At 75.1% G+C, this 55551-nt stretch carries 53 protein-coding genes (1 of these 53 only partly in view); 31 read left to right on the forward strand and 22 right to left on the reverse strand.

The window, feature by feature from the left end:
• The 3 genes from ACFRQN_RS00265 to ACFRQN_RS00275 form a co-directional block, all read right to left on the reverse strand.
• On the reverse strand, positions 1-449 hold a 449-nt coding region (locus tag ACFRQN_RS00265; RefSeq protein WP_380737205.1), incomplete at its 3' end, for a response regulator transcription factor.
• On the reverse strand, positions 446-1825 hold the full coding sequence (locus ACFRQN_RS00270; RefSeq protein ID WP_380737207.1) for a sensor histidine kinase: 1380 nt from the start codon (positions 1823-1825) through the stop codon (positions 446-448). The genes ACFRQN_RS00270 and ACFRQN_RS00265, both read right to left, overlap by 4 nt.
• Before the next feature lie 254 nt (positions 1826-2079).
• Entirely contained in the window at positions 2080-4281 is a 2202-nt protein-coding gene (locus ACFRQN_RS00275) for an MMPL family transporter (RefSeq protein ID WP_380737209.1), read from the reverse strand.
• A gap of 380 nt (positions 4282-4661) precedes the next feature.
• On the opposite strand from ACFRQN_RS00275, the gene ACFRQN_RS00280 reads away from it, so the two are divergent.
• Genes ACFRQN_RS00280 through ACFRQN_RS00290 form a run of 3 tightly spaced genes read left to right on the forward strand, consistent with a single transcriptional unit; the run spans position 4662 to position 7858 of the window.
• Positions 4662-5786, forward strand: a complete 1125-nt coding sequence (locus ACFRQN_RS00280; protein WP_380737211.1) for a DegT/DnrJ/EryC1/StrS family aminotransferase — start codon at positions 4662-4664, stop codon at positions 5784-5786.
• A 22-nt stretch (positions 5787-5808) separates the two neighbouring features.
• On the forward strand, positions 5809-6753 hold the full coding sequence (locus tag ACFRQN_RS00285; RefSeq protein ID WP_380737213.1) for an NAD-dependent epimerase/dehydratase family protein: 945 nt from the start codon (positions 5809-5811) through the stop codon (positions 6751-6753).
• A 13-nt stretch (positions 6754-6766) separates the two neighbouring features.
• Positions 6767-7858 (forward strand): hypothetical protein, encoded by a 1092-nt coding sequence (locus tag ACFRQN_RS00290; RefSeq protein ID WP_380737215.1) that lies wholly within the window; start codon positions 6767-6769, stop codon positions 7856-7858.
• A gap of 48 nt (positions 7859-7906) precedes the next feature.
• On the opposite strand, the gene ACFRQN_RS00295 is transcribed toward ACFRQN_RS00290, so the two are convergent.
• From ACFRQN_RS00295 to ACFRQN_RS00305, 3 genes are all read right to left on the reverse strand, one after another.
• Positions 7907-8662, reverse strand: a complete 756-nt coding sequence (locus ACFRQN_RS00295; protein WP_380737217.1) for a polysaccharide deacetylase family protein — start codon at positions 8660-8662, stop codon at positions 7907-7909.
• 8 nt (positions 8663-8670) lie between these two features.
• A complete protein-coding gene (locus ACFRQN_RS00300; protein WP_074004863.1) occupies positions 8671-9522 on the reverse strand; it encodes an SDR family oxidoreductase in 852 nt (283 codons plus the stop codon).
• Positions 9523-9600: 78 nt separating this feature from the next.
• Complete coding sequence (locus ACFRQN_RS00305; protein WP_049656234.1) at positions 9601-10488, reverse strand: DMT family transporter; 888 nt, start codon at positions 10486-10488, stop codon at positions 9601-9603.
• Between the two features lie 200 nt (positions 10489-10688).
• On the opposite strand from ACFRQN_RS00305, the gene ACFRQN_RS00310 reads away from it, so the two are divergent.
• Complete coding sequence (locus ACFRQN_RS00310) at positions 10689-11411, forward strand: DUF981 domain-containing protein (protein ID WP_049656235.1); 723 nt, start codon at positions 10689-10691, stop codon at positions 11409-11411.
• A 30-nt stretch (positions 11412-11441) separates the two neighbouring features.
• On the opposite strand, the gene ACFRQN_RS00315 is transcribed toward ACFRQN_RS00310, so the two are convergent.
• Positions 11442-12245: an SAM-dependent methyltransferase gene (locus ACFRQN_RS00315; RefSeq protein WP_380737219.1), complete on the reverse strand. Its 804-nt coding sequence runs from the start codon at positions 12243-12245 to the stop codon at positions 11442-11444.
• Between the two features lie 235 nt (positions 12246-12480).
• Between ACFRQN_RS00315 and ACFRQN_RS00320 the strand changes: the two genes are divergently transcribed.
• Positions 12481-13131, forward strand: coding sequence for an RNA polymerase sigma factor (locus ACFRQN_RS00320; protein ID WP_380737223.1), 651 nt, complete (start codon positions 12481-12483; stop codon positions 13129-13131).
• Complete coding sequence (locus ACFRQN_RS00325; RefSeq protein WP_380737225.1) at positions 13128-13859, forward strand: hypothetical protein; 732 nt, start codon at positions 13128-13130, stop codon at positions 13857-13859. Before ACFRQN_RS00320 ends, ACFRQN_RS00325 begins: the two co-directional genes overlap by 4 nt.
• A 29-nt stretch (positions 13860-13888) precedes the next feature.
• Here the strand turns inward: ACFRQN_RS00325 and ACFRQN_RS00330 are convergent, their stop codons facing one another.
• The 5 genes from ACFRQN_RS00330 to ACFRQN_RS00350 all read right to left on the reverse strand — a co-directional run bounded on the left by ACFRQN_RS00330 (position 13889) and on the right by ACFRQN_RS00350 (position 18594).
• Positions 13889-15643, reverse strand: coding sequence for a condensation domain-containing protein (locus ACFRQN_RS00330; protein ID WP_380737227.1), 1755 nt, complete (start codon positions 15641-15643; stop codon positions 13889-13891).
• A gap of 122 nt (positions 15644-15765) precedes the next feature.
• A complete protein-coding gene (locus ACFRQN_RS00335; RefSeq protein ID WP_380737229.1) occupies positions 15766-16443 on the reverse strand; it encodes a 4'-phosphopantetheinyl transferase family protein in 678 nt (225 codons plus the stop codon).
• On the reverse strand, positions 16440-17225 hold the full coding sequence (locus ACFRQN_RS00340; protein ID WP_380737231.1) for a hypothetical protein: 786 nt from the start codon (positions 17223-17225) through the stop codon (positions 16440-16442). The genes ACFRQN_RS00335 and ACFRQN_RS00340 overlap by 4 nt, the downstream gene beginning before the upstream one ends.
• Before the next feature lie 4 nt (positions 17226-17229).
• On the reverse strand, positions 17230-17520 hold the full coding sequence (locus ACFRQN_RS00345; RefSeq protein ID WP_049653836.1) for a phosphopantetheine-binding protein: 291 nt from the start codon (positions 17518-17520) through the stop codon (positions 17230-17232).
• Between the two features lie 141 nt (positions 17521-17661).
• Complete coding sequence (locus ACFRQN_RS00350; protein WP_380737233.1) at positions 17662-18594, reverse strand: 3-oxoacyl-[acyl-carrier-protein] synthase III C-terminal domain-containing protein; 933 nt, start codon at positions 18592-18594, stop codon at positions 17662-17664.
• Between the two features lie 142 nt (positions 18595-18736).
• Here ACFRQN_RS00350 and ACFRQN_RS00355 point away from each other — a divergent pair, with 142 nt between their 5' ends.
• The 4 genes from ACFRQN_RS00355 to ACFRQN_RS00370 all read left to right on the forward strand — a co-directional run bounded on the left by ACFRQN_RS00355 (position 18737) and on the right by ACFRQN_RS00370 (position 22212).
• Complete coding sequence (locus tag ACFRQN_RS00355; RefSeq protein WP_380737235.1) at positions 18737-19036, forward strand: hypothetical protein; 300 nt, start codon at positions 18737-18739, stop codon at positions 19034-19036.
• A complete protein-coding gene (locus tag ACFRQN_RS00360) occupies positions 19033-20235 on the forward strand; it encodes a glycosyltransferase (RefSeq protein ID WP_380737237.1) in 1203 nt (400 codons plus the stop codon). The genes ACFRQN_RS00355 and ACFRQN_RS00360 overlap by 4 nt, the downstream gene beginning before the upstream one ends.
• A gap of 117 nt (positions 20236-20352) precedes the next feature.
• Positions 20353-21327: an ATP-binding cassette domain-containing protein gene (locus ACFRQN_RS00365; protein WP_049653828.1), complete on the forward strand. Its 975-nt coding sequence runs from the start codon at positions 20353-20355 to the stop codon at positions 21325-21327.
• 120 nt (positions 21328-21447) lie between these two features.
• Positions 21448-22212 (forward strand): ABC transporter permease, encoded by a 765-nt coding sequence (locus tag ACFRQN_RS00370; protein ID WP_074004870.1) that lies wholly within the window; start codon positions 21448-21450, stop codon positions 22210-22212.
• A 63-nt stretch (positions 22213-22275) separates the two neighbouring features.
• Here ACFRQN_RS00370 and ACFRQN_RS00375 read toward each other — a convergent pair whose 3' ends face one another.
• The 4 genes from ACFRQN_RS00375 to ACFRQN_RS00390 all read right to left on the reverse strand — a co-directional run bounded on the left by ACFRQN_RS00375 (position 22276) and on the right by ACFRQN_RS00390 (position 26695).
• On the reverse strand, positions 22276-23595 hold the full coding sequence (locus tag ACFRQN_RS00375) for a PLP-dependent aminotransferase family protein (RefSeq protein ID WP_380737239.1): 1320 nt from the start codon (positions 23593-23595) through the stop codon (positions 22276-22278).
• The gene (locus ACFRQN_RS00380; RefSeq protein ID WP_380737241.1) at positions 23592-24527 is read right to left on the reverse strand and encodes an alpha/beta hydrolase; all 936 of its coding nucleotides are present in this window, start codon (positions 24525-24527) and stop codon (positions 23592-23594) included. Before ACFRQN_RS00380 ends, ACFRQN_RS00375 begins: the two co-directional genes overlap by 4 nt.
• Before the next feature lie 38 nt (positions 24528-24565).
• Complete coding sequence (locus tag ACFRQN_RS00385) at positions 24566-25342, reverse strand: class I SAM-dependent methyltransferase (protein ID WP_074004873.1); 777 nt, start codon at positions 25340-25342, stop codon at positions 24566-24568.
• A 186-nt stretch (positions 25343-25528) separates the two neighbouring features.
• On the reverse strand, positions 25529-26695 hold the full coding sequence (locus ACFRQN_RS00390) for an alpha-hydroxy acid oxidase (RefSeq protein ID WP_380737243.1): 1167 nt from the start codon (positions 26693-26695) through the stop codon (positions 25529-25531).
• 114 nt (positions 26696-26809) lie between these two features.
• Here ACFRQN_RS00390 and ACFRQN_RS00395 point away from each other — a divergent pair, with 114 nt between their 5' ends.
• From ACFRQN_RS00395 to ACFRQN_RS00445, 11 genes are all read left to right on the forward strand, one after another.
• Positions 26810-28234 carry a class I adenylate-forming enzyme family protein gene (locus tag ACFRQN_RS00395; RefSeq protein ID WP_380737245.1) on the forward strand — a complete coding sequence of 475 codons (1425 nt, stop codon included), beginning with the start codon at positions 26810-26812 and terminating at the stop codon, positions 28232-28234.
• Positions 28235-28311: 77 nt separating this feature from the next.
• Entirely contained in the window at positions 28312-28587 is a 276-nt protein-coding gene (locus ACFRQN_RS00400) for an acyl carrier protein (protein ID WP_049653814.1), read from the forward strand.
• Complete coding sequence (locus ACFRQN_RS00405; protein ID WP_074004875.1) at positions 28584-28850, forward strand: hypothetical protein; 267 nt, start codon at positions 28584-28586, stop codon at positions 28848-28850. The genes ACFRQN_RS00400 and ACFRQN_RS00405 overlap by 4 nt, the downstream gene beginning before the upstream one ends.
• Complete coding sequence (locus ACFRQN_RS00410) at positions 28847-30004, forward strand: beta-ketoacyl synthase N-terminal-like domain-containing protein (protein WP_380737247.1); 1158 nt, start codon at positions 28847-28849, stop codon at positions 30002-30004. Before ACFRQN_RS00405 ends, ACFRQN_RS00410 begins: the two co-directional genes overlap by 4 nt.
• Positions 30001-30570: a beta-ketoacyl synthase N-terminal-like domain-containing protein gene (locus ACFRQN_RS00415; RefSeq protein WP_380737249.1), complete on the forward strand. Its 570-nt coding sequence runs from the start codon at positions 30001-30003 to the stop codon at positions 30568-30570. The genes ACFRQN_RS00410 and ACFRQN_RS00415 overlap by 4 nt, the downstream gene beginning before the upstream one ends.
• 331 nt (positions 30571-30901) lie before the next feature.
• Positions 30902-32518, forward strand: a complete 1617-nt coding sequence (locus ACFRQN_RS00420; protein WP_380737251.1) for a class I adenylate-forming enzyme family protein — start codon at positions 30902-30904, stop codon at positions 32516-32518.
• The gene (locus ACFRQN_RS00425; RefSeq protein WP_074004878.1) at positions 32515-33813 is read left to right on the forward strand and encodes a beta-ketoacyl synthase; all 1299 of its coding nucleotides are present in this window, start codon (positions 32515-32517) and stop codon (positions 33811-33813) included. The genes ACFRQN_RS00420 and ACFRQN_RS00425 overlap by 4 nt, the downstream gene beginning before the upstream one ends.
• Positions 33814-33932: 119 nt before the next feature.
• Positions 33933-35867, forward strand: a complete 1935-nt coding sequence (gene hppD / locus ACFRQN_RS00430; protein WP_198959467.1) for a 4-hydroxyphenylpyruvate dioxygenase — start codon at positions 33933-33935, stop codon at positions 35865-35867.
• Positions 35864-36937 (forward strand): thiamine pyrophosphate-dependent dehydrogenase E1 component subunit alpha, encoded by a 1074-nt coding sequence (locus tag ACFRQN_RS00435; protein ID WP_241853089.1) that lies wholly within the window; start codon positions 35864-35866, stop codon positions 36935-36937. Before hppD ends, ACFRQN_RS00435 begins: the two co-directional genes overlap by 4 nt.
• Positions 36934-37902, forward strand: a complete 969-nt coding sequence (locus ACFRQN_RS00440) for an alpha-ketoacid dehydrogenase subunit beta (protein ID WP_074004879.1) — start codon at positions 36934-36936, stop codon at positions 37900-37902. Before ACFRQN_RS00435 ends, ACFRQN_RS00440 begins: the two co-directional genes overlap by 4 nt.
• An 84-nt stretch (positions 37903-37986) precedes the next feature.
• The gene (locus ACFRQN_RS00445; protein ID WP_074004880.1) at positions 37987-38772 is read left to right on the forward strand and encodes a DUF3050 domain-containing protein; all 786 of its coding nucleotides are present in this window, start codon (positions 37987-37989) and stop codon (positions 38770-38772) included.
• A gap of 117 nt (positions 38773-38889) precedes the next feature.
• Here ACFRQN_RS00445 and ACFRQN_RS00450 read toward each other — a convergent pair whose 3' ends face one another.
• Entirely contained in the window at positions 38890-40239 is a 1350-nt protein-coding gene (locus ACFRQN_RS00450) for an acyltransferase (RefSeq protein ID WP_074004881.1), read from the reverse strand.
• A 179-nt stretch (positions 40240-40418) separates the two neighbouring features.
• Here ACFRQN_RS00450 and ACFRQN_RS00455 point away from each other — a divergent pair, with 179 nt between their 5' ends.
• The 5 genes from ACFRQN_RS00455 (at position 40419) to ACFRQN_RS00475 (ending at position 45433) form a co-directional block, all read left to right on the forward strand.
• On the forward strand, positions 40419-42812 hold the full coding sequence (locus tag ACFRQN_RS00455; protein WP_380737253.1) for an FHA domain-containing protein: 2394 nt from the start codon (positions 40419-40421) through the stop codon (positions 42810-42812).
• Between the two features lie 18 nt (positions 42813-42830).
• Positions 42831-43400 (forward strand): hypothetical protein, encoded by a 570-nt coding sequence (locus ACFRQN_RS00460; protein WP_380737255.1) that lies wholly within the window; start codon positions 42831-42833, stop codon positions 43398-43400.
• Positions 43401-43486: 86 nt separating this feature from the next.
• Positions 43487-44485, forward strand: coding sequence for a serine/threonine-protein kinase (locus ACFRQN_RS00465; RefSeq protein ID WP_380737294.1), 999 nt, complete (start codon positions 43487-43489; stop codon positions 44483-44485).
• Positions 44482-44856, forward strand: a complete 375-nt coding sequence (locus tag ACFRQN_RS00470; RefSeq protein ID WP_074004884.1) for a DUF1304 domain-containing protein — start codon at positions 44482-44484, stop codon at positions 44854-44856. The genes ACFRQN_RS00465 and ACFRQN_RS00470 overlap by 4 nt, the downstream gene beginning before the upstream one ends.
• A 79-nt stretch (positions 44857-44935) precedes the next feature.
• Entirely contained in the window at positions 44936-45433 is a 498-nt protein-coding gene (locus ACFRQN_RS00475; protein ID WP_049660167.1) for a hypothetical protein, read from the forward strand.
• Positions 45434-45456: 23 nt separating this feature from the next.
• On the opposite strand, the gene ACFRQN_RS00480 is transcribed toward ACFRQN_RS00475, so the two are convergent.
• Positions 45457-46797, reverse strand: a complete 1341-nt coding sequence (locus ACFRQN_RS00480; RefSeq protein ID WP_380737257.1) for a streptophobe family protein — start codon at positions 46795-46797, stop codon at positions 45457-45459.
• Positions 46798-47441: 644 nt separating this feature from the next.
• Between ACFRQN_RS00480 and ACFRQN_RS00485 the strand changes: the two genes are divergently transcribed.
• A complete protein-coding gene (locus tag ACFRQN_RS00485) occupies positions 47442-48755 on the forward strand; it encodes a DUF6777 domain-containing protein (protein ID WP_380737259.1) in 1314 nt (437 codons plus the stop codon).
• Between the two features lie 56 nt (positions 48756-48811).
• Here the strand turns inward: ACFRQN_RS00485 and ACFRQN_RS00490 are convergent, their stop codons facing one another.
• Positions 48812-49255, reverse strand: a complete 444-nt coding sequence (locus ACFRQN_RS00490) for a helix-turn-helix domain-containing protein (protein ID WP_074004888.1) — start codon at positions 49253-49255, stop codon at positions 48812-48814.
• A 135-nt stretch (positions 49256-49390) separates the two neighbouring features.
• Between ACFRQN_RS00490 and ACFRQN_RS00495 the strand changes: the two genes are divergently transcribed.
• Positions 49391-50641 (forward strand): MFS transporter, encoded by a 1251-nt coding sequence (locus tag ACFRQN_RS00495; protein WP_380737261.1) that lies wholly within the window; start codon positions 49391-49393, stop codon positions 50639-50641.
• A gap of 42 nt (positions 50642-50683) precedes the next feature.
• Here the strand turns inward: ACFRQN_RS00495 and ACFRQN_RS00500 are convergent, their stop codons facing one another.
• The gene (locus tag ACFRQN_RS00500; protein ID WP_049658045.1) at positions 50684-51118 is read right to left on the reverse strand and encodes a DUF4259 domain-containing protein; all 435 of its coding nucleotides are present in this window, start codon (positions 51116-51118) and stop codon (positions 50684-50686) included.
• A 121-nt stretch (positions 51119-51239) separates the two neighbouring features.
• On the opposite strand from ACFRQN_RS00500, the gene ACFRQN_RS00505 reads away from it, so the two are divergent.
• On the forward strand, positions 51240-52049 hold the full coding sequence (locus ACFRQN_RS00505; protein ID WP_380737263.1) for a nucleotidyltransferase domain-containing protein: 810 nt from the start codon (positions 51240-51242) through the stop codon (positions 52047-52049).
• A 204-nt stretch (positions 52050-52253) separates the two neighbouring features.
• Here ACFRQN_RS00505 and ACFRQN_RS00510 read toward each other — a convergent pair whose 3' ends face one another.
• Positions 52254-53903: an LCP family protein gene (locus tag ACFRQN_RS00510; protein WP_380737265.1), complete on the reverse strand. Its 1650-nt coding sequence runs from the start codon at positions 53901-53903 to the stop codon at positions 52254-52256.
• Complete coding sequence (locus ACFRQN_RS00515; protein ID WP_380737267.1) at positions 53896-54519, reverse strand: DUF6542 domain-containing protein; 624 nt, start codon at positions 54517-54519, stop codon at positions 53896-53898. Before ACFRQN_RS00515 ends, ACFRQN_RS00510 begins: the two co-directional genes overlap by 8 nt.
• Before the next feature lie 290 nt (positions 54520-54809).
• Between ACFRQN_RS00515 and ACFRQN_RS00520 the strand changes: the two genes are divergently transcribed.
• Positions 54810-55016 (forward strand): antitoxin, encoded by a 207-nt coding sequence (locus ACFRQN_RS00520; protein WP_049660325.1) that lies wholly within the window; start codon positions 54810-54812, stop codon positions 55014-55016.
• A gap of 71 nt (positions 55017-55087) precedes the next feature.
• Positions 55088-55551, forward strand: partial view of a transglycosylase SLT domain-containing protein gene (locus ACFRQN_RS00525; protein WP_380737269.1) — the 5' portion only. The gene runs 226 nt beyond the window's last position; only the first 464 of its 690 coding nucleotides appear in the window; its start codon is at positions 55088-55090; its stop codon lies off the right edge, out of view.

Consider the following 55551-nt stretch of genomic DNA (forward strand, 5'->3'; position numbering starts at 1 on the left):
CGCGCGCAGCGCCTGGGCCACGTACTCGTCGATCTCGAAGGTGGTGAGCATGAGCACCCGGGTGCCGGACAGCGCTCGCCCGCCGCGACGGTGCGGACGGCGGCGAGCAGCTCCTTCGGGTCGGCGCCCTTGCCGAGGAACCCGCCGGCGCCCGCGCGCAGCGCCTGGGCCACGTACTCGTCGATCTCGAAGGTGGTGAGGATGAGCACCCGGGTGCCGGACAGCGCCTCGTCACCGCAGATCTCGGCGGTGGCGCCGAGGCCGTCGGTGCCGGGCATCCGGATGTCCATCAGTACGACGTCGGGCCTGGTGGCCCGGGCGAGTTCGACGGCCTCCCGGCCGTCGGCGGCCTCGCCGACCACCTCCATGTCCTCCTCCGCGTCGATCAGCAGCCGGAAGGCGCCGCGCAGCAGGGCCTGGTCGTCGGCGAGCAGTACCCGGATGGTCATGCGTGGTCCCTCTCCTCTCGGACCGCGCCGTCCGCTCGGGCGGCGCCGTCCTGTCCTTCGTCTGGTGTCGGGCGATCGGCTGGTGCCGGGCGATCGGTGCGGGCGGCGCGCGCGGCCCTGGCGGCCCGGGCGACGTCGGCGGCGGTGAGGGCGCCCACGGACTCGGGGCCGTCGTCGCGGGCGCCGGTGCGCAGCGGCAGTTCGGCGGTGACCAGGAAGCCCCCGTCGGGCCGCCGGTCGGCACTGAGCCGGCCGCCCACCGCCCCGGCCCGCTCGCGCATGCCGATCAGGCCGAAGCCGCCCTCGCTCGGCGGGTGCTGGGGCAGCGGCACCGCGCGGCGGCGGCCGGTCGCGGTCGGGCGGCCGTTGGCGACGCTGACCGCGACCCGGCTGCCGCTGTAGGCGAGGGTGATCTCGGCGTCGGCGCCGTGGGCGTGCTTGGCCACGTTGGTGAGCGACTCCTGGACGATCCGGAAGGCGGTGAGGTCCACGCCGGGCGACAGCGGCCGGGCCTCGCCCTCGACGGAGAGCCGGATCGGCAGACCGGCCCGCTCGAAGGTGTTGATCAGTTCGGGCAGCCGGTCGAGGCCGGGGGCGGGTTCGAGCGGGGCGCGGTCCTCGGCGCGGCGCAGCAGGCCGACGGTGGCGCGCAGTTCCTGGAGGGCCGAGCCGGTGGCGTCGGTGATGTGGCTGAGCACCTCCCGGGCCTGGACGGGGTGGTTGTCCATGAGGTGGACGGCGATGGCCGCCTGGGCGTTGGCGAGGGCTATGTGGTGGGCGACGACGTCGTGGAGGTCGCGGGCGATCCTGATCCGCTCGTCGGCGACCCGCCGACGGGCCTCCTCCTCGCGGGTGCGCTCGGCGCGTTCGGCGCGCTCCTCGATGGCCGCGAGGTGGGCGCGGCGGTTGCGGATGGAGTCGCCGAGGGCGCCGGGCAGCAGGGCCCAGGCGAGCACGCCGAGCCGTTCGCTGATCGGCCCGCCGGGGCCGAGCAGCAGGGTGATCCCGGTGAGCAGGACGGCGGTGACGACCGAGGCGCGCAGCGCGGTGGCACGGTCGGTGCGGATGGCGAGGAAGTAGAGGGCGAGCAGCAGCGGCGTGGCCACGGTCGGGGTGAGCCGGGGGCTGACCATGGCGAGCGCCATAGTGCAGAGCAGCGTGACGGCGACCACCGCGCGCGGGTGGCGGCGGTGGGCGAGCACGGTGACGGCGGAGAACAGCGCGATGGCGAAGGTGGGCGCGGCGAACGGGGTGAAGTGGCCGCCGTTCTGGTCGATGGTGGCACCGAGGCCGGTGACCGTGATCACGCCCGCGCCGCCTGCCGCGTCGAGCAACCGGGGATGGTCGCGGCGTAGGCGCTGCCAGATGTCGCTCATGCTCGTGCTCTCCGGTCGGGGGACGCTGGCCGCGCCCGCGCCCGGGCATCGCCAGTTCGTGCCGCGCCGCTCCCGGTGGGAGCGGCGGGCGGGGTCGGGGGCTCCGGACGTACGGCGGTCCCCGACAGCAACGGTAACGGTTGGGGTTCGAACCGCTGTCCGAGCCGTACGGGATCGGGCCGCGCGGGGTCGGGCCGAGGCGCGGTGCCCGGCCCGGGCCCGCGCGATGGCGGGACCGGGCGGGCGGCAGCGCCCTAGACGGTGACGGACTCCCGGGCCGGGGCCGGCTCCGGGGCGGCGGTCACGAGCTTGCTGCCCTCGACGTCCACGTCCGGTATCAGGCGGTCGAGCCAGCGCGGCAGCCACCAGGCGCGGCGGCCGAGCAGGGCGAGGACAGCCGGGACGATGGTCATCCGGACGATGAAGGCGTCGAAGGCGACGGCCGCGGCGAGGCCCAGGCCCATCATCTTGATCATCGGCTCGCTCATCCCGATGAAGCCCGCGAAGACGGCGATCATGATGAACGCGGCGGCGGTGACCACCCGGGCGTTGTGCCGGAATCCGGTGACGATCGCCTCACCGGGCTCCTCGCCGTGGACGAAGCCCTCGCGGATGCGGGTGACCAGGAACACCTCGTAGTCCATGGCGAGGCCGAAGACCACACCGATCATGAAGATCGGCATCATGCTCATCACCGGGCCGGTCTGCTCCACGCCGATCAGGTTGGCCAGCCAGCCCCACTGGAAGACCGCGACCACGGCGCCGAGCGCGGCGACCACCGACAGCAGGAAGCCGAGCGCCGCCTTCAGCGGGACGAGGAGCGAGCGGAAGACGATCATCAGCAGGATGACGGCGAGGCCGACGACCACGGCGAGGTAGGGCACCAGCGCGTCGGACATCTTCTGCGACACGTCGATGTTCATCGCCGTGGTGCCGCTGACCAGGACCGTCGCCCCGGTGGCCGTCTTCAGGCCGGCCGCGTCGTGGCGGATGGCGTGCACGATGTCCTTGGTCTCGGCCTCGCTCGGGCCGGTCGCCGGGACGGCGTTGAGCAGGGCCGTGTCGCCCGCCTGGTTGAACATCGGCGGCGTCACCGCGATGACCCCGGGCAGACCCGAGACCTTCTTGGTGACCTCGTCGGCGGCGGCCTTCGGGTCGGCGACGCCCTTGGCGTCCACCATGACCGTCAGCGGGCCGTTGAAGCCGGGGCCGAAGCCCTCGGAGAGCAGGTCGTACGCGCGGCGCTGGGTGGTGGAGGTGGGCTTGGACTCGTCCCCCGGCAGGCCGAGCCGCAGGTCGAGCGCCGGGGCGGCGAGCACCCCGAGGCCGATCACGCCGCCGAGCAGCACCGCGAGCGGGCGGCGCAGGATGAAGCGGGCCCAGCGGGCACCGCCGTTCTCCTTCGCGCCCGGGGCCGCCGCACCGCGGGCCTTGCGGGCCTTGCGCGGCAGCACCTTGCGGCCGAGGAAGCCGAGCAGCGCGGGCACCAGGGTGAGCGCGACCAGCACGGCTATGACGACCGTCCCGGCGGCGGCCATGCCCATCTTGGCCAGGATCGGGATGCCGACCACGGAGAGGCCGGCGAGCGCGATCACCACGGTGAGGCCTGCGAAGACCACCGCGGACCCGGCCGTGCCGACCGCCCGGCCCGCCGCCTCCTGGGGCGTCCGGCCCTCGGCGAGCTCGGCGCGGTAGCGGGAGACGATGAACACCGCGTAGTCGATGCCGACCGCGAGGCCGAGCATCATCGCGAGCGTACCGGTGGTGGTGGAGAGCCCGAGCGTGCTGCCGAGCGCGGTGATCAACGCCATGCCGAGGCCGACGCCGATGACGGCGGTGAGCAGCGGCAGGCCGGCCGCGAGCAGCGAGCCGAAGGTGATCACCAGGACGACGGCGGACAGCGCCATGCCGATCGCCTCGCTGCTGCCGCCCGCGTCGGGCTTGGCCATCAGCGCGGTGCCGCCGATCTCGACCTTGAGGCCGGCGTCCCGGCCGTGCTGGGCGGCCTGCTCGAGGGTGTCGGTGGCGGTCTTGGAGACCTCGCCGGCCTTGGCGGAGTAGCTCACCGTGGCGTAGGCGGTGGTGCCGTCCGCGGAGACGGCGCCCTTCATCTTGAACGGGTCCACCGCGCTGGTGACCTGCTCGGAGCCGGCGAGCTCGCCGACCGTGCGCTCGACGGCCTGCTGGTTCGGCGCGGCGGTGATCTTCTGGCCGGAGGGGGCGACGAACACCAGGCGCGCCGAGGCCCCGTCGGCGTGGCCGCCGGGGAAGCGCTCGTTCATCAGGTCGAAGGCCTTCTGCGCCTCCGTGCCGGGCATCGCGAAGCCGTCGTCGGGTGCGGCGGGCGCCTTGGCCGCGAGGACTCCGACGGCCGCCAGCACGGCGACCCAGAGGAAGGTCACCAGCCGGCGCCGGACGAAGGTCCATCGGCCCAGACGGTAGAGGAACGTGGCCACGGGAGAGCGGACTCCTTCGGATGCGGTTCTCGGGATCGGGAGGTGCCGCGGCCGGCCGGACGTCCTGGTGGACGCGGTCCGCCGCAGCATGACCAATCCTTGATCGCCGACCCCTACTCCGTCGTCGTCCCTGCGCAGGCCGTTTGCGTACTGCGGACGCAGTAGTGCCCTCCCCCGTACGGAGGAGCGCGCGTCCTACCCCGGAAGCAGCCCCTGGACCTGCGGCGGAAGCAGATCCGGTCACCCGTGCGGTCCGCGGCAGCGGGCCGCGGACCGGTGGGCGAAGTAGCGTGATGTGCCTGACCCGTCCGCTGACGTGCGGTTCGGGAGGATCCGACCCGATTGGTGCTGCTTTCGCAGCCCGCCGCCGGAGGTGCCCCATGGGCGTTCCAGCCGCCCGCATCGTGTTCGACGAGAGCGACCGTGCGGCCGTCGCCGAAGCGGTGACCGAGATGCTCACCACCGGCGCGCTGACCCTCGGTCCGTGGACCGAGCGCTTCGAGCAGGCCTTCGCCACCGAGCACGGCGCCTCGCACGCCGTCGCGGTGAGCAGCGGCACGGCGGCGCTGGAGGTGATCCTGCGCGGCATCGACGTCCGGGGCCGCGACGTGGTCGTCCCCGCCGTCACCTTCTACGCGACCGCCGGCGCGGTGGTGCACGCGGGCGGGCGTCCGGTCTTCGCCGACGTCGACCCGGCCACCCTCGCGCTCTCCCCCGAGACCCTGGAGGCGGCGCTCACTCCGGACACCGCCGCCGTCGTCCTGGTGCACATCGGCGGGCTGGTCGGCCCGCAGGTCACCGCGGTGCGGGCGCTGTGCGACCGGCGCGGTATCCCGCTGGTCGAGGACGCCGCGCACGCCCACGGCAGCAGCTTCGACGGGCGCGCCGCCGGGACCTTCGGCCTGGCCGGGGCCTTCTCCTTCTACCCGACCAAGGTCACCACCAGCGGCGAGGGCGGGATGATCCTCACCGAGTCGCCGGAGCTGCGCGACGAGGCCCGGGTCTACCGCGACCAGGGCAAGGGCTCCTTCACCACCAACCACCACGTGAAGCTCGGCTACTCCTGGCGGATGAGCGAGCCGCATGCCGCGATCGGGGCGGTGCACCTGCGCCGGCTGAAGGAGTTCATCGAGACCCGCCGGGCCGTCGCCCGCCGCTACGACGCGGCGCTGGCCGGGCTGGACGGCCTCGACCCGGTGCTCGAACCGCCCGGCTGCCGGGGCAACTACTACAAGTACGTGGCGCTGCTGCCGTCCGGGGTGGACCGCGCGGAGTTCAAACGGGCGGTGGCCGAGGAGCACGGGGTGCGGCTGTCCGGCGAGGTCTACGACCTGCCGCTGCACCTCCAGCCGGTGCTCGCCCCCTACCGGCGCGGGCCGCTGCCGGTGGCCGAGGACGTCTGCGCCCGGCAGGTCTGCCTGCCGGTGCACTCCGACATGACCGAGGACGAGACGGAGCAGGTGGTCGACGCCGTCTCCGCGGTGTACCGGCGCCTGGCCGGGTAGCCGGAGCGAAGGGAGCAGGATCGTGCGGATAGCCGTCACCGGAGGCTGCGGGTTCATCGGTTCACACGTCGTGGACCACCTGATCGCGGCCGGCCACGACGTCCTCGCGGTGGACACCACCGACAAGTACCTCAACCCGGACGCCGAGCACGCGCGGCTCGACATCCTCGACCTCGGGGCTCTCACTGCGGCGCTGGCCGGCAGCGAGGTGGTCTACCACCTGGCCGCCATGGCCGACGTCGAGCAGGTCTCCGCCGACCCCGTCCGCGCGGTGCGGACCAACATCGACGGCACCGAGGCCGTCCTGGAGGCCGCCCGGCGCAGCGGCCTGAGCCGGACCGTGCTGGCGAGCACCGTCTGGGTCTACGGGGCCGCCCTCACCGACGGGCAGATCGACGGCGGCGAACAGGAGCTGGACGAGCACGTGCCGATCGAGCTGGAGCACAGCGGCCATCTGTACGTCGCGACCAAGCTCGCCGCCGAGATGCTGGTGCACAGCTACCGCGAGCTCTACGGGCAGCACTTCACCATCCTGCGCTACGGCATCCCGTACGGCCCCCGGATGCGGGACGAGCTGGTCGTCGCCCGGTTCGTCCAGGCCGCGCTGACCGGCCAGCCGATCACCATCGCCGGGGACGGCCGGCAGAGCCGCAACTTCGTCTACGTCGAGGACCTCGCCGACGCCCACGTCCGGGCCCTCTCCCCCGCCGCCGAGGACCAGACCTTCGCGTTGGAGGGCTCGGCGGCCGTCTCGGTGCGGGACATCGCCGACACCGTGGACGCCCTGCTGGGGCCCGTCAGCATCGAGCACATCGACGGGCGGAAGGCCGACTACGCGGGGCGGCGGATCTCCTCGGCACAGGCGAAGCGGCTGCTGGGCTGGTCGCCGAGCACCAACTTCACCGCCGGCGTGCAGCAGTACGCGGACTGGTACCGGGCCGCCGTCGGCTCGGCCGCCGGCGCCTGACGGGGGCCGCCCGATGCCGCACGCCCTGCTGGTCTCCGGCTCGCTCGGGCAGGGCCACGACGTGATGGCGCAGGCCTGCGCGGACACCCTGCGGGAACGCGGCTGGACCACCGGCACGGTCGACGCCATGGCCCTGCTCGGGCAGCGCTCCGGCGCGGCCGGGGAAGCGGTGTTCCGCCGGCTGCTCGATCTGCCCGGGGTGTACGACGCCTTCCACTTCTCGGCGCTGCGGCCGGGCGCCCGGCTCGCCCTGCTCGCCGACGCGGCGGCCCGCGCCCGGCTGGTCCCGGCGCTGCGGGAGCTGATCGCGGCGCAGCGGCCGCAGCTGGTGGTCTCGGTGTTCGCCACCGCGACCTCGGCGGTCAACCGGCTGCTGCGGCAGGCACCGGAGCGGGAGTTCCGGCACTTCGTGTTCTGCACCGACGTGACGCCGCACCGGCTCTGGGTGCAGGAGGGGACGGACCTGTTCCTGGTCACCTCGGAGGTCGCGGCGTGCGCGGTGCGGCGGTACCGGCCGGACGCCGACGTCGCCGTCGTGCCGGCGCCGCTGCGGCAGCCGTTCTACCGGCCGCCCGAACGGGCCGCGGCGCGCGCCGAGTTGGGCGTACCGGCGGGCGCCGCCTGCGTGCTGCTGATGTCGGGCTCCTGGGGGCTCGGCCCGCTCGCCCGCACTGCCGCCTCGCTGGCCGCCGCCGGGCCGCACGTGCTTGCGGTGGCCGGGCGCAACCGGGAGCTGGAGCGCCGGCTGCGGACCGCCGCGCGCCGGGAGCCCCGGCTGCACCCCTTCGGCTACACCGACCGCGTCCCCGCGCTGATGGCCGCCGCCGACCTGGTGGTCACCAGCTCGGGCGACACCTGCAGCGAGGCACGGGCGCTGGGCCGGCGGCTGCTGCTCCTCGACGTGGTGCAGGGGCACGGGCGCGACAACCTCCAGCACGAGCTGGAGCTCGGCCACGCCGACGTCGCCACCGCCCGCCCGGCCGAGGTGGTCCGCAACGCCCTGGCCGCCCTCGGCCGCCCCGAGCCCGCACCGTCCCCCGGCGCCACACCGGAGGCCTGGCAGGCGGGGTTCGGGGCGGCGCTGCGACGGATGGGGCTGGGCTAGCCGCGCGGGGGACGTGGTGCGGCACGCGGGTGGTGGCCGGTGCGTCCGTCACCCCGGACGGTTCCCCGCGCCCGACGGCACCCGGTGGTCGCGGAGGGGGCCGAGGGTGAGGCGGTGGGTGCGGCAGTGGGCGGCGATCAGTGGGAGGGCGGCGAGGGTGGCGCGCCAGGAGCCGGGGGCGGAGGTGCAGTCGGAGTCGTGCAGCAGGAGGGTGGCGCCGCCGGTGAGGCCGGGGCGGGCGGTCGCGTAGACGGACTCGCCGGTGGCCTCCGCCGTCCAGTCGCGGCCCCAGGCCGTCCACAGCACACTGCGTAGGCCGAGCCGGCGGGCGGCCAGGGCCGGGCCGGCGGTCAGGACGCCGTACGGCGGGCGGTACCAGCGCGGGCGGGCGCCGCAGAGTTCGGTCACGGCCTCGCTGGCGCGGCGCAGTTCGCGCAGGTCGCGGGCGGGGGCCGGGTACCACTGCGGCCGGTGGTGCCAGCCGTGGACGGCCACCTCGTGGCCGCGCAGCACCAGCTCGCGGCCGAGCCCGGGGGCGCGCTCCAGCATCGCGCCGAGCAGGAAGAAGGTGGCGCGGGCGCCGAGTTCGTCCAGCGCGTCGAGGACGTACGGGGTGCTGGCCGGATCGGGGCCGTCGTCGAAGGTCAGGGCGACGTGGCCGGGCGCGGTGCCGTGGCCGGCGGTGCTGCGGGCCAGGGTACGGCGCAGTGGCGGCAGGCGGACGGCGGCCGGGGCGAGGTGCAGGAACTCCGCGCCGACGGCGAGGGCAGTGGCGGCGACGGCGGCGGTGCCCGTCCGGTGCACGGCGGCGCTCACTCGAAGCGGGCGGCCATCCGGCGGAACACGCCCGGTGCCACCCCGTGGAGGCGGGACGGGAAGCCGAGCCAGTGCGGGACGTAGAGGCGGTCGCGTTCGGTGGTGATGGTCGCCACCACCGCGTCCGCGACCCGGTCCGCCGGGACCAGCCTCGGCCAGTCGCGCTCGTACGGGGTGCCGCGCCGCTCGAAGAACGGGGTGTCCACCGCGCCGGGGAGCACCAGGCGCACCCCGACGCCCGTGCCGCGCAGCTCGTACCAGAGGCTCTCGGCGAACATCGTCAGCGCGCCCTTGGTGGCCGCGTAGCCGGACTCCTCCCGCGAGCCGACCTGGCCGACGATCGAGCCGAGCAGCACGATCCGGCCGCGGCGGCGCTCCAGCATGCCGGGCAGCAGCAGGCGGACCAGGCGCAGCGGGGCGGCGAGGTTGACCTCGATCATCCGGTCCAGGGTGTCGGAGGGCGTCTGCGCGTACGGGCCGCGCCAGCCCAGGCCGGCGCTCGCGACCAGGGCGTCCACCCGGCCGGTGTCGGCCAGGGCGGCCTCGGCGAGGCGGGCCGGGCCGTCCGGCTTGCTCAGGTCCTCGGGCAGGGCGCGGCCGCCGGTGCGGTCGGCGAGTTCGTCGAGGCGGGCGCGGTCGGTGCCGGAGAGCAGGGTGAGCCAGCCGGCGTCGGCCAGGCGGGTGGCGGTGGCGCGGCCGATCCCGGAGGAGGCGCCGGTGATCAGCGCGACGGGGCGGTCGGCCGGGTCCGGCGGGGGCTTCAGGGCCTTCCGGTCGGCGGGAGCCGCGAGGTCGGTGACCTCCTTCGGGTCCGACCGCCGGGGTCGGGAGTGGGGCTCCTCCGCCATCGGGCACCTGCCGCTCTGTGACCGCCTAGCCGTCCGTTTTGTCCGGCAAGTCACCTTCGCACGGCGGAGCCGTCCGGGCTACCGGGGCGGTACGGCGGGCTCCGCCTCGGCGTCCCGGTGCGGGGCGGTCGGCTCCGCGGGCCCGCCCTCCGGCTCGCCGAAGCGGGAGAGCACGAACGTGCCGCCCACCGCCACCGCGAAGCCCGTCAGCGCGCACCACTCGAACCCGGGGCGCGCGGCGTCCCCGAGCACCGTCACGCCGACCAGCGCCGGGCCGAAGGTCTCGGTCACCGTCCCGGCGGCGGTCGCGGCCGTCACCGTGCCGCGTTGCAGGGCCAGGGCGTAGGCGAGGTAGCCGCCGAGGCCGCCGACGGCGAGGGCGTAGGCGGCCGGGTCGGTGAGCACGGCGACCGGGCCGGAGGCGTCCAGCACCCGCACGGCCAGGCTGGTCACGCCGAAGCCGGCCCCGGCCAGCAGCCCCAGGCCGGCCGCGGCCGCGTTGCCCTCCCGCCGCACCAGGACCAGGGTGGCGAGCAGCAGGACGGCGGTGGTGGCGAGCAGCGCCCAGTGGAAGGCGGGCGCGGCGTGGTCACGGCCCTCCCGGCCGGAGCCGAGCGCCAGCAGGGTCAGGCCGACGACCACGGCGAGGATGCCCGCGAGGTCGCCGCGGCGCAGCCGCGCGCCCAGCAGCCAGACGGCGGCCAGGGCGGTGACGGCCAGGCTGGCGTTGGTGACGGCCTGGACGAGGAAGAGCGGGAGGGTGCGCAGGGCGACGATGCTCAGCGCGAAGCCGACGATGTCCAGCAGGGTGCCGAGGAGGAACTGCCAGGACCGCGCCAGCGCGGCCAGCAGGCCCGCCCGGACCCGGTCGGCGCGCGGGGCCGACCGCGCCCCGCGCGCCTGGAAGACCGCCCCGAAGCCGAAGCAGACGGTCGCGACCAAGGCGGTGGTGAGTCCCAGCAGCATGCCTCTCCCAGCCTCCCGGGGCAGCGTCGATCCACCACCAGTCTGGGCCCGGGGGGACGGGGCCGCACGGGTGGAGCGGGTGGGACGGGAGCGGGTGGGACGGGAACGGGAGCGGCGCCGGACGGGATCGGCTGGGCCCGCCGGGTGGACCCGGGCGGCGCGCGGTTTGCCGACGGACGGTGTCGCGTCATCCCTGATCCATGATTCAGCACGCCATGCCGCTCGCCGCATCCGGCCTGAAGATCGACTGGGCCAGGATGCCGACCTACAACACGATCATGTCGGTGGCCGCCGGCGCCGGACTCCTGCTGGTGGTCGCCCTGGGGCGCCGACTCCTCGTCCAGGGGCGCAGCACCACGCTCGAGGGCTGGGCGCTGGCGTTCGGGGCCCTCGGGTTCACGCTCGTCACCACCGGCCTGCACATGACCCTGACCTGGCCGCTGGCCGGGCAGGGGTTCCCGTTCGACAACGTCATCTTCGGCGAACCCGCCCTGGCGTTCGGCGTCTTCCTGCTGACCGCCTCCTTCTACCTCTGGAAGCGCGGCAGCGAGCTCCTCGCCGCGGACGGCGTCGACCGGACGGTCCGGGTGGCCGCGCCGATCTCGGTGTTCGTCTTCGGCATGGGGCTGGCCTGCTTCGGCATCGCCGCCGCGGGCTGGAAGTACACGCTCTTCGCCGCCCCGCCGGAGGAGCCGATCTCCGGGGAGTTCTCGGACTGGCCGTGGCTGGAGGCGAGCTTCATGTCCGGGCTGTACGTGCTGGTCGGCATCGGGGCGCTGCTCTTCCCCTTCGCGCTGCGGGACCCCCGACGGTGGATGAGCCCGGTGATCGGCGTCGTGTGGGGGCTGGCCGGCCTCGCCTTCCTGGCGTTCGGCGGGCTGAACTACTTCACCCACATCGGGCTCATCGTCAACACCATGTGACCGGCCGCGGGTGTGGCCGGGGCGCCCCCGTCACGGCCGGACGGCCACCCCCGCGTACAGCGAGACCTCCTCGGCGGCGACGGGCGCCTCGTCGGGGGACGGCCGCCACTGCGCGATGGGGACGAGCCCCGGCTCCAGGAGGGTCCAGCCGTCGAAGAAGCGGGCGATCCGCAGCCGGGTGCGGGCCTGAGCCGCGGTGCCGGCCGCCTCGTAGATCCGGGTCAGTGTGGCGATGTCCTCGGGTGCGAACTCGGGGCTGACGTGGGTGATCACCAGGGCGCTGCCCGGGACGAGGGCGGACTTGAGGTGCTCGACCAGCTCGTACGCGCCGTGGGTGTCGGGGACGAAGTGGAGCAGGGCGTTGAGGGAGAGCGCGACCGGGCGGGACAGGTCGAGGGTCTCCCGCAGTCCGGGGGCGGCGAGCAGCCGGGCCGGGTCGGTGGCGTCGGCCTCGACGTAGGCGGTGCGGCCCTCGGGGGTGCCGGTGAGCAGGGCCTGGGCGTGCGAGAGCACGATCGGGTCGTTGTCGGCGTAGACCACCAGGGCGTCCGGCCGGACGCCCTGGGCGACCTCGTGCAGGTTGGGCGAGGTGGGGATGCCGGTGCCGATGTCGAGGAACTGGTCGAAGCCGAGCTCGGCGAGGGCACGGGTCGAGCGCTGCATGAAGGAGCGGTTGACGCGGGCGGCGGCGCGCAGCCAGGGCGCGACGGCGAGGGCGTGTCCGGCGGCCTCGCGGTCGGCGGCGAAGTTGGTGAACCCGCCGAGGAAGTAGTCGTACATCCGCGCCGAGTGCGGAACGTTGAGCCGCAGGTCCACCCCGTCGTAGAGACCCATCCGTGTTCTCCCCCCGGTGCCGTGCCCGATCGATCCTCCCCGCCCACGATAGGCGCGGCCCCTCGTGTTCCGAACAGCTTCCGGGCATTCCAACCAACCGCTGGTTCCCATGAGATGACAATCTGTATTCGGATTGCAGCCTGGAGTGACAGGCCTGATGGAATGAGGATGGGCGCAGACAGCCCGACCCTCGGGTGGCCCGGTGCGCAGCCGGCGGCCACGGAAAGCAGGCCCGATGACGATCGACAGGGGCGCCCCGACGCGCAGGCACCGGGGCGGAACGGCCGTGGCGTACCTCCACGGGCCGGCGGCGGAGCCGACGGCCGACACCGACCCCGGACTCCGCTCCGACCCCGAACTTCGCCTGGGCCTCCCCTACGCGGCCTTCTGCGAGACCCACGAACCCGCCTGGCGCGCCCTGGCCCTGACCCGGATAGGCAGCCAGTCCGACGCGGAGCTGGTGGTCTCGGCTGTGAAGGCCGACCTGGCCCGCTGCTGGTCGCAGGTGCTCCGGCTCGAGGAACCGGCCGCGTACGCCTGGCGGTTGGCCAATCGGCACGTCGCGGACTGGGTGGCCTCCGAGGAGCCGGTCGAGGTGGAGGCGGTCACCTTCGCGGCGGTGATCGGCGCCTTCAAGCAGGTGGCGAAGGGGCTGCTGCACAGCGAGGCGGACGAGGTGCGGCTGTACGCGGCGATCCTCGAACTGCCGGACCGGCAGCGGGACGTGGTGATCCTGCGGTACCTGCTCGGCCTGCATGTCAAGGTGATCGCGGCGTATCTGGGACGGCCGGTGGCGACGGTGCACTCCAACCTCCGGCACGCCCGGGAGAGGCTGGCCCGCCGGCTCGGGGTGGGCGAACTCCCTGACGGCGGCGGCGAGCTGTGACGGCGGCACCGGAGGACCGGGCCCCGGACGGACCGGACCGGGCCGACGGCGGGCGCACGGTGTTCCGCGTCCCGCGGCCCGAACGCGCCCATGCGGAGCGGATCGCCGCCGTGCGCCGGGCGCGCCTCACCGCCGCGCCCGCGCACCTGCCCTCGGAGCACGAGCAGGCGGCGTTCGAACTCGGCCTGGTGGTGGCCCTGGTGCTGGGCGCGCCGGACGCCTCGCGCGGACTCGACCTGCTGGTGAACGCGCGCCGGATCCAGCCGGAGGGGGCCGAGGTGTTCGGCGCGCTGCTGTACGCGACCGGCAAGGAGGAGGGCGCCGAGTTCTGGTGGCGCTTCGCGGCCGGCTCGGGCAGCGGGACGGCCGCGTACTGCCTGCACCTGCACCACCTGATGCTCGGCGAGACCGACGACGCCGACTACTGGCGGGCCTGGTCGGACCAGCTGGCCACGGCCGAACGGCCGCCCGGCCCACGGGCGTTGCGGATGAACCGGCCGCTGCTGCCGGACGACGTGCGGCGCGACATCCTCTCCCGGGTGCACCACGGGCTGGCCCCGCAGCTGCCGCCCGCCCTGGTCGCGGTGATCGACCGGCTGCCGGTGCAGGACGGCGGCGAGGAGGAGGTGCCGAGCCCCTGGGGGCTCACCTCGGGGGCGACCTCCGCCTGTTCCTGGGAGGACCTTCCGTGGGACCCGGTGGATGATCACGACGACCCGTGGGGGTGAGCGCCGTACGGGCCGCCGTGATCATCCCTTCAGGTGAGCACGGACAGCCGGGCGACGACGGCCGGGTCGCGCCCGCTGCCCGCCTCGGTCCGCTCCCCCGCCGGGAGGTCCTGCCGCACGACGTAGTGGTGCGGCGCCATCGCGGTGTCGCGTCCGGGTAGGGCGGCGACCACCGCACGGTGGGCCTCGACCGGGCCGAACGAGGGGTCAACGGTCGCCAGTTCCACCACCAACTTCCCCTCCTCCTCGGAGAGTCGGTGCTCCCCGAGGGCGGTCCGCAGCAGTTCGCGGACGGCCGCGAGGTCGATCCAGGCGCCGTCGACCAGCCGCCATTCGCCGCCCCTTTCACCCCCCGGCGGGCCGAGCACGGCGGGCAGGTCGGACAGCAGCACCGGCCCCTCGGCGGCGGCCGCGAGCAGGGCCGGCAGGGCCCGGGCGAAGCCCTCGGTCTCCTCGGGGTCGAGCACCTGGGGGCAGGCGATCAGGGCGAAGTCGAGGCTGCCGGTGATCCGCAGGATGGTGAACATCAGCCGGACCGGCAGCGGCGGGGTGGGCAGGACGGTGAGTTCGGGGTCGACGACCGGGGGCGGCTGGGCGTCGGCGACGGCGGCCGGGATGGTGAGGCTCAGGTCGTTGACGACCACCTGGCGGGAGAACCGGGCCCCGCGCAGGTGGGCGGCGTCGTCCACCAGCTGCCAGACCTGCTGGGCGTCCAGGGTGCTGTGCCAGTAGGCGCTCAGCGAGGCGGACTTGGCGCGGCCGATCAGCTGGTCGAGGTCGGCCGCGCCGGTGTCGAGCAGGACCAGCGCGTCCTGCGCGAGGGTGCCCACGTGGTCGATCAGGGCGGCGCGCTGGCGGTTGGCGGAGAGCGCCGAGAACACCAGCTCGCGGCCGCCGGACCGGTGGGCGACCAGCGCGGCGAAGGCGGCGAGCAGGACGACCGACGGACTGGCGCCGGTGCGCCGACAGACGGCGGCGAGGTGGTCCGCGGCGGTGCGCGAGCGGACCAGCAGGGCGCTGTGGTCGCCGGGCGGGCCGGTGATCCGCGCGTCGGCGAAGACGACCTGCGGGCCGGCGGTCAGGACCCGGGCCCAGTGCCGCAGCGCGGCCGCGACCCTACGGCGGCCCTGGGCGCTCTGCTCCGCGACGGCGACCTCCAGCGGGGTCGGAGCGGTGACCGGCGGCAGCTCCTTCCCGGCGGCGAGGGCGTGCCAGTCCTGGATCAGCACCGCGGTGGCGGCGCCGTCGGCACCCGCGTGACAGACCACGGCGACCAGCCGCAGCAGCCGCTCGCCCGCGGCGAGCATGGTGAACCGGACCCGCGGCGGAGCATCGAGGGACACCGGGACGGCGACATCCGCCCGGCCCAACTCGGCGGCCAGCGCGTCCAGTTCGACCTCGCTCCGACCGCCGGCCTCGACCACCGTGACGGCGAACCGGCCGTTCCGGTGCACCACCTGGCGGTCCGGGAAGCCGTCCGGGCCGGGGCCCGCGGGGAAGGAGGTCCGCAGCGACTCGTGGCGTTCGACCAGCAGGCGCAGGGCGACCAGCCCGGCGGGGACCGAGACGCCGTCGGGCACCGGCCAGACGGAGTCCTTGTTGATCCCCTCGGGCGGGTCGCGCCGGATGCAGAGGACCATGTTGCCCTGGCCCCGGGTGAGCGGGCCGGAGCCGCCGCCCTCGGCGGCATAGCGGACGGTGATCCGCCTGGGGGTCGCTGTCGTGCCGCGCGGTGTCGCGCCGAGTGACGTCGGATCGTTCGGTGGGGCGTCCTGCGGTGTCACGTCGTACGCGCCTTTCGGCTCGCCGGGGAGGGCCGGGGAGGGTTCGGCAGGGGGTGTGACGGGACGCTACCAGCGCCCTCGCGAACTGGTCCAGACCAAACTTCGACCGGCACGATCCATCGTCAATTTTCTTTCCACACACGGCAGTTGACATGTATCGGCGACTTCCCGAGGGCCGCCACGGCAGCCCGGAACGGCTCCGCCACGGGAACGTCGCGGAGCCGGGACGGGCCGGTGCCGAGCCCGCCCGGGTCGGCCACCAGCACCGGCGAGGGGCCGCCCACGGGCACGCCGAAGGACTGCGCGAGCCGCCCGCCGTACGCCTTGACGCAGGCCTCGCGGCGGCACCACAGGGTGGTGAACCGCGCCGCCCGCTCGGCCGGTTCGACGGGCTCGGCGACGAACCGCGCCTCCTCGGACGGGAACCAGCGGGCGGCCATCCGCTCGGCCGTCCGGGGGTCGTGGAGCCGCTCGACGTCGACGCCGACCGCCCGCCCCTCGGCGAGGGCCAGCGCCGCGAACGCCCCCGAGGCCGACCAGCTGACCCGCAGCCGACCGGCCGCCGCGGGCTCGGGCTTGCCGTGCGGACCGTACCGCCAGACCAGTGCGGCCGGGGGCACGCCGAGCCGGGCGGCGACCAGCCGCCGGACGGCGCCGCGCACCACGCTGAAGCGCTCGCCCGCCCCTGGGTCCATCCGCGCCGCCCGGGCACGTTCGTCCGGGTCGAGCAGCGGCCACAACTCGGCTGCCGGTACAGCTGGTTGACGCGTATCGATCAGCCAGAGGTCGATCGCCGTCACGGCAGGGCCAGCGTGCTGAGCACGCCGAGCCGACGGTCGTACCCGGCCAGCAGCGCGGGCCGGCCGTCCGCCCGCCAGCGCGGGAGGTGGTCGGCCAGCTCCGCCCAGAGTCCGGTGAACGGCTGAGCCGGCGGGGGCTCCCCGGCGCCGAAGCCGGGGCCGAGCAGGAGCGCCGCCTCCGGCCCGAGCTTCTCGGCCTCGGCCCGGACCGCCTCCGCCGGGGAGGCCTCGCCCCGGGTCTGCCGGACGGCCAGGCCCTCGCCGGGGGCCTCCTCGCAGATCAGCACCACCACCGCGTGCCGCTCCGGCAACGGCACCGGCCCGGACGGTTCGTAGTGCAGCGCGCTCTGTTCGGCGAGCACCACCACGGCCCGGCGGCAGGTGCCGGTGCGCTGGTGGGCGGCGGCCAGCCGCAGCGCGGTGAAGGCCGCCGCGCCGCCCTGGTCGCAGACCGCGAAGGAGAGCGGGCTCCCCGGGACGGACCGGCTGAGCGCCAGCGAGGACGGCGCGCCGGGCCGGACGTCCGGGGTGTCGAAGGCCAGGATCAGCAGGTCCGCCGGCTCGTCCTCGGCCAGCGCCTCGCGCAGCGGTCCGGCGGCCAGCTCCTCGTAGGAGTGGCCGACGCCCTCGCCCAGCAGGTCCTCGCGCAGCGGCAGGCCGTAGGGGCGGACGAGGTCGGAGACGAAGACCCGCAGGTCCGGGTCGAGCGAGGTCTCCGAGCGGCCGTCGGAGCGGCGGGCGAGCACCCGGGTGATCCGCAGGCCGGTGGGACCGGGGGCCACCCGGTCAGTCCTCGGGGATGACGTGCCCGGCGACGTAGTCGGCCAGCCTGGTGACCGACCGCAGGTCGTCCTCGGTGATCTGCTCGACGTCCACCTGGATGTCGAGCGACTCCTCCAGCTCCAGGATCAGCTCGATGGTGCCGGCCGAGGTGAGGCCGAGGTCGTCGAAGAGGCAGGCGTCCTGCGGGATCTCGGGCAGCTCGCGCTTGAGGACGCGCGGCAGGAGCTCGCCGATGCCGTGCAGGATGCGCTCGCGCAGTTCGGGGTCGGTGGTCTGGACCGCGGCTTCTGACATGGGTGTCCCGTCCCGTCGTACGTGGGATGTGTGCTCCGGGGCTTGCAGGCGCCCCGGGGCTCTGGGGTGGCGTGGGAAATGCGGTGTGGGAAATGCGGCGTCGCTGTGCGGACGACGGCCGCCGGAGGAGTCGGCGGGCCGTCAGCACCGCATGGCCATCGCGGAGAACGTGGCTCCGACACCGGCGGCGGCGATCAGGTAGTGGTCGCCGCGGCGGAGCAGCCCCCGCGTGGTGGCGGTGTGGAGATTGATGAGGCTGTCTGAGGCGAAACTGTGCCCGACCGACCGCACGTTGTCCAGCACGACTTTCTCGACCGGATAGCCGATCCGGCGCGCGATCATCCGCCAGGACGCCTGGTTGACGTTGTGCGGCAGGATCGCGGCCAGGTCGGAGAGGTCCAGACCGGCCTGGTCCAGGGCGGCCTCGATCGCCTCCACCATCACGTTCGGGTACTCGCGCTGGTAGCGGGCGAGCAGGTCCGGGTCCTCGGCCAGCCGGCCGTCGAACTCCGGGCGTTGGCGCACCGCGAAGGAGAGCATCCGGTGGCGCTCGCCGTCGGCGCTGACCAGGCAGGCGGCCGCGCCCTCGGCGAAGATGCCCGTCTCGGGCACCACCTGGGCGTCCCTGGTGAAGGTCTTCTCGCCGGTCAGCACCAGGGCGAGCGCCGCCGGGTCGGGTTCGGCCGCGAGCAGCCGACCGGCCAGGTCGATGGCCAGCAGGCCCACCGCGCAGGCGTGGTGGGTCACCGTGAAGGCGTCGGCGTGCGCCAGGCCACGGGTTTCGAGCAGGTCGTGCAGCGGGTTGAGCGGATGGGGCACCGCCACCGGCATGCTGCGGGCATGGATCACGAAGCGGACGTCGCGTTCGCGTCCGCGCAGCTCCGGCAGGTTGTCCAGGGCGGCGGCGAGCAGGTCGGGCAGCGTCCCGGTCGGATCCAGACGTAGCTGGTCCAGGCCGTGGAAGCGGCGGAAGAGACGGAGTTGACGTGGGGTCAGGCCGATGCGCTCGCCCACCGCCTCGATGGGAACGGCGTGTGGGGGGAGGTGGACGGCCACTGCCTCCAGTGCGGTCACCCGGGCTAGTATTCCGACGCCCGCCGGGTCGCACAAGTGATCCCGGGCCCCTCCACCGTCGCCGCCGCTCCCCGGAAGCCGCCAACTGCGCTCCGGTGCGGCCGCGTTCACCCCGTGCCGTCGAGCAGGTGGGAGATCTCTCATGCCGAACCCTGAACCCCTCCACCCCGACGCCCCGTTGGACCCGGAGCTGGTGGCCCTGCTGGTCGAGGCGGCCGGCGCGCCGCCCGACTGGGCGCGCCACGTCACCCCGGACGCCCGGCTGGACGGCGACCTGCTGCTGGACGAGGCCGAACTCGCCGATCTGTCGCTACGGCTGCGCGAGCGCTTCGGTCCGCGGGCCGACCTGGCCGCGCTGCGCGCCGGGCTGGACCTGGCCGCCCTGGAGGCCCTGACCGTCGCCGACCTGCGGCGACTGCTCCCCGAGGAGGACGCGCGATGACCCGGTTCCTGCTGGTGATGCCGCCGTTGACCGGCCACGTCAACCCGGCCGCGGGCATCGCCGCCGAGCTGACCGCACGCGGCCACCAGGTCGCCTGGACCGGCACCGAGTCCGTGCTGCGCCCGCTGCTCGGCCCGCACGCCGAGGTGCTCGGCACCGGCACCCGGGCGTTCCGGGCCCAGGGCGGGCACGGACTGGCCGCGCTGCGCACGCTCTGGGAGGGCTTCATCGTCCCGTACGCGCGGTTCACCGCGAAGCCGCTGGACGCGATCGTGCGGGAGTGGCGGCCGGACGTCCTGCTGGTCGACCAGCACACCCCGGCGGGCGCGCTGGTCGCGCACCGGCACGGGCTGCCGTGGGCGTCCTTCGCGCCGGGGGCGATGGAACTGGGGCGCCCCTACCGGGCGTTGCCGCAGGTCGAGGCCTGGATGGCCGGGCTGCTGCGCGGGCTGTGGGAGCGCGCCGCGCTGCCTCCGGAGGAGTACCTGGACCCGCGCTTCTCCCCCGCCCTGGTGCTGGCGACCACCGGTCCGGCGCTGACCGGTTCGGCCCCGCCGTCGGAGCACGCGCTGGTCGGGCCGGTGCTGTCGGTACGGCCGCACGACCCGGACTTCCCGTGGGAGCGGCTGCTGCCCGGCCGGCGGCGGGTGCTGGTCACCATGGGCACGCTGGCCGGCGAGCTGGGCGCGGACTTCCTGGCCCGGTCCGTCCGGGCGCTGGAGCTGTGCGGCGGCGACGTGCAGCCGGTGTTCGCCGCGCCGCGCGGGCTGCTGCCCGAACTCCCGCCCCGGGCCGTGGCGGTGGACCGGGCGCCGGTGCTGGAGCTGATGGCGCGCGGCGAGCTGGACGCGGTGCTCTGCCACGGCGGGATGAACACCGTGGGCGAGGCGCTGGCGCACGGCCTGCCGCTGGTCACCGCGCCGATCCGGCACGACCAGCCGGTCGTGGCCGGCCAGGTGGCGGCGGCCGGCGCGGGGCTGCGGGTGCCGTTCGCGCGCGTCTCGCCGGAACGGCTGGCGGGCGCGCTGCGGGCCGTACTCGACTCCACGGAGTACCGGCGGCGGGCGGTTCAGGTCGGCGCGGAACTGCTGGCCGGGGGCGGTGCGGTGGTCGCGGCGGACCGGCTGGAGGCGCTCGGCCGAACGGGCCCGGGCCGGCGCCCTGTAGCAGACCGGGAGACCGCACGTCCATTGGTCTAGGCCATTGTTTCCGGGGCGGGGTTCGCCCTAGGGTGTCGCAGCGGCACCGCCCTCCGCAGGTGCCGGGCCCCGCCTTCCCAGGTGCCGTGGCAGCCCATCCCCGCACGGGAGTTCCCGTTGATCGAGACCACGGGACTGCGCAAGTCCTACCGCAAGAAGACCTCCCGCCGCGGCGGCGACGACACCACCGTCGACGCCGTCCGCGGCATCGACCTGTCGGTCGCCGCCGGCGAGATCTACGGCTTCCTCGGCCCCAACGGCGCCGGGAAGACCACCACCCTGCGCATGCTGGCCACCCTGATCCGCCCCGACGGCGGACAGGCCGTCATCGCCGGGGCCGACCTGTTCACCGACCCCGCCGGGGTCCGCCGCCGGATCGGCTACGTCGCCCAGGGCGGCGGCACCACCGACAACGTCAGCGCCCGCGAGGAACTGGTGCTCCAGGCCCGGATGTACGGCGCGGCCAAGGCACAGGCCGGCCAGGCCGCCGCCGACGCGCTCAAGGCCTTCGACCTGACCGGGTTCGGAGACCGCCCGTGCGCCACCTACTCCGGCGGCCAGCGCCGCCGGGTGGACATCGCGCTCGGGGTGATCCACCAGCCGCGGGTGCTGTTCCTGGACGAGCCCACGGTCGGGCTGGACCCGGCCAGCCGGGCGTACGTCTGGGAGGAGATCCGCCGGCTGCGCACCGAGGGCATGACGGTGGTCGTCACCACCCACTACCTGGACGAGGCCGACGCGCTCTGCGACCGGGTCGCCATCGTCGACCACGGCCAGGTGGTGGCCGAGGGCACCCCCGAGGCGCTCAAGCGCGAGATCTCCGGCGACGTCGTCCTGGTCGGGCTGGACGCCGCGGAGGCCGCCTTCGAGCGCGCGGCCGCGGTGCTGCGCCCGCAGCCGTACCTGCACCGGCTGGAGCAGAACGGCGACGAGGGGCTGCGGCTGTACCTGGAGGACGGCGCCGCCGCCATCCCCCAGCTGCTGCGCGCGCTGGACGCGGCGGGCCTGACGCCCGGCACCGTGCAGCTCCAACGGCCCAGCCTGGACGACGTGTTCCTGGCCCGCACCGGGCGCTCGCTGCAGCAGTCCTGACCCCGCACCGGGCGCCCACCGCGGCAGTCCTGACCCGCAGCGGCCGCCCGCCGCGGCAGTCCCACCCCCGCACCACCCGGACCCGCACCACCCGGCCCCGCACACCTCCCTGGGGAGACCGTGAAGCTCGCCCGCGACACCTGGCTGGTCTTCCAGCGCCAGCTGCTGCTCATGATCCGCACCCCGATCTGGATCGCCGTCGGCATCATCCAGCCCGTGTTCTACCTCCTGCTGTTCGCCCCGCTGCTGAAGAAGGTGCTCGCCTCGGAAGGCGCGCGCAGCTACGCCGACGTCTACCAGGTGTACGTACCGGGCCTGTTGGCGGTGCTGTGCATCTTCGGCGGGCTGTACACCGGCTTCAGCCTGCTCGGCGAGCTCAGGTCCGGCATCATCGAGCGCTCGCGGGTGACCCCGGTGAGCCGGCTGGCGCTGCTGCTCGGGCGGGCGATGCGGGAGATGGTGGCGCTGCTGGTGCAGGCCGTCCTGATCACCCTGATCGCGCTGCCGTTCGGGCTGCGGGTGAGCCCGCTGAACCTGCTGCTCGCCTACCTGCTGCTGGGCCTGCTGGCGCTGATGACCTCGGCGATCTCCTTCGGCATCGCGCTGATGGTGCCGACCGACGCGGCGATGTCGCCGGTGGTCAACACCATCGCGCAGCCGATCGCGCTGCTGTCCGGGGTGCTGCTGCCGCTCACCCTGGCGCCGGAGTGGCAGCAGCAGGCGGCCAGGTGGAACCCCTTCTACTGGGCGGTGGAGGGCATGCGCGCGCTGTTCTCCGGGCACGCCGGGGACGACGTGGTCTGGCAGGGGCTGCTGGTGGTCACGGTGATGACCGTCCTGGCGGTGTACTGGTCGGCCCGGCTGTTCTCCACCCGGGTGCGCTGACGGACGGCACGGAGGGGCCCGGCTCGCGATGAGCCGGGCCCCTCCGTCGTCCCCGTCGCGGACTCAGGCGGTCAGGAAGGCCGCCAGCTTCGCCACGCCGTCGATGATCTGCGCCTGCGTCAGCGAGCTGACGGACAGCCGCAGCCGGTGCTCGCCGCCGCCCGCCGGGTAGAACGGCGCCATCGGCGTCCAGAGCACCCCGTGGTCGCGCGCGCAGCGCTCCATGGCCGCCTCGTCGGCGACGAACGGCACCGTCAGCACGGCGAAGAAGCCGCCGTCCGGCCGGGTCCAGGAGATGCCCAGCCGGCGCCGCACGGAGGCCGGGAAGTGCCGGTCCAGCTCCCGCAGCAGGGTGTCCATGCCCGCCGCGTAGTGGGCCGTGGCAGGGGCGTTGGCGGCCCGCAGGCGGCAGTCGTGGGTCAGCAGCATGCCGCCGATGACGGCCTGGCTGAGCGCGGGCGTGTTGACCGTCGTCATGCTCTTCAGCTTGGCCAGCTCGTCCGCGAGCAGGCTGCGCCGCCCGTCGGGGCCGGCCACCTCCTGGTCGGCGACCACGTAGCCGAGGCGGGCCCCGGGGAAGCAGGTCTTGGCGAACGAGCCCAGGTAGACGACCTGGCGGCGGCGGTCCAGCGCCTTGAGGGTGGGCCGCTGCCCCGGGGTGCGGGAGAAGAAGCCGTACGGGTTGTCCTCGACGACGAGCACGCCCTCCTCGGCCGCGGCCTCCAGCAGCCCGGTGCGGGCCGCGACCGGCATGCTGGTGCCGGAGGGGTTGGCGAAGTCCGGGACGACGTAGAGGGCGCGCGGACGGCGCCCCTCGGCCCGCACCGCGCGGGCGGCGGCGCGGACCGCCGCCGGGTCGGGGCCGCCGTCCGGGCCCTCGGGGACGGGGCGGACGGTCAGGTCGAGCAGCCGGGCGGCGCCGGTGACGCCGACGTAGCAGGGCGAGCTCACCAGCAGGACGTCGTCCGGGCCGGCGCACAGGGCGCGCAGCGTCAGCAGCATGCCCTCCTGGGCGCCGACGGTGACCACCACGGACCCGGGGTCGACGGTCAGGCCCTCGTCGTTGGCCAGCGCGCGGGCGACCAGGTCGTTGATGAGGCCCTTGGTCGGGCCGTACTGGAACAGCGCGGTGCGCACCGCGTCCCGGCCGAGGCCGCGGTCGGCCAGGTGGGCGAGGTACGTCTCCAGGTAGGCCGGGACGTCCTCGGGCTCGAAGAAGCCCTCGTAGGGGCGGCCGGGGGCGAAGGAGACGGCGTCCGGGTAGCGGGTGGTGACCTCGTTGAGGAAGGTCATCGCGTCCAGCAGCGGATCGGCCAGGGAGGCGTGCAGGTCGTCCAGTCGGAGGTCCGCCGCGGCGCCTCCCGGAGTGGGCGGAACCGTCACCGCAGCGCCTCCCGGAGACAGCCGGCCGCGAAGGCCTGGGCCTCGGCGGCGTCGTCCAGGGTGCCGGTCATGGCGAAGAAGCCGTGCGGCATGCCCGGGTAGCGGCGCAGCTCGACCGGGACCCCTGCGGCGCGCAGCGCCTCGGCGTACTGCTCGCCCTCGTCCCGCAGCGGGTCGTACTCGGCGGTCAGCACGGTCGCGGGCGGCAGGCCGGCCAGGGTGGCGGCGCGCAGCGGGGAGGCGTACGGGCTGGCGCCGTCGCCCTGGTCGGCCAGGTAGTGCTCCCAGTACCAGTCCACCGAGCGGCGGTTGAACAGTGCCGGGTCGTCGTGGTCGCGCAGCGACGGGGTGTCGGCGCCGTGGTCGGTGTTGGGGTAGACCAGCAGCTGGTGGCGCAGGGCGGGGCCGCCTTCGGCACGCAGCAGGAGGGTGAGCGCGGCGGCGAGGTTGCCGCCGGCGCTGTCGCCGGCGACCGCGATCCGGTCCGGGTCGACGCCGAACTCCTCGGCCCGTTCGACGAGTTGCAGCAGTGCGGCGCGGCTGTCGTGGAGCGCCGCGGGGAAGGGGTGCTCGGGGGCGAGCCGGTAGCCGACGGAGGCGGTGACGCAGCCGACGGCGTTGGTGAGCCGGCGGCAGATCGCGTCGCTGGTGTCGGGCGAGCCGAGCGTCCAGCCGCCGCCGAACAGGTAGAGCAGGGCGGGCAGTCGTCGGCCGGGCGGCTCGGGGCGGTAGAGCCTCAGGGCGAGTTCGCCGCCGGGGCCGGGGACGCGGTGCTCCTCGACGGCGGCGACCGGCTCGGGCGTGCCGGCCGCCGCGCGGATGTCCGCGAGGTCGGCGGCACGGGCCTCGGCGAGGGTGAGGGTGTAGAGCGGCGGGGTCCCGCTGCTCGCGCGCCGGGCGCGCAGCGCCTCGGCCTGGGGGTGCAGGGGCATGGGCGGATCCGTTCGGTGCGCGGGGCTCGGCGGCGGGTTCAGCAGTCTGCCTCGACGTACACGGTCTCGTCGGTGCGGAAGGCCGTGTCGAGGTCGGCGACGTCCGGACGGGCGCCCTGCCGGTAGGCGCACGGACGGATGCCGTCGGGGTCGAAGCCGGCCCGGGTGAGGACGTGCCGCAGCTCGTCCAGGTCGTAGATCCACTGGTGCCCGAAGTACCGGAAGATCTGGTTCACCAGGAAGGCGGGGCGCTCGGGCATCGGCGGGCCGAAGCCGAGGGTGGTCAGCCGGCGCCGGTGCTTGCCGAGGAAGCCGTCGCCGGTGGCGTAGCCGACCAGGTAGCGGGCAAGGTCGGGGGTGGTCAGGCGCAGGACGCCGCCGGGGCGCAGCACCCGGCGGGCCTCGCGCAGCCAGCCGACGGCGACCGGCATGGTGACGTGCTCGATCAGGTGCTCGGCGTAGACCCAGTCGACGCTGGCGTCGGCGAAGGGCAGCGGTTCGGCGATGTCGAGTTGCGTGAACCAGCGGTCGCCGTCGACCCGGTAGAGGGTGCCGGGCGCGGTGGCGGCGTCGGGGCTGCGCAGGGTGGCGAGGTCGGTGCCGAGGCCCTCCGGGTGGGCGGTCCGGAAGGCGGCGAACTCGATTCCGGTGATGCCGAGTTCGCGCAGGCCCTGGTGGTCGCGCGGCAGCCCGCCGGGGTGCGCTTCGAGCGTGTCGCAGGTGGCGACCTGCTCGCTGAAGGCGTCCAGCCGGGGAGCCAGCCCGTCCGGGTCGTCCCAGTCCCAGCCCGGGAATCGTTCGTTCTGCTCGGTCATGTGTCGGACCTCCATGGGGGAGAACGCGGTTCGGGTACGGCGCGGTTCAACGGCCGTGCGGTTCAACGGCCGTGCGGTTCAACTGCCGCGTGGTTCAACGGCCGAGCGGTTCAACAGCGGTGCGGGGCTCGGGCCCGGCCGGCCGCGCGGGGGTACGGGTTCAACGGCCGCGCGGGGGGCCAGGGTTCAGCCGGCCGGGCAGGGCCAGGGCGCGAGGACCGTACGGTCCAGGTCGGCGAGCCGGGGGCGGCCCAACAGGGCCATGGTGTGCTCCAGTTTCTCGCGCAGCAGGTCGAGCACCCGGTGCACCCCGGCCTCGCCGTCGGTGGCCAGGCCCCAGAGCGCGGGGCGGCCGACCAGCACGGCGCGGGCGCCGAGGGCGAGGGCGATCGCGAGGTCGGTGCCGCTGCGCACGCCGCCGTCGAAGAGCACCGGCAGTTCGGCGGGAACGGCGTCGACCACCTCGGGGAGGGCGGCCAGGGCCGGCATCGCACCGTCGAGTTGGCGGCCGCCGTGGTTGGAGACCAGGACGGCGTCGACGCCGTGCTCGACGGCCAGCCGGGCGTCCTCGGCGGTGAGGATCCCCTTGAGGACCAGCGGCAGCCGGGTGCGTTCGCGCAGCCAGGCCAGGTCGGTCCAGCTCAGTGCGGGGTCGAACTGTTCGCGGGCGTGCTCGGCGATGCCCGAACGTCCGGCGGTGGCGCGGTGGCTGGCGGCCGTCAGGGCCTGGTCCAGGTTGACCGCGCGGACGGCCGACGGGACGGCGAAGCCGTTGCGCAGGTCGCGCAGCCGGCGGCCGATCCTGGGGGCGTCCACGGTCAGCACGAGCGCGCCGTAGCCGGCCGCCTCGGCGCGTTCCACCAGGGCGGCGAGGACGGCGCGTTCGCGCAGCCAGTACAGCTGGAGCCAGAGCGGGCCGGTGGCGGCCGCGGCGATCTCCTCCAGCGTCCGGCTGGCGAACATCCCGGCGACCAGCAGGGCGCCGACCCGGCCGGCGGCGCGCGCGGTGGCGGTCTCCCCCTCCGGGTCGACCAGCCGGTGGTAGGCCATCGGGGCGATGCCGAGCGGGAGGCGCAGCGGTGCGCCGAGCAGGGTCAGCGCGGGGTCGCAGGCGGAGACGTCGACCAGGGTGCGCGGGCGCAGCGCATGGCGCCCGAACATCTCCCGATTGGCCGTCAGAGTGCGTTCGGCGCCGCTTCCGCCTTCGATGAAATCCCAGATTTCCGGTGGGAGTTGGGCGTGCGCCGCACGCTCGATCCCGGCCAGCGTGAGAAGTCCCACGGGCATTCCTCGTTCCAGGACGGCCACACACGGGCCGGTCCTGCTTCGGCAGCGTAGGAGCAACGACCACATTGGTATAGACCTTGATTTGACCAAACGTCTGTGCCAAGGTCTGGCCACGGAATTGGCCGTTCGGATTTGTTAACGGCGTTCATGTCAAAATCCCCTCACTTGTGTGGAGCCGCGTTGACCGGCTTTCTCCCCTCCGTACTTCCGCCTGCCCTCCTGCCGCACTCCGACGCCCCGGACTCCTGGGTCGACCGGCTGCTGCTGGCCGGACCCGGCGGCGAGGAGTGCCTGCGCCTCGGCGCACCGCTCGACCGGGACGCCCTGCGCGCCCTGGTCGAGGAGCAGTCCGAACGGCTGACGGCCGCCGGGCTCGGACCCGGCGGGACGGCGGCGCTGCGGCTGCCGCCCTCGGTGGCGTTCGTCGCGGTGCTGCTGGCGTGCTGGCGCCTCGGCGCCCAAGTCGCCCTGCTCGACCACCGGTTGACCGACCACGAGATCGACGCGGCGGTGGCCCGGCTGGCCCCGCAGGTGCTGGTAGGCTCCGCCCATCGGTCGGCGGCGGCCCTGCGCGGCTTCTCCGAAGTCGAGCCGGTGGCCGTCCCGCTGGCGGACGGGCGCCCGGCCCGCACCGGACACGCGTTGATCCAGCTCAGCTCCGGATCCACCGGTCCGGCCAAGGTCATCGCCCGCACCGCGGCCGATCTGCTGCGCGAACTCGACTGCTACCGAAGGCTGGTGGAGTTCCCCCGCGAGGGCGAGCGGGTCGTCCTGCTCTCCTCGGTGGTGCACGTGCTCGGCCTGGTCGGCGGGCTGCTCAACAGCCTGCACGCCCGGGTCGCGCTCACCGTGCCGGAGCGGATGACGGCGGCGGGCATCCTCGCCGAGGTCGCCGCGAGCGACCGGCCGACCACCGTGATCGGGGTTCCCTTCCACGCCGAACTGCTGGCGGGGGCGGTCGCTCCCCCGCCGCTGCCCCGGCTGCGGCGGATGGTCGTGGCGGGCGAACTCGTCCGCCCGGGACTGCCCGCACTGTTCACCGAGCGGTACGGCGTCCCGCTCGGCACCATGTACGGCATGACCGAGACCGGGGTGATCGCCACCGACCTCTCCGGTACGCTCCACCCTGCCAAGCGGCCCGTGCACGGCCTGCGACTGCGCCTGGTGAAGGGCGAGTTGCAGATCGGCACGGAGTCCTCCCCGTACCCCGGACTGGACGATCCGACCCGCTGGTCCGACGGCTGGCTGCACACCCGGGACGCGGCAGAGCTGGCCGCCGACGGCCCGGTCACCGTGCTCGGCCGACTGGACTCCCAGGTCTCGATCGGCGGCCTGAAGGTCGACCTCACCGAGGTCGAGCAGACGCTCACCACGCTGCCCGGGGTCCGCGAGGCCGTGGTGGTCTTCGACGGCGGCGCGATCGAGGCCTACCTGGCCACCGAACCCGGGACCGACCTCTCCTCCGTCCAGGACGGGCTGGCCCGCCGCCTGGCCGCCTACAAGCGGCCGCGCCGGCTCGCCCGACTGGACCGCCTCCCCCGCACCGCCACCGGAAAGCTGCTGCGCGACCCGGCCGCCCTGCGCGCGACCGCGACCGCCGGCTGACCGCGCCCACCGGCGCGCGGGCCGCACCCGGCCGCGCCCCGACCCCTTCGCACCACCACCCCGACAAGGAGCCCACCATGCAGGACCGCATCCGCGCCTTCGTCCTGGCGGCACTCGCCGAGATGCAGTACGACGTCTCCGAGGTCACCGGGGACACCGACCTCGGCCCGGCCGGGCTGGACCTCGAATCGCTCGCCCTGGCCGACCTGTCGGTGCAGGTCGAGGACGAGTTCGGGATCAAGTTCGACCTGGACGAGATGGAGACCACCGCGCTGATGACGCTGGACGAGTTCACCGGCGACGTCGCCCGCCGGGTCGACGCCCTCGCCGCCACCTCCGGCAGCGCCGCGTGACCGGCTCCCCGCTCCCCGACGCCCTGCCGGACCGGGCCGAGGTCCTGACCATGCTGGCGGCGTTCGGGCAGCGCGCCGTCGACACCGTGCCCGAAGACCTCGGGTCGCTCGAACTCACCTGGCTCGTCGCCGAGTTCGAGCAGCGGTACGGACTCCAGCTGGACCTGGACGACGACCGCTTCGGCGCGGTGCGCACCGTCGACGACGCCACCGGGCTGCTGCGCGAGGCCGTCCTCGCCGACCGCGCGGGCGCCCGGCCGTGATCCCCGGGGGCACGGGCTCCGGCCCGCCCGGCCGGGCGGCCGACCGCCCGGTGGTCACCGGTGTCGGGGTGCTCAGCGCCGCCGGGCGCGGGCTCGCCGTACTCACCGAGGCCGCCACCCACGGCAAGGCCCTGTCCGGCCCGGTCACCCGCTTCGACGTGAGCGCCCGCCGCACCACCCGGGCCGCGCTGTTCCCCGACACCGTGCCCCTGGCCTGCACCTTCCCCCTGGCCAGGGCCGTGCTCGACGCGATCGGCCAGGCCTGCGGGCAGGCCGGGCTGACCGCCGCCGAGGGCGCCGGCCTGCCCGTCCTGCTCGCCCTGCACAGCGACGAGCGCACCCGGGCGACCGCCGACGCGGTGGCCGCCGGGGTCCGTTCCGGGTGGGGCGCGCCGGGTGTCACCCGGGTGTACAACGGCGCCTGCGTGGCCGCCTCGACCGCCGTCGCCGACGCGGCGGCCCTGGTCGCCGCCGGGCGGCACGAGCGGGTCCTGGTCGCGGCCGGGCACCTGGTCGGACCGGGCGTCTTCGCGGTCTTCGACGCCGGACGGGCGCTGGCCCGGGACGGCGAGGCCCGTCCGTTCAGCGCCGGCCGCACCGGCACCCTGCTCGCCGACGCGGCCGCCGCCGTCCTCGTCGAGTCCGCCCCGGCCGCCGAACGGCGCGGCGCTCCCGCGCTCGCCCGGCTGGCCGGCTGGGGCCGGGCCGGGGACGCCCACCACGTCTGCCGCCCGGAACCGGAGGGCGACGGGACGGCCCGGGCGATCGGGGCCGCGCTCACCCGCGCGGGCGTCGATCCGGCCGAGGTCGGCTACGTCAACGCCAACGGCACCGGCTCCACCCTCGCCGACCGGGCCGAGGCCCGCGCCCTGCGGCGGGTGTTCGGCCCGCACACCGACCGTCTGCCGGTCAGCTCCAGCAAGTCCGTGCACGGGCACGCCCTGGAGGCCTCCGCGCTGCTCGAACTCGCCGTCACCATTGGCGCGTTGGGAACCGGCCTGCTCCCGGTCAACGCCGGCTGGCTCGGCCCCGACCCGGACCTCGCGCTGGACCTCGTCCTGGACGGCCCGCACGCCGCCAGGCCGCCGTACGCCCTCAGCCTCAACTCCGCCTTCGGCGGCGCCAACACCGCCCTCCTGCTGGCCCCGGGATGACCGCCACCGCCATGACCACCGCCGAGAACACCCCTGCCGACCACACCCACGGACTGCGGATCCTCGCCGAGGCCCGCCGCCCCGCACCCGGCCTGGACGGGCCGCCGCCACCGCTGCCCGGCTTCGCCGCCTCCGCCTTCAACCCGCTGGTCGCCGACACCGCGGAGCGCTGCCTGCGCGCCCACCACGGCGAACCGCCCGCCCCCGGACGGACCGCCCTACTGCTCGCCAGCGCGAGCGGCGACCTCGACACCGCGCGGGCCATCGAGCGCAGCGCCGAACCCGGACAGCGGACCGGCCCGCTGCTGTTCTTCCAGTCCAACCCCAACGCCGTCCTCGGGCACGTCTCCGCGCGCTGGGGCCTGACCGGCCCGATCGTGGCGATCTGCCCGGCCGAGGCCGAACCCGGCCTGGTCCCGGCCGAGGCGTTCGACCTCGCCGCACTGCTGCTCCAGGACGGCGACGCCGATCTGGTGCTGGCCGTCGCCGTCGAGCAGACGCCCGACGGGCACCGGGCCGCGGCCGTCCTGCTCGCCGGTCCGGCGGCGGGGAACCGGCCGGACTGACCCCTCCGAACCTTCCGACCGGACCGAACCGCCGCCCGGACTGAACCCCGCGACCGCCCCCGGCCGTAGGAACCATCGAGGCCCGGCGCCTGACGCAGCCGCACCCGGCACACCAGCGCCCCCGCCCGTCCCCGCCTCGCTCCCGGCACCCGCCGCCCGAGCGACCGACCGCACGCAGCCCGCCACTCGCCGCACGCCATTCGTCGCACGCCATTCGTCGCACGCCGCCCGAGCAGCCGACCGCACCCGCCGCCCCCGCGCGGCCGACCGACCCTGCCATCCGATCAGCCGCCCGGGCCGTCCATCGGCCCCGAGGGAGGGATCCACCCCCGTGACCATCCGCAGCCTCCGCACCCAGCTCGCGGACGACCCCGACGTGGGCGCCGGCAACGTCCTCACCGCCCGGATCGCGCTCGGGCTCGACCTGGACGTACCGCTGCTCAGCTTCGACACCCCGGTGGACGACCACCCCGCCTGGCAGCCGTTCACCCTGCGCGAGCTGGACCGCGCCGTCCGGGCCCGCGCCGCCGCGCTGCACGGCCTGGGCATCACCCGGCGCGACCCGGTGGTGGTGTACGCGAGCGACGCCGCCGACCACGTGCTCGCCTTCCTCGCCCTGGCCCGGCTCGGCGCCATCCCTGCGCTGCTCAACCCCAACCTGGACGGCGAGCGCGCCGCCCGCTACATCGCCCGCCTCGGCGCGGCCGGCGTCCTCGCCGACCCCGCCCACCTGGCCGCACTGGCCGGCCACGACCCGGGCGCGCCGCTGCTGCCCGAGATCGCCACCCTCGGCGCCGGCGACCCGGACGCCGCCCCGGAGCCGTACCGGCACTGGTCCGGCGACCCGGTGGCGATCACCCACTCCTCCGGCACCACCGGCATGCCCAAGGCCGTCGTCCACTCCCACGCGAGCCTGTACGCCGCGATCCGCCACCGGCTGCGGCTGCCCCGCCCGCAGGGCCAGGACCGGATGCTCAGCGCGCTGCCCGCCCCGCACGCCGCCACCCTGATCGCGCTCAACCTCGCGCTCAGCTCGCACACCGAACTCGCCGTGCTCTCCCGGCAGTCCGGCGACGGCGTGCTGGAGGCCGTCGAGCGGTGGCGGCCCACCGGGGTGATCGGCTTCGCCGCCACCTGGGCCGACCTCGCCCGGCACGACCTCGCCACCCGCGACCTGACCTCCGTGGCGCTCTGGTGGAACACCGGCGACTGCGCCCACGAGGTGCACATCCGCCGCCTGATCGCCACCGGCAGCCGGGAGACCGTCACCCGGGCCGGCCGCACCCTGCTGCCCGGCTCGCTGTTCGTGGACGGCCTCGGCTCCACCGAGATGGGGCACTCGCACTTCTTCATCACCCACGGCCCCGGCACCGAGCGCTACGGCCGCTGCGTCGGCCGCCCGCACGCCTTCGTCGACTGCGAGGTGGTCGGCCCGGACGGCGAGCCGCTCGGGCCCGGCGAGGTCGGTGAACTCGCCACCGCCTCACCGACCCTGGCGCTCGGCTACTGGAACGACTCGGCCACCACCTTCCGCACCCGGCTGCGCGGCCGCTTCCTCACCGGGGACCTGATGTACCGGGACGAGGAGGGCTACTACTACCACGTGGACCGGGCCGTCGACTCGGTCGAACTCGGCGGCGGCAGGCGGCTGTTCACCGCGATGTCGGAGGAGCGGGTGCTGGCCGCCTGCCCGGACGTGCTGGACTGCACGGTGGTCGCGGTCCGGGACGGCGAGCGCGTCGTCACCGACGTGCTGCTGCTCCTCGCCGCGGACGCCGACCCGGCCGCGGACCGCACCGGGGCGGTCGTCGCCGCCCTGGACGAGGCCGCCGCCGCGACCGTCCGCAAGGTGCTGGTGGTCTCCCCCGACGACATCCCGCTCGGCCCGACCGGCAAGGTCCGCAAGGTCCTGCTGCGGGAGACCCACCTCGCGGCGGTGGGCGCATGAGCGAGCGGAGTGTGCGAGCAGGCGAGCGGGGTGGGCGCACGTCCCCGCGCCCCGGCGCCGTCGTCACCGGCATCGGCCTGGTCTCCCCGCTCGGCCGCGAGCCCGCCGAGGTGTTCGAGGCGCTCACCGCCGGCCGCACCGGCCTGCGCGCCGTCCCCGAGGGCCACGCCGCGCACGGCTGGCTGCCCGCCGCCGGGCTCGCCCCCGCCGTGGACGGCCGGGAGGTGCTGCCGCCGACCGAGACCCGCTGCGTGGACCGCTTCGTGCTGCTCGCCCTGGCCGCCGCCGACGACGCGCTCGCCGACGCCGGACTGGTCGTCGGCCGGGACGCCGACCCGCACCGCACCGCCGTGGTGCTGGCCACCGGCGGCGGCGGACTGGAGACCTTCGAGCAGCAGTCGCACCGCCGGCTGGAGCGCGGCCGCCCCGGCGTCAGCCCGTACCTGCTGCCCGGCATGCTCTCCAACATGGCCGCCGCCCGGATCGCCATCAAGCACGGCATCCGGGGCTACAGCTCCGCCGTGGTGACGGCCTGCGCGGCCGGCGCCCAGGCGATCGCCGAGGGGCTGCGGCTGATCCGGGCCGGGGACGCCGACGTGGTGGTGTGCGGCGGCACCGAGTCCTCGCTGCACCCGACCATCGCCGCCGCCTTCACCAACGCCCGCGCCCTGGCGCAGGGTTGGGACGACCCCGAGCAGGCCAGCCGGCCCTTCGACGCCCGCCGCAACGGCTTCGTGCTCGGCGAGGGCAGCGCCGTCCTGGTCCTGGAGCGGGCCGAGCACGCCGAGGCGCGCGGCGCCGCCGGCTACGCGGACGTCCTCGGCTGGGGCGCCTCCACCGACGCCCACCACCCGACCATGCCCCGCCCGGACGGCACCGGCGCCGCCGACGCGATGCGCGCCGCGCTCGCCAACGCGGGCCTGGCCCCGGGTGACATCGACTACGTGAACGCCCACGGCACCGGTACCAAGCTCGGCGACGTGGCCGAGACCGCCGCGCTGCGCGCCGTCTTCGGCGCCGAGCCGCCCGCGGTCAGCTCCACCAAGGGCGCCACCGGCCATCTGCTGGGCGCCGCGGGCGCGTTGGAGGCGGCGGTGACCGCCCTGGCGGTGGCCCGGGGGACGCTGCCGCCCACCCTCAACCTGACCGACCCCGACCCGGCCTGCGACCTGGACCACGTCCGTGGCGCCGCCCGGACCGTCCCGGTGCGCACCGCGCTGAGCAACGCCTTCGCCTTCGGCGGCCACAACCTCAGCCTGATCCTCGGCCCGGCCTCCACCCGGACCGCCCGCTAGCGGTACCGCCGACAGCCGCCGCCCGACCGCGGTCGCCCGCCGCGCACCGCCGCGCGGCGCCGCGCGGCGCCGGCGCGCCCCGATCATCGATCCACCATCCCTCCCGGGGGGAGATCCCGTTGTCCATCCAGACCATCACCCACGTCGAGTTCCACTGCGCGGACGCCGACAAGACCGCGGCCGGACTCAGCGCCGACCTCGGCTTCACCGCCGACGCCCCGGCCACTGCCCCGGACGGCTCCCGCACCATCGGGCTGCGCCAGGGCACCATCCGGCTGCGGCTGACCTCCGCCGCCGACCCGGAGCACCCGGTGGCCGAGTACGTCACCCGGCACGGGGACGGCGTCGCCGTCCTCGCCCTCGGCTGCGCCGACCCGGCGGCCGCACTGGAGCGGGCCGAGCGGCACGGCGCCCGGGTACTCGACCGGGCCGGCGTCCTGATCGAGGGCTTCGGCGACACCGCCCTGCGCCTGGTCCCGCTGCCGGACGCCGAGGCCACCCCGGAGCCCCGCCTGCTGGACGGCCTCGACCACGTCGCGATCTGCCTGCCGGCCGGCACGCTCGCGGAGGCCGTACGGTTCTGCGAGGACGCGCTGGACTTCCGCACGATCTTCGAGGAGTACATCGAGGTCGGCGAGCAGGCGATGGACTCCAAGGTGGTGCAGAGCGCCTCCGGCGGCGTCACCTTCACCCTGATCGAGCCCGACACCACCCGCCGCCCCGGCCAGATCGACGAGTTCCTCGCCGCCCACGGCGGGGCCGGCGTCCAACACCTCGCCTTCAGCACCCGCGACATCGCCGGCGCCGTCCGGACCGCCCGGGAGCGCGGCGTGGAGTTCCTGACCACGCCGGACGCCTACTTCGACGCCCTGGCCGACCGCTTCGGCGAGACGGCCATCCCGGTGGCGACCCTGCGCGACCTGCACGTCCTGGTCGACCAGGACCACGGCGGCCAGCTGTTCCAGATCTTCGCCCGCTCGACCCACCCCCGGCGCACCTATTTCCTCGAACTGATCGAACGGCAGGGAGCGGGCACCTTCGGCACCGCGAACATCAAGGCCCTCTACGAGGCCGTCGAACGGCACGGCCCCGCCGCCGAGGACCGGCCCGCCCCCGCACAGCCGAAGCAGGCCCGCGCGCTGGCCGCCGCCCCCGGGTTCCGGCTCACCGAGGCCGAGCGCGCCCTGCTGCCCACCCCCGACGAGGTGGCGCACTACCGCGAGCACGGCTGGTACCTCTCCCGCAGGCTCTTCAGCGACGAGGAGCTGGACACCCTCCAGGCTGCCACCGAGGCGTACTACGCCGGCCACCGGGACCGCGAACTGCCCGTCCGGCCACCCCGGTTGGCCTCCTGGCGGCCCGAGGACGGGCCGGTCCAGCGGCACAACGACTACGTGCACTACGAGAGCGACGCGATCGGCGCGATCCTGCGCAAGCCGCTGGTCGGCGCGGTGGCCGCGCTGCTCGCCGGCACCGAGGAGATCCGGGTCTTCCAGTCGACGCTCATCTACAAGCCCCCGGTGCCCGAGGAGCCCAGCAACCGGGTGCCGTGGCACTTCGACAAGCACTACTGGCAGACCTGTAGCTCCGAGGAGATGCTCACCGCCTTCATCCCGTTCCACGACTGCCGCGAGGAGAACGGCACCATCACCATGGTCGACGGCAGCCACCGCTGGCGGGAGCTGCCGTCCGGCGAGGACTCCACCCGGCACTTCGCCGACCGCGACGGCTCCGAGCTGGAGTCCATCCTGGCCGCCAACGCCGCCCACAACGGGCAGCGGGTGCGCAAGGTCCCGATGCTGATCCCGCGCGGCCACCTGTCCTTCCACCACTGCCGCACGTACCACGGCAGCGGCCCCAACCTCGCCTCCTTCCCGCGCCGGGCGGTCTCGCTGCACCTCCAGGACGGCGCCAACGAGTACCGCCGGCACGACCGGCCGGACGGCGAGCCGGTGGTGTACAACCACGACGTGCTGGTGGGCCGTACGGACGACGGCCGGCCGGACTACGCCGACCCGCGGTTCTGCCCGACGGTCTGGCGGGGGCGGCCGTGACCGCTCCCGCGCACCCGGCCGGCGAGGGCGCCGCACTGCCCGACAGCCCCGCCCCGCTGGACACCCCCGCCGAGCGCTACCGGATGCTGCGGCTGATCCGCGGCTTCGAGGAGCTGGCGCTCGGCCTGGTGAAGTCCGGCGCGATCCCCGGCGGCATCCACCCGTACATCGGGCAGGAGGCCGTCGCGGTCGGCGTCTGCTCGGCGCTCGGCCCGGGCGACCGGCTCGCCAGCACCCACCGCGGCCACGGCCACGTGCTCGCCCGGGGCACCGCGCCGCACCGGCTGCTCGCCGAGCTCCTGGGGCGGGTCGGCGGTTCGAACGGCGGCCGGGGCGGCTCCATGCACGCCGCCGACTTCTCGCTGGGCATCCTCGGCGCCAACGGCATGGTCGGCGCCGGTGCCCCGATCGCGGTCGGCGCGGCCTGGGCGGCTGTCAACCCCGGACGGACGACGGCCGAAGGGCCGGGGACCGACGGCCCGGAGGTCGGCCGGACCCCGGTCGCGGTGGCCTTCTTCGGCGACGGCGCGCTCAACCAGGGCGTCCTGCTGGAGTCGCTCAACCTCGCCGCGATGTGGCGCCTGCCGGTGCTGTTCGTCTGCGAGGACAACGGCTACGCCACCACCCTGCCCGCCGCCACCGCCGTCGCGGGCAGCGCCACCGGCCGGGCCGCCGCCTTCGGCATCCCCGCCGAGGAGGTGGACGGCATGGACACCGAGGCCGTCCGCACCGCCGCGCTGCGCGCCGTCGAGCGGGCCCGCGGCGGCCGCGGCCCGGGCTTCCTGGCCTGCCGCACCTACCGATACGAGGGCCACCACACCATGGAGCGCCGGATGAAGCTGCGCTACCGCTCCCCCGAGGAGGTCGACGCCTGGCGCGAGCGCGACCCGCTCCCCCGGGCCGCCGCCCTGCTCGACCCGGCGACGGTCGCCGAGCTGGACCGCTCGGTGGCCGAACAGCTCGCCGCCGCCGAGGAGTTCGCGCTCGCCTCGGAGCACCCGGACCCGGCGGGCGCACTGGACCACCTGTACGCCGACGGGCTGCGGCCCCGGGCGGGGGCGACGCCGTGACCAGGCTCTCGTACACCAAGGCGCTCAACCGGGCGCTGGCCGACGAACTCGCCGCCGATCCGGCGGTCTGCGTCTTCGGCGAGGACATCGGCGCCGGTCTGGCCGGGCCGACCCTCGGCCTGCTGGACCGCTTCGGGCCGGGCCGGATCGTCGACACCCCGCTCTCCGAGCAGGCCTTCACCTCGATGGCCGTCGGCGCCGCGCTGGCCGGCCGGCGCCCGGTGCTGGAGTTCCAGATCCCGTCGCTGCTGTTCCTGGTCTTCGAGCAACTCGTCAACCAGGCCCACAAGTTCTCGCTGATGACCGGCGGCCAGGCCGCCGTCCCGCTGACCTGCCTGGTTCCCGGCTCGGGCTCCCGGGACGGCTGGGCCGGGCAGCACTCCGACCACCCGTACAGCCTGTTCGCGCACGCCGGGGTGAAGACCGTGGTGCCCGCCACACCGACCGACGCCTACGGGCTGCTGCGCTCGGCGATCCGCGACCCGGACCCGGTCGTGGTGTTCGCGCCCGCCGCCGCGATGCCGGTGCGCGAGACCGTCACCTGGGACCTCGTCCCCGTCCCGCTCGGCCGGGCCCGGATCCACCGGGCGGGCAGCGACGTCACCGTGGTCGCCCTCGGGCACCTGGTGCACGACGCCCTCGCGGTGGCCGAGGAACTGGCGCCGGAGGTCTCGGTGGAGGTCCTCGACCCGCGCACGGTGTACCCCTTCGACTGGCAGGCGCTCGCCGACTCGCTGGAACGCACCGGCCGCCTGGTCGTCCTGGACGACTCCAACCGCAGCTGCGGCTTCGGCGCCGAGGTGCTGGCCACCGCCGCCGAGGAGATGCGCCTGGTCGCCCCGCCCCGCCGGATCACCCGCCCGGACGGCGCCGTCCTGCCCTTCGCCCCCGCCCTCGACCGCGCCGTCCAGCCCGGCCGCGAGCAGCTGCGGCACGCGCTGGACCTCGTGCTGAAGCACCGCTGACCGCGCCCCGAAGCGGCGCAGCCCCCGCGTACCTCGCGCACCCCGAACACGTCGATCGCCCAACAGCCCGACCAAGGAGCCCCGTTGTCCACGAACCGCTACCACTGGGACCGCTCGCACCCCGGCCTGACCAGTCTCCAGCAGGCCATCGACCCGCTGCGCCGCGAGGTGGTCGAGCACTCGGTGTACCGCTCGCTCACCGGCATCGAGCGGGTCCGCACCTTCCTCGGCAGCCACGTCTTCGCCGTCTGGGACTTCATGTCGCTGCTCAAGAGCCTCCAGCGCGACCTCACCTGCGTGGACGTGCCGTGGGTCCCGAACGGCCCGACCGCCAGCCGCCGGCTGATCAACGAGATCGTGCTGGTCGAGGAGAGCGACGAGCTCGGCGAGGGCTACACCAGCCACTTCGAGCTGTACGTCGAGGGCATGCGGCAGGCCGGTGCCGACCCGCGCCCGATCGAGGAGTTCCTGGCCCTGCTGGGCTCCGGCACCGCCGTGCCGGACGCCCTGAAGAACGCCGGAGTGCCGCAGCCCGCCCTGGACTTCACCTCCACCACCTGGTCGATCGTGGAGAACGCGCCGGTGCACTGCCGGGCCGCCGCCTTCGCCTTCGGCCGCGAGGACCTGATCCCGGACATGTTCACCCAGGTCATCCGGATCGACGACCCCGAGGGCGCGCTCACCGTCTTCAAGGACTACCTGGCCCGTCACATCGAGGTCGACGGCGAGCAGCACACCCCGATGGCGATGCAGATGCTGATCGACCTGTGCGGCGACGACCAGGACAAGTGGGACTCCTGCGCCGAGACGGTCCGCACCGCGCTGCGCGCCCGGCTCCAGCTGTGGACCGCGATCGAGCGGTCCTTCTGAGGCCTGCCGGAGGACGTCCGTCGTCACGGTGGAAGGGCGCCCATGGGGAACCGACATCCCCCGTGGGCGCCCTTCCGCCGCCGGGGCCTGCCTTCGCACCCGCACCGGCGGGGCGGCTCAGAGCACCTTGGGCAGCACCCCGGCCGAGGCGGGCGGCCGGTCCCCGGCCCTGCGGAACCGGTGCAGCGCCGCCCGGCCCTCCGCCCCGCGCACCCGGGCGGCGAGTCGGGCCGGCAGCACCACGGTGGCCAGCCGGCCCTCGCCCCGGAACCCCTCGACCGTCCAACAGACCCAGGGAATCGGGTAGTTGGCCGCCGGACTGAACAGCACGGGCCGCTTCCCCTGGAAGCTCACCGCATAGGCGCCGAAGCCGCTCCAGTTGGAGAAGCTGAACCGGCGCGCCGCCGGGTCGAAGCCCAGCGGCACGCAGTCGCGCAGCCGGGAGCGGCCGAGGGTGGCCAGGAACCACAGGTTGGCGCGGAGGTTGAGGTGCGCGGTCGGGAACTCCTCGACCGCCGTGCGCAGTGCGCCCGCGAGCACCGCCGGTCCTTCCTCGGGCCGGTGCGGCAGATGGACCTCGCTGAGGAGGTTGCCGAGCAGCGCGGGCGACAGGCCCAGCCAGCGGCGCGCGTTGACCGGCACGGTCAGCATCCGCTCGGCGTCGTCCCCGTCCAACTCCCGCAGGGTGCTGAGGAGGTGGGCGCAGAGCACATCCCCGGAGGAGAGCCGGCGCCCGGCCGCCAGTCCGAACTCCTCGCGCATCCTGGCCAGTTCGGCGTCGGTGAAGGCGATCTGGACGATCCGGTTGGCGCGTGGCCCGACCGCCACCTCGCGGGCCAGCAGCTCCGCCTCCGCCGCCGAGGGCAGCCGGAAGCCGGGCCGGCCGCAGTCCTCGTCCGGGAGCACCTCGGCCAGCAACTCGTCCTGGTCGTCGACGAGTTCGGCCTTCGGCAGCGGTTCGCCCTCGACCGCCGCGGACCAGGTCCGCAGCAGCAGCATGAAGCTGTGCAGGTCGCCGATCGCATGGTGCCAGGAGCAGCCGAGCACCGTGCCGCCGTCGGCCGTGCGGGTGAGGCGCACGGTGAGCAGCGGGACGCCGCCGTCACGGGCGGCGGGGGCGTCCAGCGGGGCGACCAGTTCGGCGCCGGCCGCCGTCGCCCGGCCCATCGCCTCGGCGAGCGTGCCCTCCACGGTGTAGACCTCGAACGGCACGCCGGTGTCGTCGCAGACCGCCTCCAGGACGCCCTCGACGGTGCGCAGCCTTCCGGCGAAGACCGGCACCCGCTCCAGCGCCCGGGCCAGGCCGGCGGCGAGCCGGTCGTCGTCCAGCGGGTGCTCGAAGCAGAGCACGACCGAGACGGCGAGGTCGGCGAGCATGGTGTCCATCAGCCCGCAGCGCAGCACCCGGCCGGTGGCGTGCCCGGCCCGGACGGTCCGGGATCTTCGCAACTGCGGCCAGATGCTCATGGGTTCCGTTCCGAAGCACTCGACGACTCCCGGTGACGCGCGGGCGCGTTCCGGCGGCGCGCGATCCGCGGGCACGCCGAACGATAGTGGCGCGCGGAGGCAGTGGTCCAGTCCAATCCCGCACTCCGGCAGGGCTCTTCGGCCGGTGCGGCGACAGCGACGGCGATAGAATGCGCAGCATGGGAGAGCGCCCCGGCGCACCCTCCGCGCCGCCCCTCGTCCTGGTCACCGGCACCGCGTCGCGGGTGATCGACCCGACCCGGGCCTACCACCTCGGCCGCGACCCGACCAGCGAGATCGTCCTGGACGACCCCCGGGTGTCCTGGCACCACGCGATCCTGCGCGCCACCGGAGGGCACTGGCTGCTGGAGGACGTGGACAGCACCAACGGCACGTACGACGAGGGCCGGCGGGTCAGCCGCGAGGAGGTCGGCCCGGGCACCCGGCTGCGCTTCGGCGACCCGGCCGACGGCCCGTCCGCGGCCTTCGCCGGCCTTCCGGCACCCACCGCGCACAAGCGGCCGTCGCTGGTCGCCCCGCACCTCTCCGGCACCTTCCGCCGCCCGAGCGCCGTCCACCGGCTGCTCGGCCGCACCGTCCGGATCGGCCGCTCGCGCGACAACGACCTGGTCCTGGACAACCTGGTGGTCTCCCGGTACCACGCCGAACTGCGCGCGCTGCCCGACGGCGGCCACGAGATCGTCGACCTGGACAGCCACAACGGCACCTACCTCAACGGCCGCCCCGTCCAGCGCGCCCCGGTCGGCCCGGCGGACATCGTCGGCATCGGCCACTCCGCGCTCTGCCTGGCCGACGGCCGGCTGGTCGAGTACACCGACACCGGCGAGGTCTCCCTGGACGTCCGGCACCTGGTGGTCCGGGTCGGCCCCGACCACCGGGTGCTGCTGGACGACGTCGGCTTCCCGCTCGCCGAGAAGGCGCTGCTCGCGGTGGCCGGGCCGAGCGGCGCGGGCAAGTCCACCCTGCTCAACGCGCTCACCGGGCTGCGCCCCGCCGACCAGGGCACGGTGCTGTACGACGGGCGCGACCTCTACCGCGACTACGCCGAGCTGCGCCGCCGGATCGGCCTGGTGCCGCAGGACGACATCCTGCACACCCAGCTCACCGTCCACCGCGCCCTGTCCTACGCCGCCGAGCTGCGCTTCCCCGGCGACACCGAGCCGCACGAGCGGGAGGCCCGGGTCCGCGAGGTGATCCACGAACTGGGCCTGGACGGCCGCGCCGACCAGGTGATCGCCAGCCTCTCCGGCGGCCAGCGCAAACGGGTCAGCGTCGCGCTGGAGCTGCTCACCAAGCCGTCCCTGCTCTTCCTCGACGAGCCGACCTCCGGGCTGGACCCGGGCATGGAGCGCTCGGTGATGCGGATGCTGCGGGGGCTCGCCGACGACGGCCGGACGGTGGTCGTGGTGACGCACAGCGTGCTGAGCCTGAGCGTCTGCGACCGGCTGCTGGTGCTGGCCCCGGGCGGGCGGACGGCGTACTACGGGCCGCCCGGCGAGGCGCTGGGCTTCTTCGGCTACGAGGAGTGGCCGGAGGCCTTCGAGGCCTTCGAGGACGAGGACCACGACACCTGGCAGCAGCGGTTCCGCGGCTCCCCGCAGTACGCGCGCTACGTGGCGGCCGAGGGCGGGCCGACGCCGTCGCCCCGTCCGCACCCGACCCCGCACGAGCCCGCCGCGTCGGCCACGCCCGCCCTTCCCGCCGCTCCCGCCGCTCCCGTGATCGACTGGGGCAAGCCGCAGGGCTGGTTCTCCCAACTGGGCACCCTGGTACGCCGGTACACCGCGGTGCTGGCCGCCGACCGGCTCTTCCTCACCATCATGGTGGTGCTGCCCTTCGTGATCGGCCTGATGTGCCGGGCGATGGCCGGCTCCCGGCTCTCCCCCGACAACGCCGTCAACTGCCTGCTCACGCTCTGCATCGGCGGGCTGCTCACCGGCGCCGCCAACTCGGTGCGCGAGCTGGTCAAGGAGCGCGCGATCTACCGGCGGGAGCGGGTGGTCGGGCTGTCCAGATCGGCCTACCTGGTCTCCAAGGTGGTGGTGCTCGGCACGGTCACCGTGGCCCAGGCCGCGGTGCTGACCGTGGTCGGCCTGGCCGGGGTGGACCTCTCCTTCGCGGTGCCGACCGGGGTGGTGATGCCGCAGCTGCCCGAACTGATCCTCGCGGTCGCGCTGCTCGCCTTCTCGGCGATGATGCTCGGCCTGGTGGTCTCGGCACTGGTGGGCAAGGAGGAGGCCACCATGCCGCTGCTGGTGCTCCTCTCGGTGGTGCAGATCGTCTTCAGCGGCCTGATGCTCAAGCTGCACGGCGTCCCGGGGCTGGAGCAGTTCGCCTGGCTGGTCCCGTCGCGCTGGGGCCTGTCGGCGATGGCGCGCACCGTCGAGCTGCACGGCATCTTCCCGAACGCGATCACCGCCGACCCGATGTTCCGGCACCAGCGCTCCGGCTGGCTGGTGGGCATCGCGCTGCTGCCCGCGCTCTCGCTGCTGTACGGCCTGGTGGTGCTGGCCCTGCTGCGGCGACACGAGCCGAGCATCATGCGGCGCTAGCGGAAGGGCGACCGCCGCATGGACGAGTTCGCGTTCCGCCCCACCCACGTCGCCCCGCCGGACGGGATGGCCTCCTGGGCGGCACCCGACCCGGCCCGGCCCGACGCCCGGCTCGACGCGCTGCTGCCGCTGCAGCTGCTCGACCGCCGGGGCGACTGGGCGCGGATCCTCTGCTCCAACGGCTGGACCGCCTGGGTGGACGGCCGCCTGCTGGTCGCGCTGCCGCAGCCACCGCCCGCCGCCGGCGGCCCGCCCGCGCGGACCGCCGACCCGCGACCGGCGCTCGCCGAGGCCGGGGGCGCGCTCGACCGTTACCGCGCCCTGCTGGAGGACCTCGCCGGTGGCGCCCTCGACCTGGGGGCCTTCCGGGAGCGCACCCGGGGCCTGCGGATCGGCCTGGTGGTGGACGGCGAGGCGGTCTGGCTGTTCGACCCGGTGCACGACCGCTGGTGCTACGGCGACGGGCTCCAGCTCCAGACGTACGCGGCCACCGACCGGCCCAGCCCCTCGCCCGTGCCGTCGCCCGCGCCCGCGCACGGCCCGTCCGCGGCGGGCCCGTCCGCCCCCACCCGGACCGGTGAGCCGTGACCTCCGCCGAGCGCGACGGCGTCGAGCGGCCGTCCGCCGCACGCGACGCCCCTGAGCGGGACGCCCCCGAGCGGGACGCCACCGGTCTGCCCGCCGGGCTGGTCGGGCGGCGGGTGGCCGGCTACCGGCTGGAGAACGAGATCGGGCGCGGCGGCATGGCCGTGGTCTACCGGGCCAAGGACCTGCGGCTCGGCCGGACCGTCGCGGTCAAGCTGCTCGCCCCCGAGCTGGCCCGCAACGAGGTGTTCCGGCAGCGGTTCATGCACGAGTCGGAGGCCGCCGCCGCGATCGACCACCCGCACATCATCCCGGTGTTCGAGGCGGGCGAGCAGGACGGCATCCTGTACCTCGCGATGCGCTACGTGGAGGGCGGCGACCTGCGCGCCCTGATCAACCGCTCCGGCCCGTTCCCGGTCGGGCGGGCCGTCCGGTTCGCCCTCCAGATCGCCTCGGCACTGGGCGCCGCGCACGACCACGGCCTGGTGCACCGGGACGTCAAGCCGGGCAACGTACTGGTCGCCGCCGGGACGGACAGCGAGCACCCCGAGCACCTGTACCTGGCGGACTTCGGCCTGACCAAGAAGTCCCTCTCGCTCAGCGGGCTGACCACCGTCGGCCAGATCGTCGGCACGCTCGACTACGCGGCGCCCGAGCAGATCTCCGGCAGGCCGCTGGACGGGCGCTGCGACCAGTACGGCCTCGGCTGCGTGGTCTTCGAGATGCTCGCGGGCGCCCCGCCGTTCCGCCGGGAGAGCGACCTCGCGCTGCTCTGGGCGCACCTCAACGACCCGCCGCCCGCGCTGCGCGACCACCGGCCCGACCTGCCGGCCGCCGTCGGGGCGGTGGTCGCCCGGGCGCTGGCCAAGACGCCCGGGGAGCGGTACCCGAACTGCCTGGACTTCGTCGCCGAGCTGCGCGCGGCGAGCACCGCCGCCGCGCCGGAACCGTGGCGCGCCGACGGGCCGCCCACCCGGGTCGTCCCCGCGCTCACCCCCGACCCGCCCCCGGTGCCCGGGCCGCCCGCCTGGGCCGCACCGGTCGTCCACCCGCCGCCGTCGCCGCCCGCAGGGAGCCGTCCGTCATGAACGCCGTGAGCCAGGTCTTCGCCGTGGTCGCCGCGGCGATCCACCTGATCGTCTGGCCGCTGGAGAGCTTCCTGTACGGGCATCCGCGGGTGCGCCGCGTGCTGACCGGCAGCACGGCGGACGCCCCGGAGGTCCGGCTGTGGCGCGTCAACGTCGGTTTCTACAACCTCTTCCTGGCCCTCGGCCTGGTCGCCGGCCTGGTCCTGCTGCACACCGGACACCCGGGGGCCGGGCGGGCGGTGGTGCTCTACGTCGCCGCGTTCATGGTCGCGGGCGGGATCACCCTGTTCACCTCGGAGCCGAAGCTGTGGCGCGGTGCACTCGGCCAGGCCGTCCCGGCGGCGATCATCCTTCTGACGGAGGCTTTCTGACGTTTCATCACCATCTCTTCAGGCGTGCGGCTAAACTCCGCCTACCCCGCGACGGTCGCGGCGGCTGGGGGTGGCAGCAGTGGCGAAGATCCCGATCACCGACCGGTACGTCGTCGGCCTCGGCTGTCGGGTGAGCGTCCAGCAGGGCCTCACCTCGACGAAGGTCAGCTGGAGCGTCGCACACCTGCCGGAGGGCGGCTCGCCCCGGCCCACCGGCGGCAACAAGGAGATCGGCGTCATCTGCCCGCGCTGCCGGCGTTCCTTCTCCGTCCGGGTGGAGACCGCCACCAGGGCGCGGGTCAAGCGGCTGGTCCACCGGACGGTGGGCTGGCTGCTGGTGCTCTCGCTGCTGGCCCTCGTCCCGATGCTGGTCCAGCTGGGCGGCCGGACCGTCGAGGAGGGCGACGACCAGGCCGTCGACAACATCGGTCTGCTCTTCACGCTGGCCGCCGCGGGCGTGGTCGTCGGACCGTCGCTGCTTCTCAGCGCGGGCATCCACGACGGCATCGGGAAACTCCGGCTCATCCGGGCCGACGGCCGCAAGACCATGTGGGTGCGGGGCCACCGGCTGTTCTGAGCCGGGCCACGCCCCCGCACCCGTCACCCGGCGTCCGCCGGTACCTCGCCGCGGTGCCGCACCCGGGTGGCGAGCAGGGCGCCGAGCGCGCCGGTCAGCAGCCCCCAGCCCGCCGCGAGCGGCACCGCCGTCCAGAGCACCGGTCGCAGGGTGAGACTGCCGCCGCCCAGCCCGGCCAGCGGGTTGCCGCCGCCGAGCACGGCGCCCAGCAGGTCGCCCAGGCCGCCCTGGCCGAGGCCGACACCGAGCACGGAGAGCCCGTAGTCGGCGTCCACCCGGGTCCACAGACCCACCAGCAGCACGGTGACGGCGGTGGCGAGCGCGAACCGGACGGCGTGCCGCCAGGGCCGGACGGTGCGCGGCGCGCGGCGGGCCGCCAGGAAGGCGGCGGCGAGCAACAGGACGGCGGCCAACGGCAGCAGCCACCAGCTGCGGGCGTCCTGCTCCGCGAGGGCGCCGAGGTCGATGGTCGCCGGCCCGCCCCCGGGGGTGCGCAGCACCGCGCTGAGCGGCTTGGGGACGGGCAGGCCGAGCCCGCCGACCAGCCGCCCGTGCCACGTGGCGCCGAGCCCGATGCCGAAGGCCAGCCAGACCAGGTCGGGCAGCGCGAGCAGCACCACGGCCAGGGTCTGCCGGGGGTTCCCGTGCACGACCGCGGTCAGCACCCCGGCCACCGCACCGATCGCCAGGTACGCCAGCAGGACCAGCCAGAGCGCGAACGCGGGCGGGCGGACGGCGAGTTGGTAGCGCACCAGGGCGGGCGGCAGCGGGGCCCGCCGGGACACCGCGAAGGTGACCGCGAACACCACCAGCAGCCAGGCCAGCCCGATGCCCACGGTGGTCGGGCCGTCCGCGCGGAAGCCGAGCTCCGGGGTCAGCCCGAGCGCGCCGCCGATCGACTGGGCCAGGTCGCCGCCGAGCGGGACGACGAAGCTGTGCCGGGCGCCGAGGGTGAGCAGCACCAGGGCGAGCACCCAGAGCAGCACCGTCCGGCCGATCCGCCCGAGCAGCTCACCGCCGCCCGCGACCGCGCGGAAGCGCAGCTGGCGCAGGAACACCTCGGCCATCGCGACCGCGCCGACCACCGAGACGCTCAGCGGCATCGCGCTGATCCCGGCCCCGACCGCCGCGAAGTCCCCGGCGCCGCCGTCGAGTTCGACAGTGCCGCCGACGGCGAGCGCGAGCGTCGCGGCCAGCACGGCGGGGAAGCCGCCATCCGGGAGGTCGTCGGCGCCGGCCAGCCAGAGACCGAGTGCGGCCACCGCCGCCATCGCGACCAGCCCGGCCAGCACGACGGCGAGCGCGTCCAGCCAGCCGCGTACGGCGCCGGGCGGACCCGCGGCCCGGGTGGTGGGCTGCTGCATGCCGCCTCCTCGTCGCTCGCGGGGTGCACAGGGGTCCGGCCCGGGCGCGGCGCGATCGATCTCCGATCTACGCCCGTTCTACGTCCGGTCGACTCCCGGCCGGGTTCCGACCGGGTTCCGGCCGGGTTCCGACCGGGTTTCCAGGGTGGCCGACGGTCGGCGGGCACGCTCGGCGACGCCCCGGCACCTGCTGTTGCGGCGAACGGGGCAACGGGGGAGAAAGGGAAGCCACTGGCAGGAGCCTCCCGAGCCGGCCCCGGTCGGCCGACCGCCTGCGAAACGGAGCCTCGATGACCGCCCAACCGCCTCCGTCCGGCCTGCCCGACCCGCCCGGTGAACCTCCGCACGGTCCGCCGTCCGGTCCCCCGTCCGGGCCGTTGGCCGGTCGACCGTCCGGCGGCGGTACGGCCGGTCCGCCGTCCACGCCCCCTCCGCCCTCGGGCCCGTCCGGGGCCGCCGGGGCGGGTGGGGCCGGGAGTGCGAGTGGTCCCGGCGGCGCGAGCGGACCGGGCGGGCCGTCCGGACCGGGCGGCGCGGGCGGGCCCGGCGGGCCGTCGTCCGGCGGGCCCGGACGCGGGACGCGCACGCCGTGGTGGCGCTCCGGGAAGGGGCTGGCGCTGGCGGCGGGCACGGTGGCGGTGGCCGTGGTGGCCACCGTGCTGATCGTCGACAACCAGGGCGGCAACCACCCGGCCGTGCCGACCGCGAACGAGGTCGCCCTGCAGGCCCCGACCGATCCCGGGCCGGACCCGTTCACCCCGTCGGTGGAGACCCAGGGGGTGAGCGCCCCCGCACCCGGCTCCGCCGTCCCGACCCCCGCTCCGACCCCCGCACCAACCGTCACCCCGACGGCGCAGCACCCGGGCGGCGCCTCGTCCCGGAGCGGTTCGCCGACCGCGCTCCACAGCGTCGAGGGCAGCTCGGCCGGGCTGTACGCCGGGTCGATGGGCAAGCCGAGCTGCGACACCGAGCGCCTGGTCGGGATGCTCTCGACCGGGGACACCGGGCGCGCCTGGGCCTCCGCCGCCGGCATCGCGCAGGCCGACGTCCCCGGCTACCTGCGCTCGCTGACCTCCGCCTACCTGCGGGTGGACACCCGGGTGACCAACCACACCTACAAGAGCGGCGCGGTGGTCGAGTACCAGTCCGCACTGCAGGCGGGCACCGCCGTCCTGGTGGACGCCCAGGGCGTGCCCCGGGTGCGCTGCTCCTGCGGCAACCCGCTGAAGCCGCCGGCGCTGGTGAGCAACGCGAGGTACACCGGGAAGGCCTGGGCGGGCTTCCAGCCGTCCACGCTGATCATCGTGGTGCCGGCAGCCCGACCGGTGACCGAGATCATCCTGGTGAACGTCGAGACCGGCGGGTGGTTCTCCCGGATGACCGGGCGGGTCGAGGTCGTGGACCGACCGGCCGAACCGCCGAAGGGGCCCCTGGAGCCCGGCATCCCGCCGCCGGGCCCGTGGACGCCGTCCACACCCTCGGCCACCTCCTCGACCTCCCCCGGTACGACGTCCCCCGGCACGACCTCGCCCGGCGAAACGTCGCCGGGTGCAACATCGCCGGGCACGACCCCACCCGGCACGCCATCGCCCGGCACGCCGACGAGTTCGGGTGCCACCCCCTCGGGCTCCACAGGCGCCGGAGTCACCTCCTCGGGCCCGACGACCCCCGGAGCCACGTCCCCGACCAGCTCGGGTCAGCCGCCGGGGACGGCCACGACGACCAGCACTCCGCCCCCGTCCACGATGACCACCGGCACGCCGACTCAGACTCAGACACAGACGCCGACACCGGTCACCAGGACGCCCTCCCCCGCGACGACGACCACCGCCGTCACGACGGCAACCGGGACCACGGCGACCACCACCACCGCCCAGGCGCCGACCGCGACCTGCGCGAGCACCGCGCCGTCCACCCTGCCGCCCTGCCCGACCGCGAGTGCCGCCACGCCGAGCTGACCCGGCGCACGCCCCGCTGCCATCGACCCTCACCCGGTCGGTGGCAGCGGCGCGCCTCAGGGCAGCAGCACCTTCGCGTCCTCGGGCCCGAGCACCCGGCCGTCCGCCGAGCGCACCTCGACCCGCGCGACGGGCGCACCGGACTCGCGGTCCACCAGGCGCGCCCGGGGCTCGCCCTCCTCGAAGAACCACTGGTCGCCCCACTGCCGCAGCGCCGTGATCACCGGGAACAGCGCACGGCCCTTCTCGGTGAGCACGTACTCCTGGTACGGGCTGCCGTCGGCGGCCGGCGCGAGCTCGAACACGCCGTTGGCGACCAGGCCGGCCAGGCGGGAGGACAGGATGTTCTTGGCCAGGCCGAGGTTCTTCTGGAACTGCCCGAAGCGGCGCAGTCCGTCGAAGGCGTCACGGACGATCAGCAGCGTCCAGCCGTCGCCGACGACGTCGAGCGGACGGGCGACCGGGCAGGCCGATTCCTCGTGCGTGGTGCGTTTCGGCACTTCTCCCACCTCTCAGCTCTCACCGGTCGGCGCCCAGCGTACCGATCAGAGCGTGGTTGCTTATTAAAACCAGGGTATGCCATTGTGTCGCGGTAGCACTTTGAAACCACCATGCCCCTTCGAGGGAGTCCGCCCATGACCTCACCCGCCCGCGCGTCCGCCGACGAGCCGACCGCCGACGCCCAGGCCAAAGCCCCGGCCGACACCCCCACCGGGGCCCCGCCGCGCGGCCTGTCACCGGCCGTCGCCTGGCTGCTCTCCGTCGCCTGCGGCCTCGCCGTGGCCAACGTCTACTACTCGCAGCCACTGCTCGACCTGATCGCCCGGGACTACGGCATCGCCCCGGCGACCATCGGCCTGGTCGGCACCCTCACCCAGACGGGCTACGCCCTCGGCCTGCTCCTGCTCGTGCCGCTCGGCGACCACGTCAACCGCCGCACCCTGATCACCTCCCAGCTCGGCCTGTCCGTCCTCGCCCTCCTCGCCGTCGCACTCGCCCCCTCCGCTCCGCTGCTGCTCCTCGCGATGGCCGCCGTCGGCGTCCTCGCCGTCGTCGCCCAGGTGGTCGTCGCCTACTCCGCCCAACTCGCCGCCCCGGGCGACCAGGGCCGGGTGGTCGGCACCGTGACCAGCGGCATCGTGGTCGGCATCCTGCTCGCCCGCACCGTCGCCGGGACCATCGGCGACCTGGCCGGCTGGCGCGCCGTCTACGTGGTCTCCGCCGTCGCCACCGCCGCCATGGCCCTCGCCGTCGCGGCCGCCGTCCCGTCCGAGCGGCACCGGGCGGCCGAGCGGATCGGCTACCCGCGGTTGGTCGGCTCGGTGTTCACGCTCTTCGCCCAGGAGCGCGTGCTCCGGGTCCGGGCCGTCCTCGCGCTGCTCGCCTTCACCTCCGTCACCGTGCTGCTCACCCCGATGGTGCTCCCGCTCGCCGCGCCTCCCTTCAACCTCAGCCACACCCAGATCGGGCTCTTCGGCCTGGCCGGCGCCGCCGGAGCGCTCGGCGCCGGATACGCCGGCCGCCAGGCCGACCGCGGCCGCGCCGAACGCACCGCCGGCATCGGTCTGCTGGCCATGCTGGTCGGCTGGCTCCCGGCCGCACTGCTGCCCCACTCGGTCTGGTGGCTGGTGCTCGCCATGGTGGTGATCGACTACGGCCTGCAGTCCGTCCACGTCGCCAACCAGCACCTCCTCTACCAGGTCCGCCCGGAGGCGCAGAGCCGCCTGACCGCCGGCTACATGCTGCTCTACTCCGCCGGGTGCGGCGCGGGCGCGATCCTGTCCACCGTCGTCTACGACCACGGCGGCTGGACGGCCGTCTGCCTGCTCGGCTCCGCCACCAGCCTCACCGCGCTCGGCTACTGGTGGACGGCGGCCCGCCGCTGACGGCCGATCGGCCACCGGCCCCGGCGCCTACGCGCATGCCACCTACGCGTCCGCCACCGGCGCCTCCGCCGACGACGCCGCGGCGAGGACCTCCCGCAGCGTCCGTATGCCCTCGCGCCAGGCCGCCGCCTCCCCCGACTCGTCCCACAGCTCCGCGAGCTCCGACTCCTCCGCGACCACCCGGTCGAGCGCCGCCACCGCGAGCGGGCGCAGCTCGGCGGAGAGCGGCGGGACCGGCTCCTTGGGCCCGTAGGCACTGGTCACCGCCGCCCCGCCCGGGCACTGCGCCGCCACCAGCGCGGCGGAGGCGACCGCCTCCACCGCCTCGTCCGAGTCCAGGAACTCCTCCGCCCGGACTGCGTACAGCAGCGCCGACCGGAGCAGCGCCTCCCGCTCGCCCGGCGCCGCGTCGTCCAGTCCGCCGCAGAAGTCCGCCGCCGAGTCGTTGTCGAAGTGCCCGATGTCCCAGGTGCCCATGCCGATCCCCTCACGCCGTTCGTGTTCGTGTGCGACGGATGCTTGCACACGGCACTGACAATCGGCCGGGCCGACGGATATTCGCTGGTCAGGGCCGACCGCGGTGGGGCAGAGTGCCCCCATGACCACGATTCAGGGGCTGGACCGGGACGGGTACATCGCACGGGAGGGCTCGCTCGACCGCGTGCCGCCGGCGTTCACGCCGGTGGTCGCCGCCGCCCGGGAGCGGATCGCCGCGGCCTTCGCCCCCGACCGGCTGCACAGCGCCTACCTCTACGGCAGCCTCCCGCGCGGCACCGCCACCCCCGGCGTCTCCGACCTCGACCTGCTGCTCGCCCTGCGCCACGAGCCCACCGCCGCGGACCGGGCGGAGGCCGACGCCCTCGAAGCCGCGCTCGACGGGGAGTTCGCGCAGGTGAACGGGGTCGGCGTGGTGCTGGCCGGCACGGACACCCTGCTGAGCGAGCTCGAACGCCACGACCTCGGCTGGTTCGTCGCCTGCCTCTGCACCCCGCTGCTCGGCGAGGACCTCGCCGCCCGGCTCCCCCGCTACCGCCCCACCTCGCTGCTCGCCCGGGAGACCAACGGCGACCTGGCCCTGGTCCTCCCGCTCTGGCACGAGCGCCTGGCCGCCGCCACCACGGAGGCCGAACTGCGCGGCCTCACCCGCGCCGTCTCCCGCCGCCTCGTCCGCACTTGCCTCACCCTGGTCATGCCCCGCTGGGGCGGCTGGACCAGCGACCTCGCCGCCTCCGCCGAGATATTCGCCGGCTACTACCCCGAGCGCGCCGCCCAAGCACGCCTCGCCGCCGCCCTCGCCCGCGGCCGCACCCCCGACCGGGCCGCCCTCACCGTGCTCGTCGACGACCTGGGCCCCTGGCTCGCCGCCGAGTACGCCGCCGTCCACGGCGTGAAGGCACCGCGCCCGTGACGGCGCCGCGCCCGTGACGGAACCGCACCCGGACGGCCGGCCCTACGGCCCGGACCACCGGTGCGTCCCGCTCCCGCCGGCCCACGGCACGCTCGTCCCGGACGTCGTCGGCGGGCGGACCGGGTACGTCGAGGCCCTCGACCCGGCGGCCGCTCCGGGGCACCAGCCCCGGCCGGGGCTGAACTCCCCACCGCCGCAGGGGCTTCAGTCCACGCACGGGATCCCGCCCGCCTTCACCGCCGGCCCCTGCATCGGCAGCCCCGCCGCCGAGTCGGCGGAGGTCTCACCCGGCGCGCCCGACGGCACGGCCGTCGGGCTCGGGGTGCGGGAGACGGCGAGGGTGAGCAGGACGCGGCCCGCGGGGATCCCCGACGAGAAGACCGCGTTCACCCCGTAGCGGGCGGCGAGGCGCTGCGCCTCGGCCTTGGCCCCGGCTCCGTACCCGACCGCGGTGGCCCGGGTCCTGGCCGGGGCGTCGCCGATCCGGCCCGTCTGGTAGCCGAGTTCGGCCAGCGCCCGGGACTCGTTGGCCGCCGCCCCCGCCCCCGCGACCGCGTTGATGTCGACCACCGCCTTGGGCGTCGCGCTCGGCGTCGGGGTCGCGGAGGGCGACGGGGCCGGGTCGCCCGGCGCGTCCCCGGACGGCGCGACGGGCACGACGGCGGGGACGGCCGGCGCCGGCTCGTGCTTGAAGAGCTGCCGGACGATCTTCCTGATCAGGTCCGGATTGACGGTGTTGACCTCCTGCCCGCCGACCGTCTTGAAGCCGCTGATCGGCAGGGTGTTGAACTCCACGTTGCCGCCGGTCAGGTTGGGCGCCTGCTGGGCGAAGTCGAGGATGTTCCACTCGTTGTCGATGACCACGTCCTTCTTCACCACCGCGAACAGCTTCTGCATCTGCCCGAGGTCGTTCAGGATGCCCTGCTGCTTGAGCCGGTACTCGACGGAGGAGAGGAACGCCTGCTGCCGGTGGGTGCGGTCGAGGTCGCCGTTGGTGAGGTGGTGGCGCTGGCGGACGAAGGAGAGCGCCTGCGCGGCGTCGAGGGAGCTGATCCCGGCCGGGAGCTTGAGGCCGGTGCCGCCGCCCTCGTGGGTGGCGGTCCGGGCGATGATCGGGTCGTCCACGGGGTGGTTGAGGCAGACCTGGACCGGCTCGACCGCCTTGGCGATGTCGTAGAAGCCGATCAGGTTCACCTCCGCGAAGTGGTCGATCGGGACGTCCAGGAAGCTCTGCACGGTCCGGATGGTGGCCGAGCGGCCGGCCTCGCGGCTCTGCCGTTCCAGCGCCGCCTTGGAGAGCCCCTTGCCCGCCAGCTTCTGCTCGGCGGCCTCCTTGGCGATGCCGTACGCCTCCTTGATCTTGTGCATCTTCCCGTCCGCGCCGACGGTCTGCACGTAGTCGTCGCGCGGGACGGAGAGCGCGGTGACCTTGCCGCCGTTGGCCGGGATGTGCAGCACGATCAGGGCGTTGGTGTTGTACCCGCCGATCTCGCTGGAGCCGGCGTGCAGTTCGTCCTCCACGAACTGCCGGGGCAGGTCGTTGCCGTCCATGTCCTTGCGGCTGTCCAGGCCGATCAGCAGCAGGTTGACGGACTTGTCGAGGTGCGGCGGGGCGTTCTTCCTGGCCTCGCTCAGCGCGGTGGACTTGATCATGCCGTCGTCCAGGCTGCGGTACTCGTACCAGGTGAAGCCGCTGGCGCCGAGCACCGCGACCGAGACGGTGCAGGCCAGGGTGCGCCCGGCGACGGTCAGCGGGGCGGCGGCGCGGCGCGGGTCGTAGCCGCGCCGGCCGCGCGGACCGCGCTGCCCGTGTTGGCCGCGGCCGCCGGTACGGCTGTTGCCGCGCTCAGCCACGGCGGCCCCTTCCGACCGGGACAGCCGTCCTGCCGGTCCGCCGGCGCTCCGGCACCGCCCGGCGGCGGGCCGCCGTGACACGGACCGCGACCACGACGAGCGCCACCGCCACGGCCGCGGCCATCACCGGGAACGCCCCGACCACCCAGCGCAGCGCGCCGGTGCCGAGGTTCCTCCCCTGGTACTTCCCGGGGTGCGCCAGGTACTCGACGCCCGAGGCGGTGAGCAGCACCACGACCGGAGCGGCCGTCACCACCCACCACCGGCCGGTGCGGCTGCAGAGCAGCGCCGCGGCCGCCGTCCCGAGCACCGAGCCCACCGCGAACAGGAGGCCGACGCCCGGCCCGTCGAGTTCGTCCGCGACCGCTCCGAGCAGCGGCAGCCCGACCGCCGAGAACGCGGCCGCCGTCCCGCCGCGCCGGCGCGCCTGCTGCCTGCGGCGGGCCGCCCCGGGGCGCGGCGACCGGACCTGCCGGGGCGCCGCGGTGTCCGCGCGCCTCCCGGGGGCGCCTGCGGCTCCCGCACCGGCCGGCCAGGAGCGCTGGGCGGGCAGGGCGCGGTCCTCGGTGCGGGGCCCCGCGTCCTGGTACGGCGTTCTCGCCCGCTGACCGGCCATGCGCACTTCCCTCGATCGTTGCGGCTGCGGCGGCGCGATCGCACCACCGCGCGTGCCGGGACGCCGTCGGTCCTGCCGGGGCCCTGGCGGCGCCCTGGTGACGTCCTGGTGGGGACCAAGCCTCTACATTGCTGTAGAGGTTGGGCTGGAGCATACAAAACCCATTTCAGCAAAGTCATCCGCTGCCACCCGGCAGCGACCGACCGCCTGGTGGACCGTCGTTAGGATGGTCATGATCCCCGCCACGTCGGCACACCATCAGGAACGCATCAGAGGAGCAGAGCGTCACCATGTTTGAGAGTCTGAAGAACCTCGCGGGCAAGGCCACCGACCTCGCCCGTGACCACGGCGACGTGATCGGGCAGGGCCTGGACAAGGTCGGCGACGCGATCGACGACCGCACGGACGGCAAGTACAGCGGGCAGATCGACACCGGCGTCGAGAAGGCGAAGGACTTCCTGCGCAACCTCGACGGCGACCAGAAGCCCGCCGAGTAACCTGCCGCAGGACACGATCGGCCGCACGACGGTCGAACGACCGCACGGGCGAACGGGGAGGGGCGGCAGCGGTGAGCGAGGAGAAGAAGGGGCCGGGCTGGGGGCAGTGGCTGGTGCTCACCGTCGCGGTCGTGGTCGGGCTGGGCCTCCTGCGCGGCAACGACCACGACGGCGCGGCCTCCACCGACCCCTCCCCGACCGCCGCCGCCCCGTCCGTCCCCGGGTCCGGCGGCGCGCCGTCGGCCGGCGGCTCCGCGAAGCCGTCGAAGCCCTCGGGCCGCTACGACCCGGCCGACTACGCGGAGCCGGTCCGCCGGTACGCCACCGAGGCCGGGGTCAACCCGCAGCTGCTGATGGCGATCCTCTACAACGAGTCGTACAAGCCGCACGACCCCGAACTCGAACGGGCCTGGCAGCGCGGCAAACCGGACGCCTCCTTCGGCATCGCCAACATGCACCGGGCCGCCTTCGACGACACCAAGCCCGGCCGCCCCTTCGCCTCCCGGCAGTGGGAGGAGCTCCCGGACGACCGGGA

This window comes from Kitasatospora sp. NPDC056800 (genome assembly GCF_042789775.1).
GTDB lineage: Bacteria > Actinomycetota > Actinomycetes > Streptomycetales > Streptomycetaceae > Kitasatospora.

Excerpts from the sequence above, each read along its gene's own strand:
- ACFRQN_RS00280 (WP_380737211.1), top strand. The coding sequence starts at position 4,662 with ATGGGCGTTCCAGCCGCCCGCATCGTGTTCGACGAGAGCGACCGTGCG.
- ACFRQN_RS00470 (WP_074004884.1), top strand. The coding sequence starts at position 44,482 with ATGAACGCCGTGAGCCAGGTCTTCGCCGTGGTCGCCGCGGCGATCCAC.
- ACFRQN_RS00270 (WP_380737207.1), bottom strand. The coding sequence starts at position 1,825 with ATGAGCGACATCTGGCAGCGCCTACGCCGCGACCATCCCCGGTTGCTC.
- ACFRQN_RS00385 (WP_074004873.1), bottom strand. The coding sequence starts at position 25,342 with ATGACCGAGCAGAACGAACGATTCCCGGGCTGGGACTGGGACGACCCG.
- ACFRQN_RS00390 (WP_380737243.1), bottom strand. The coding sequence starts at position 26,695 with ATGTGGTCGTTGCTCCTACGCTGCCGAAGCAGGACCGGCCCGTGTGTG.
- ACFRQN_RS00515 (WP_380737267.1), bottom strand. The coding sequence starts at position 54,519 with ATGGCCGGTCAGCGGGCGAGAACGCCGTACCAGGACGCGGGGCCCCGC.
- ACFRQN_RS00290 (WP_380737215.1), top strand. The coding sequence starts at position 6,767 with ATGCCGCACGCCCTGCTGGTCTCCGGCTCGCTCGGGCAGGGCCACGAC.
- ACFRQN_RS00305 (WP_049656234.1), bottom strand. The coding sequence starts at position 10,488 with ATGCTGCTGGGACTCACCACCGCCTTGGTCGCGACCGTCTGCTTCGGC.
- ACFRQN_RS00480 (WP_380737257.1), bottom strand. The coding sequence starts at position 46,797 with ATGCAGCAGCCCACCACCCGGGCCGCGGGTCCGCCCGGCGCCGTACGC.
- ACFRQN_RS00495 (WP_380737261.1), top strand. The coding sequence starts at position 49,391 with ATGACCTCACCCGCCCGCGCGTCCGCCGACGAGCCGACCGCCGACGCC.
- ACFRQN_RS00345 (WP_049653836.1), bottom strand. The coding sequence starts at position 17,520 with ATGTCAGAAGCCGCGGTCCAGACCACCGACCCCGAACTGCGCGAGCGC.
- ACFRQN_RS00315 (WP_380737219.1), bottom strand. The coding sequence starts at position 12,245 with ATGGGTCTCTACGACGGGGTGGACCTGCGGCTCAACGTTCCGCACTCG.
- ACFRQN_RS00415 (WP_380737249.1), top strand. The coding sequence starts at position 30,001 with ATGACCGCCACCGCCATGACCACCGCCGAGAACACCCCTGCCGACCAC.
- ACFRQN_RS00425 (WP_074004878.1), top strand. The coding sequence starts at position 32,515 with ATGAGCGAGCGGAGTGTGCGAGCAGGCGAGCGGGGTGGGCGCACGTCC.
- ACFRQN_RS00460 (WP_380737255.1), top strand. The coding sequence starts at position 42,831 with ATGGACGAGTTCGCGTTCCGCCCCACCCACGTCGCCCCGCCGGACGGG.
- ACFRQN_RS00400 (WP_049653814.1), top strand. The coding sequence starts at position 28,312 with ATGCAGGACCGCATCCGCGCCTTCGTCCTGGCGGCACTCGCCGAGATG.
- ACFRQN_RS00360 (WP_380737237.1), top strand. The coding sequence starts at position 19,033 with ATGACCCGGTTCCTGCTGGTGATGCCGCCGTTGACCGGCCACGTCAAC.
- ACFRQN_RS00310 (WP_049656235.1), top strand. The coding sequence starts at position 10,689 with ATGATTCAGCACGCCATGCCGCTCGCCGCATCCGGCCTGAAGATCGAC.
- ACFRQN_RS00320 (WP_380737223.1), top strand. The coding sequence starts at position 12,481 with ATGACGATCGACAGGGGCGCCCCGACGCGCAGGCACCGGGGCGGAACG.
- ACFRQN_RS00300 (WP_074004863.1), bottom strand. The coding sequence starts at position 9,522 with ATGGCGGAGGAGCCCCACTCCCGACCCCGGCGGTCGGACCCGAAGGAG.
- ACFRQN_RS00520 (WP_049660325.1), top strand. The coding sequence starts at position 54,810 with ATGTTTGAGAGTCTGAAGAACCTCGCGGGCAAGGCCACCGACCTCGCC.
- ACFRQN_RS00355 (WP_380737235.1), top strand. The coding sequence starts at position 18,737 with ATGCCGAACCCTGAACCCCTCCACCCCGACGCCCCGTTGGACCCGGAG.
- ACFRQN_RS00500 (WP_049658045.1), bottom strand. The coding sequence starts at position 51,118 with ATGGGCACCTGGGACATCGGGCACTTCGACAACGACTCGGCGGCGGAC.
- ACFRQN_RS00450 (WP_074004881.1), bottom strand. The coding sequence starts at position 40,239 with ATGAGCATCTGGCCGCAGTTGCGAAGATCCCGGACCGTCCGGGCCGGG.
- ACFRQN_RS00380 (WP_380737241.1), bottom strand. The coding sequence starts at position 24,527 with ATGCCCCTGCACCCCCAGGCCGAGGCGCTGCGCGCCCGGCGCGCGAGC.
- ACFRQN_RS00505 (WP_380737263.1), top strand. The coding sequence starts at position 51,240 with ATGACCACGATTCAGGGGCTGGACCGGGACGGGTACATCGCACGGGAG.
- ACFRQN_RS00455 (WP_380737253.1), top strand. The coding sequence starts at position 40,419 with ATGGGAGAGCGCCCCGGCGCACCCTCCGCGCCGCCCCTCGTCCTGGTC.